Raw genomic sequence first — 44028 nt, forward strand, 5'->3', positions numbered from 1 at the left:
TAACCAAACAATTATTCATAGTAGTTGTGACTGATAAATCTGGAAACAGAAAATCATTTAAGGTAATGAACTTTTTAAATTAAGATTTTAAGAATTCAAAAAGTTGAAAAATTGGGGCGGTTAAAATTGAGTTTGGTTATTTAAGTTTTAATTTGATTTTTCATATTTTGGAGAAATGTATCAAATTTGGGTAATTTGTTATTTGGTTTTTACCTGGAGGAGATCATTATGAGCCTGGCACTTAGTGCCAGGTTTTTTTATGCCTTATTGCGATTGGAAAGATTCAGTTGTTTTTTAATAGTATGCAAGTATTCAGGAATGTAGTCAAATAATTAGGAGCTATTTCCTGCTATCCGCTTGTATCTTTTCATCTGCAAAAAAGCAGATAAAAAGGATACCGCTTCTATCAGGGCTAGGGACCATCATAACTAACGAAGCAACTTCCATAATCTAGGAATTGTAGAGGCACACCGCAGTGCGTCTCCGAACAGAAACGCTATCCTAATTCTAATCATAGCCCTCGGTTTCAACCGTGCGGTACGAATCGGGATAATACATTGCGCTCCAACGGTTGAAACCGTTGGTAATATTTAGAACATATTATTGAATAGACGAAATAATTACGCCCAACAGGTTACCATCATATTCTAAACTAATTTTTAGCTATTTTTGAATCTCAATTATTGTATAAAAACTTCATGAAAAAATCAATTGCCATTATAATAACATTTTTAGTTTTCGCGTATAGCTCAGCCCAAACAAAATACGGAAATCCAGAAGTTGACCCAATGCAAATCCAGAAAGACTACAGCAGTTGGTGGACATACCAGAGTAAAAACATAATGCTTTCTCGAGATTTTGTTGCGTTGGACACACTTTCGAGAGAAATACCAAAAGAGACTTTTTTAGATCAATTAGCAAATGGAAATAATATTCCCATTCGATTACAATCGGATGATGCTATATATTACTATAAATTATTTAAAATCAATCCCAATTCTGATACAAGTATAAAAGCAACGATTAACCAAGAAGCTTTTGATGCGTATAAGAATTTCAAGATGGAGAATACCCCTTTCCCTAAATTCTCTTTTAAGGATTTAAACGGAAATTTAGTTTCTAACGAGACGATGAAAGGCAAAATTATAGTTATAAAATGTTGGTATATTCATTGTGCATCATGCATCAAAGAATTTCCAGATGTAAATAAATTGGCAGAGAAATATAAAGACCGAAAAGATATTCTCTTTGTGAGTTTGGCAGAAGATACACCCGAACAATTAAAAGTATTTTTAGCTAGAAAACCATTATCCTATTCCGTTATTCCAAATATGAAAATCTATATGAATGAAACGTTGCAATTAAATGCTTTCCCCACACATTTCATCATCAACAAAGAAGGATTAATTGCCAAAGTTTTAAATAATTATAAAAGCTTAGAAGTAGCTTTGGAAAAAGAAAGTGAATTGTAAAATTTAACCGCAAAGGGCACAAAGAATTACGCAAGGTTCGCAAAGTTTTCCCCAATATTGTCATCCTGACGAAGGAAGGATCTCCGCGAGAAACACCATAATCTTTGTCGACCTACTAGTGGAGATTTACTGCGTCTGTTCGCTATCGCTCGAGTCTACTGCGTCAAAATGACAAACAGTGCGGATAATTGTAATGAATTTGTGAAAATTCGTGTAATTTGTGGTTGACTTCTTTTGTAATCCATTTAATATTTCTAATCTGTGGCAAAACATTTAGCGATTTTCATATAAAAAAACTTAGCACCTTAGTTTCTTTGTACCACTGAACCTTTTTTACTACTTTTGCACAAAATTAATTAAATAGACATTCATGTTAACAGTCAATAATTTATCGGTACAATTTGGCAAACGAATTTTGTTTGACGAAGTAAATACAACTTTCACGCACGGAAATATTTATGGAGTTATCGGAGCCAATGGTGCTGGAAAATCAACTTTTCTTAAAATAATTTCAGGCGAAATGGATCCTACTTCAGGACATATCCATTTAGAGCCAGGAAAACGTATGTCGGTTTTAAACCAAAACCACAACATGTTCGATGAGCATACCGTACTTGAAACCGTAATTATGGGTAACAAAGTATTGTACGCGGTTAAGAAAGAAATGGATGAACTTTATTTAGACTATAACGATAAAAACGCTGATAGAATAGGAGAGTTACAAGTTCAGTTTGAAGAAATGAACGGATGGAACGCTGATTCTGATGCAGCTTCGATGTTGTCTAACTTAGGTATTGCCGAAGAGCACCATTATACATTAATGGGAGATCTAGAGGGTAAAATAAAAGTTCGTGTCCTTTTGGCGCAAGCCCTATTTGGTAACCCAGATTTACTTATAATGGATGAGCCTACCAACGATTTGGATTTTGAAACAATCGCTTGGTTAGAGAACTTCCTTGCAAATTATGAAAATACAGTAATTGTAGTATCGCATGACCGTCACTTTTTAGACTCGGTTTGTACACATATTTCAGATATCGATTTTAGTAAAATCAACCATTATTCAGGTAATTATACATTTTGGTATGAGTCTAGCCAGTTAGCGGCTAAGCAACGTGCACAACAAAACAAAAAAGCTGAAGAAAAGAAACAAGAATTAGAAGAATTTATTCGTCGTTTTAGTGCCAACGTTGCTAAGTCTAAACAAGCAACTTCTCGTAAAAAAATGATTAGTAAACTTAATATCTCTGAGATCAAACCTTCAAGCCGTCGTTACCCAGCGATTATTTTTGATCAGGATCGTGAAGCAGGAGATCAAATTTTGAATGTTGAAAATTTAAGTGCTTCAATCGAAGGAGATATTTTATTTAAAGGTGTTGATTTGAATATGGCAAAAGGAGATAAAATTGTTTTATTCTCTAAAGATTCACGTGCAACAACAGCATTCTACGAAATACTAAACAACAATCAAAAAGCCGATGAAGGTACTTTTGATTGGGGAATTACAACAAATCAAGCCTATTTACCTGCAGAGAATCATTCATTTTTTGAGAATGACCTGACTTTGGTAGACTGGTTACGTCAATGGGCAAAAACAGAAGAAGAGCGAGACGAAGTTTTTATTAGAGGATTTTTAGGGAAAATGATTTTCTCTGGAGAAGAAGCTTTAAAAACAAGTAGAGTTTTATCAGGAGGAGAAAAAGTACGTTGCATGTTATCTAGAATGATGATGGAAAGAGCTAACGTGTTGATGCTTGATGAACCAACGAATCACTTGGATCTAGAGTCGATTACAGCATTTAATAATTCATTGAAAAACTTTAAAGGTTCTGTGATTTTTACAACACATGATCATGAGTTTGCTCAAACTGTTGGTAATAGAGTAGTAGAGCTTACGCCAAATGGTGTTATCGATCGTTACATGACATTTGATGAATACCTAGACGATGAAAAAGTGCAAGAATTAAGAGTGAAAATGTACTCTTAAATTAAAAATATATCTTTTTATGAATCCCATTCGCTGCAAAACGAATGGGATTTTTTTATGTTATTTCTTTCCGAGGATTTTGCTGAGAATATAAATAATTAAAATGATTACTACTATTACTGCAAAAACTCCAACACCCATTCCTGCTTTAAAAATACCTTCGATAGCCTCACAACTGGTAAGAGATAACAATACTGTTAAGGCGACTATTACTTTTGTTAATTTGCTTTTCATGATTTTGGATTTTTAAATTAATTAAAAAAGGACAATCGTTATTATCTTATTGTGAAATTAATGAATAGTACAAAAAAAGTGTTATATAATTTCTCGAAAATGTTTTATTATTCAATTTTCAATCTTTATTAAAAACGGCTGAGAATAATTGAAAATTAGGTTGTTAGAGTCTTCTATAATTGAGAATTTCGATTGTTGATTTTCATGAAATAAAATTATATTTGAGCTAATAAACTATAATTTAACCCTTAAGATATTATGTCAGAAAATACTTTTAGTTTAAAATCTCCCCGTATAGAAGTTATAGATGCATTACGTGGTTTTGCCATTATGGCGATTATGTTACTTCATAATTTAGAACATTTTGATTTTTATTATTTACCCGAATATTTACCTGAACCAATTAAGGTATTAGACAAGATAATCTGGGATACCTTGTTCTTTCTTTTTGCAGGAAAATCGTATGCAATCTTTTCACTTCTTTTTGGTTTTAGTTTTTTTATTCAATATGATAATCAGCGTAAAAAAGGAAACGATTTTAGATGGAGATATGTTTGGCGACTTGCTATATTGTTTGTTTTTGGATTAGTAAATACACTCTTTTTCTCAGGCGATATATTAATGATGTATGCCGTTTTAGGATTGATATTAATTCCGGTTTGTAATTTAAACACTAAGGATGTTTTAATAATAGCGACTTTCTTATTGATACTTCCTATGGAATGGTTTAATTTTTTTAATATTCTTTTCAATCCCGATTATATACTTCCTGCTAATCGATCAAATGCATATTATGGAGATATGTACACTTATTTAAGCGGGAATTCGTTTATAGATCATGCAGTAGGGAATTTATCAATAGGAAGATGGGCTTCGATATTTTGGTCATGGGAAAACGGAAGATTTTTTCAGGCGCCAGCATTATTTATGTTTGGAATGATAGCAGGAAGAAAACAGCTATTTGTTATTTCGGAAGCTAGTATAGCATTTTGGAAAAAAGCATTGATATGCGCTATAATATTATTCATTCCGTTATTTGCATTCAAAACGTATTTGCCAGAACTTATAGCAACAAACAAAGACATGGTAAATAGTTTATTAATCATTTTTATATCTTGGTCTAATGTTACCTTTATGGTAGTTTTAGTAAGCACATTTGTGTTGTTATATCAAAAAGAAGCTATAAACAAAGTACTGGTAAAATTAATTCCTTTTGGGAAAATGAGTTTGACAAGTTATTTTTCTCAATCAATTTTAGGATCATTTATATACTACCGTTTTGGTTTGGGACTATACCAATATACAGGTGCAACATTTGGATTGCTAATAGGAATTGTTTTGTTTTTGCTACAATTAGGATTTTGTACATGGTGGTTAAAAACACACAAACAAGGACCATTAGAATACATCTGGCATAAAGCAACATGGATTTCTTTCGGAAAAGAGAAAAAGACAGTTGCGGCATAGCATTCTGTGACCTAAAAAAGGAACGCGGATGAAACGGATTTACTAAAGTAAAGACGCGGATAAAAACAGATTTCTTAAGATTATAAAGAGAAAAAATCCGTTTTTATCTGCGTTTTCGCCTTGGCGAATCTGCATCATCCGTGTTCTGTTTTTTAGACAATCTAGACAATTGCAGCTTAACATACTGTAGCTTAAAAAAGGAACGCGGATGACGCTGATTTACTAAAGTAAAGACGCAGATAAAAACAGATTTCTTAAAACTGTAAAGAGAAAAAATCCGTTTTTATCCGCGTCTTCGCCTTGGCGAATCCGCGTCATCCGCGTTCCCCTTTTTAGATAATCGATGCATTTTTAATTTTACAATAAAGAGAAGTAAAGATAAAAGAAGGGTAATGTTGTCTTAAAAGTATTTACATTTTGGTAGAATACTTTTGCTTCGTCTAACAACGAAACAACAACACATGAAAAAGCTCTACTTTCTATTATCCCTTTTAGGAATAGGTTTTACTGCACAAGCACAAAAACTATTTCCTTATTTGCAAAACGCAACCCCCACATCTATTTACGTTAACTGGAAAACAGAAAGCAATCCGGAAACTATAGTAGAATACGGAACAACTGCAGCTAATCTTAATGTTACAGTTACAGGTAACACCAATGTCTTTACAGATTCTGGTTACCCAGGGAATTATTTTTACCACAGCGCGAAACTGATGAACCTTTCGCCAAACACAAAATATTATTACAGAATAAAAACTGGTGCAGATGAGTCTACCGTTTATTCCTTTAAAACATTGCCTAATCCTGGGCAAGCAGCTACTGCCGATGGGCATATTCGGTTTTTGATTATGGGAGATAATCAGTTAAAAGACTTCCCTCGTTACGATTCATTAGTATCGGCAGCAAAAAGAAAAATAAAACAAAAATGGGGTTCAACATTATCTCCAGAAGATAATATTTCGATGACATTTATGGTGGGTGATCAAGTCGATGTAGGAACTTTAGATCATTACGAAAACGTACACTTTAAAAAGAACAGAGGATTATCAGGTAATATACCAATTCAGACTACAGTAGGAAACCATGAAACATACGGAACACTAGGTATGAATTCATATTATGATCATTTTTATATCAGTGAGCTTTCCTATAAAGGAATTTCATCAGGAACAGAAAACTATTATGCACAACAAGCGGGTAATGTTTTATTTATCAGTTTAAGTTCAGAGCATACAGGAGCTGCACAGTTAACTTGGTTACAACAGGTTCTAGCTGCTGCAAATGCTGATAACACCGTAGAGTGGATTTTTTCACTTAGTCACAGACCATATCAAGCAGAGCAATATGTTGGAGATATCTCTACATGGGTTCGTAATACAGCCGTTCCTTTATTGGTAACTTCTCCAAAATATTCTATGCATATTGGAGCGCACCATCATTTGTATCATAGAGGACAATTAAAAAACACTCCTACCTATAATATTATTTCGGGAGGAACAGCTTGGGATCAATATTGGGGATCATCTACAGAACAAGATTTTGAAGATGTGCAGAAAACAATATGCAATTGGATTTACCAAATAGTAGATATTGATGTTACAAACGGAAAAATGGATATCGAAAGCTATTCTATCGGAAGCGTTGATAAATGGAAAAACAACCAGTTAATGGATGAGTTCCATAGATATAAAAACAAAGTTGCACCAGTAAAACCTGCAATCACAAATACTTTTGCAGCAAACGTTACTTTACCTTTAACAATCTCAGGTTCGGCATATAGCACTACAACAAAGGAATTATTAAATACAAGTCAGTTTTTAATTTCGCAAACGCCAACATTCGATATAATTAAGAAAGAGGTTTATCGCGATTTCGAAAATTTATACGGAAAATATAAGACTCAAAAAGATTCAACAGTTGATATAAATCTAGGTGTAGATATTACCAAGATGGATCTAACTTCGAACTCGCTTCCTAATGGTAAGTATTATGTGAAGTTAAGATATAGAGACCGCAATCTAGAATGGTCTCCTTGGAGCGATACTCAAGCATTTACTGTAACAGGAAGCAATAATGTGAATACTGAGATTGTTACCGATGCCTTAACCTATTTGCAAAGCGCACCTATTAAAGTTAATTTTACGGATGCTCCAGCGAGTACATCAACTTGGGTGGGATTGTATAAAGAAGGGCAAACACCGGGATCATCGACACCATCGCTAACTTGGCAATATACTAATGGTAGTCCAAGCGGATTTATTAATTTCCCTAACGGATTGGCTAATAAAGGACGTTATTATGCTGTAATATTTTCTAATGGTGGATATACAGAAATTGCTCCACGAAAATATTTTTATGTTGGGCCAGTTCCTGTATTAACTACCGATAATACCGAATATTCTGTAGGAACACCAATAGTTGTTAATTATACTAATGGACCACAATTGGCAAAAGATTGGATTGGTATATATAGAATGGGAGTAAATCCAGGATCAGGAGTTACGTCTACAAGTTGGCAATATGTATCAACTGTAGCAGATACTAAATCATTTAACAACTTACCAAAAGGATATTATTATGCCGAATATTATTTGCAGGATAGTTTTAATGCTATCGGAAATAAAGTATTCTTTAAAGTTGGAGCTGTGGTTACCGAATTATGGATTAATAAACCTGTATATGATCTTGGCGAACAAATTACAGCTTCATGGACAGATGCTCCAGGAATCGTAAAAGATTGGTTGGGTATTTACCATGAAGGCGATAATCCTAACGAAAAACCATTGGTAAGTTATACTTATTTTGAAGGACTTTCGGAAGGAACTAAAGCAATTGCTAGTACTGAGTTACCCAAAGAAAAAGGAAATTACTTTTTGGTAATGTTTACTAATGATTCTTATAACGAAGTATCAAACAGAGTTTCTTTTGAAGTAATTGATAGCTCTCTAGGTAGCGATGAGTTTAAAATTGATAATGGATTAAAAGTATATCCAAATCCAACGAATAGTAATGCAGAAACCTTTATTCAGTCGGAGTATCCTATTGACGAAATAGAGATTTATAATATGGAAGGAAAATTATTGTACGCTACAAAAAATGTAAACAACAATAAGTTCTCTCTTATAAACCAAGATTTGCCAAAAGGAGTTTATATCCTAAAAATACATTCTCGTAAATTGTTTACAGCTAAATTAATTGTGAAATAGTAAAACAAGAATGTTTAAATAACAAAGAGGCTGTCCGAAAAGTAATTTTTGGATAGCCTTTTTTTTATATTAGTTTTAGAAAACATGAAGGAGATTTGCTCCAGTGGAGTATCATTATCATATTTATAGTAAATATGTTGGTTCTAGAGATTAAGCTACAGCGTAGCGATGTTTTGGTTTCTCCTAAAGATTGATATATCACCCCTACGGGGGTTTTGTAAAATTGTTTTATGAATTTCTGTAAATATTGCGTCCCTCTGGGACTTAGGATGGTATAAGCTAATGTTTTGATTAGTAAATGTATTTTATAGAAATGGAAATAATTTCCACGCTATCGTTTTGTATATCTGCTCGATTGTGTATAATCTAGTTTGTTGATAATTGATTTTAACTTGATTTCATACTTCGGTTAGTATGGAAGATAAATAAATAAAACTTTACTTGTTAATAAATATTATTGTATGAAAGTTTTATTTTAATATATTTGTCTTTATATCATTATATAAATATTAGATGCAACTACTGCAAACAATTGAAGAAGTTCACAAGGTTTTTGATACACAGGGTAGTAGCCCGTTGTTAGTAACTTGCGAAGATTTTAGAGATTGGGTCTGCAAATATGATCGATTTCCTAAATATTTGTTTAATGAACTTATAGGTTCTGAATTTGCGAAATTATGGGATATTAAAACTCCCGAAACAAGTTTTATTAAAGTGAAACCTGAGCATGTTCCAATTGGTAAATTTCCACAACTTCAATTAACATGGTTTGAGAAAGAATGTTTTGGGTCATTATATCTTGAAAATTCTAAAGAGATTGACCATTCTATTATTTCAATGTTTGAAGATAAATCTTTTAGAAACAAAATATCAGATAAAGAAGATTTTTTAAAAATTGCATTATTTGATATATGGATTGCAAATGAAGATAGAAATTACAATAACTTTAATTTGCTTTTATACATTTCGCCTGAAAAATTAAATTTTTTCTATGCTATTGATCATGTAAATATTTTTAATACGAGTTTCCTTGATTATGGAATTGCGGAATTAACTGAAGATGACTCAATTATTAAGACAGATTTAGCAAAGATACTGTTTGGGAAAAACAAGAAATTATCTGACATTGTGGATACCTTGGTTGAAAAGTTCTACCTTTGTACAGAAAACTGTCAAAATAATTTAGATGAAATACTAGATTTAGTTCCTGAATCTTGGAATATAAATAGAGTACAAATTAAAGATAGAATTATTCAAAATCTATTTTCAGAAGAATGGAAAGCACAGTGCGAGGATAATTTTAGAGGATTTGTTCAATCTTTTATTATTAATTAAAAATGAAAACAATTTATTCAATATTATATGTAACGTTAAATGCTGCTCTTAATGAAAGAGTTAGTGTTGGTATTCTTATGTCTAATAGTTTTGAACATTATTTTAAATTTTCTTCTGAAAAACTTGGAGCATTAAAAGGTATCTTAAATAGTGAAAGATATAATCTAGTAAAAAATTATCTGAAATCGATAGAAAAGGAAATTTGTTTAAATTCAAATCAGCTTTTTAGCGAAAGAGAGTTGAAAAATAATTGGATTAATGAAGGTTATATAATTTATCTTTCAAAATATTCAAACAACATAGTTCAGTTTTCAGCTCCAAAACCTATTGACGTAGATTTAAATATTGATACTTTTAAAAGAATCTTTGAAAAGTATATTTTTAGATATACTGAGGAAGTTAATGAAACTATTGGATTAAATATATATTCAAAAGTTAAACAAGATTTATTTCCTAAAATAGAAGATAGAGTTAATTTAGAAATGATATTAACCTCAAATAATTTTGAAAATTTGTTTGCTCCAATTGAAATTGACTTTATTGGTATTAATGAAATTCCTGTGGCTGGACAAACTATTGACTTTGAAAAGAAACATTATTATTTAGAAAATGATATTGCCAGATTTGTTTCATTGACAAAAGCAATTGAATTAGAAGGAAATAGTAAAGGGAAGTATTATGTTTTAGGTAGAGAGCCGCAAAAACACACAGATAAAAACCACCAATTGTGGGAACATATCAGAGATTCAGATTTTCTTGAATTTGTAGATATTGATGAAGTTGGAATCGTAGAAGAATATTTAGAGGAACACAATGTGCGGCCTTTTTTCGATTAAGATATTATAAAGAACTATCATGACAGATAGTTTTTTTATGCAATTGTTTGTTTGTATTTAATCCTTCAATTGATAGGAGGTGTATTTTATAAAAAAAAACTCCACTCCCAGACCTCCCAAATTCCTTCCCAAAACCAAAAAAAAATATTTCCCACCTCAACACCCCAACAAATAAAATCTGATTTTGTATATTTGTCCAACCAAACACTACACTTTACTATGAGTCAAAAAGTATTACTTAATTCAAAAGAAGTTACTATCATATTACATCGTTTGGCCTGTCAATTGATAGAAAAGCATCTTGATTTTTCAGACACGATTTTGGTAGGAATTCAACCTAGAGGTGTTTACTTGGCAGAGCGACTGAAAGAATTATTAGAAAAAGAATATAAAACACCTGAGATTACATTAGGATATTTAGACATTACTTTTTTTAGAGATGATTTCAGAAGAACAGATAAACCACTAGAAGCTAATAAAACCCAAATCAACTTTATTGTAGAGAATAAAAAAGTCATTTTTATAGATGATGTATTATTCACAGGACGAAGTATTCGATCGGCTTTAACGGCTATTCAATCCTTTGGCCGACCAGCAGAAATTGAATTATTGGTATTAATCGACAGGCGTTTTAGCCGACATTTACCTATTCAACCCGATTATCGCGGCAGACAAGTTGATGCTATCAATAATGAGAAAGTGATTGTGAGTTGGAAAGAGAATGATGGCGAAGATGTCGTTTACTTGGTTACTAATTAAAAAGTTGAATCGTTAAATTGTTTAATCGCAAAACGAAACGATTAGCAATTTAAACAAATAACAAATAAACAAAACAATGAAAGAATTAAGCGTAAATCATTTGTTAGGAATTAAATATATCAATGAGAATGATATTAACCTAATTTTTGAGACAGCCGACCATTTTAAAGAAGTCATTAACCGACCAATTAAAAAAGTTCCTTCATTGCGAGATATTACTATTGCCAATATATTTTTTGAAAATAGTACCAGAACAAAACTTTCGTTCGAATTAGCACAAAAAAGATTATCAGCCGATGTAATTAGTTTTTCGGCAGCACAATCATCAGTTAAAAAAGGAGAAACGCTTATTGATACGGTAAACAATATTCTTTCGATGAAAGTGGATATGGTCGTAATGCGTCATGCTAATCCCGGAGCAGCTTATTTTTTATCCAAGAATGTAAAGGCAAGTATTGTAAACGCTGGTGATGGAGCACACGAACATCCAACACAAGCTCTACTAGATAGTTATTCCATTAGAGAAAGACTAGGAGATGTAGCAGGAAAGAAAGTTGTAATTGTAGGTGATGTTCTGCACTCAAGAGTTGCTTTATCTAATATATATGCTTTGCAAATGCAAGGTGCTGAGGTTAAAGTTTGTGGTCCAAAAACATTAATTCCGAGATATATTGAATCATTAGGAGTTACAGTAGAACCTAATTTGCGTAAAGCATTAGAATGGTGCGATGTTGCCAATATGTTACGAGTACAGAACGAAAGAATGGATGTGAACTTTTTTCCTTCTACAAGAGAATATTCGCAACAATATGGTGTAGACAAAGAATTATTAGATTCTTTGAACAAAGAAATTGTAATCATGCATCCCGGACCAATAAATAGAGGAGTAGAGATAACATCTGAAGTAGCCGACTCTGAACATTCGGTTATTTTAAATCAAGTCGAAAATGGAGTAGCGGTTCGTATGGCGGTTATTTATCTTTTGGCTTCAAAAATCCAATAAATTCCAAAAAGAAACTACCTTCGTTATTCCAAAGACATATTTGGGAATTAATGAATGTATAGCAAGAGAAAAAATGAAAGTAGATCAAAAAGGACATACAACAATAATTAAAGATACTCAGGGAGATTTTACTTCTTTCCTGGAAAAAATAACGCAGCAGTTTAAAACCTTCGGAAATCACAATATTATTATCGATTTATTGGCACATAAAGATTTAACCATAAACGATATCAAATTATTATTACCTCTTTCTAAGCAACAAAAAAAAGCCAAAAAATCTTTTGCCATTGTTGTTTCTGATATAGATTATAATGCCGTACCAGATGCTTTAATTGTTGTTCCATCTGTTCTGGAAGCACATGATATTATTGAGATGGACGAAATAGAAAGAGACCTGGGATTTTAATTTTAGATTTTAGATTTCAGATTTTGATTACTGAACAAATCTTAAAATTTTAGATATATATTAATATAAAATATGGGTTAGTTGTTTTATTTGTTTAACTGTTTAGTCGATTTATTTTGATGTTTTATTCTTGAACGATTAAACGATTTGCCCAGTAAACAAATAAACATAAAATTGAAACTAACCATATTAGGCTGTTATGCCGCAACTCCAAGAACTTTTACCAATCCGACTTCGCAGGTACTAGAAATAAAGAATAGATTGTTTCTTATCGATTGTGGAGAAGGAACTCAGGTACAATTGCGTAAAAACAAGATAAAATTCTCTAAGATAAATCATATTTTTATTTCGCATTTGCATGGAGACCATTTCTTTGGTCTCATCGGGTTAATATCTACGTTTAGTCTTTTAGGACGTACTACCGATTTGCATATTCATGGTCCAAAAGGAATTAAGGAAATCATCTTACTACAATTAAAGTTATCGAGTTCATGGACAAACTATGGTTTGTACTTTCATGAATTAGAGTCAAATAAAAGTGAAGTTATTTTTGAAGATCAAAAAGTAACTGTAACTACAATACCTTTAAATCATCGAGTTTATACGAATGGGTTTTTATTTCAGGAAAAATTATCTGAACGAAAACTAGATGTCGATGCCGTTCAGCATTATAATATAGAGACTTGTTATTATCAGAAAATTAAAAACGGAGGAGATATAAAGCTGGATGATGGTACTATTATCGCCAACGAAAAATTATCATTTGATCCTTTGCCTCCTAAGAGTTACGCCTTTTGCTCCGATACAGTATATCATGAAGCCGTAATACCGATTATAAATAATGTAGATGTATTGTATCATGAAAGCACCTTCTTGCAATCGGAAGAAGCTCTGGCTTTAAAAACATTACATTCAACAGCCAAAGAAGCTGCTACAATTGCTTTAAAAGCCAATGCAAAACATTTGGTTCTCGGACATTATTCGACCCGTTATGAAAGTATTCAATTGTTTAAAGAGGAAGCCGCAACTATTTTTCCTAATGTATTATTAGGTGATGATGGAAAGAGTTTTGAGTTTTAAAGGCTAGGCATATAGTCAAAAGATGAAAAATTAGAAATTAGCAAAGTCTTTTAATCTAGTAAGTCTAAAATTCAGCGTATTTAAATTAATCTAACTATCTAATAGTCTAAGCAGTCTAATAATCTAAGATGTCTAAGAAAGTCTAACAATCTAAGTAGTCTAAAAATAAAAACTCAAAAATATGAATGATCTAAGTAATTATAGAAAATCCTACGAGAAAAGCGAATTACTGGAAACCAATATTCCAGAAGATCCTATTAATCTTTTTAATAGATGGTTTCATGAAGTAGAAGACTTTGGTAGAGTCGATGAGGTAAATGCCATGACGGTTTCGACAATAGGATTGGATGGCTTTCCTAAATCGAGAGTTGTTTTGTTAAAGAAATTCTCTGAAGAAGGTTTTATTTTTTACACCAATTATAATTCTGAAAAGGGAAAGGCAATTGAACATAATCCCCATGTTTGTTTGTCTTTTTTTTGGCCAAATTCGGAACGTCAGGTGATTATCAAGGGAATTGCAAGTAAAACATCGGAGTCTGTTTCTGATGGTTATTTTGATTCAAGACCAGACGGAAGTAAACTAGGTGCAATTGTATCTAACCAAAGCGAAGTTATTCCGTCCCGAACATTTCTGGAAGAAAACTTAAAGGCGTTGGAAAAAGAACTCGAAGGGAAACCAATCCACAGACCTAAACATTGGGGAGGTTTTCTTGTGACTCCAATTGAAGTTGAATTTTGGCAAGGAAGACCTAATCGTTTGCATGATAGAATTCGATATATTTCACAGGATGATTTTTCGTGGAAGATCGAACGACTTTCTTCTTAAAAGTAAGAAAAATACAGTATAAATATATTTTATGATGTAGTTCGTCGATTTTTTTTGGTAGTTAAACGATAAAATGCGTAAGTTTAACTTATAATTAGAAGAAAGCGTTTTACTGAAATACAATTTAAAGAGTTTGCCCCACAATCTACTTTAAGCTTAAACTACTGATATTATGAAACTGAGAATTCATGTGTTAATATTTATGGTAACTTTATTTGCCATGAATTCATGTTCTTCTGATTCAGTAGCTTCGGATTCAAATGCAGTATCACGTATTTCTTCTGGTGAGGTTACCGATTATACCTATAATCAATCGGAATTAGAAACGATGCAGCTTATTAATGAGTATCGAGTTAGTGTTGGTTTAAAGGTGCTAATAATTGTTAATCATATTTCTTTTAAATCAGAGGAGCATGACAAATATATGATTGCGAACAATGTGGTTAATCATGATGATTTTGTTGCTCGTTCGGAGAATATTATTAAAGTATTAGGCGCTAAAAAAGTAGGCGAAAATGTTGCTTATAATTACAATACGCCACAAGCTGTATTAAGTGCATGGCTGAATAGTGCTGGTCACAAAAAAAATATTGAAGGTGATTATACACATTTTGGTATAGCAATAAAAGAAGATTCTGTAAATGGAAGAAAATATTATACTAATATTTTTGCAAAAATATAGTTAGTTGAATTTAGTTTTTTTAGATAAAGAAACTGATATAAAAGGACCCTTTTTATGTTACTGGTTTATTTAAGTTGAGGTTAATAGCCGTTGTTTTAATTAATAACGGCTATTTTAATTTGTAGTGGTAAAAGCTGCCTTTTATAGGGCAGCTTTTTTTATGGAATTGCCTCAGATAAAGTATGTGCTAAAGAATTAATGTAATAGAAAATTAAATTTACTATTACTTCAGTATAAAAAAAGCCAGTGAAACAAGTCCACAGGCTTTAGTAAATTAAATCTATTCACTGTTTTTTTTAGGAGATTTTGTTAATGTTTATCATGTCCATGCCCGTTTCCGTGCCCATCTCCATCTCTATGGCCATCGTCGTGATCATGATTTTTATCGCCATAACCTTTTCCAGGTCTTTGACCAATGGTTTGTTGTGGCTCACCTCTATAACCTTTTCCGTATTTTTCTCTATGTGTATTAAAATTATCATAAGGAGTATTTCCTCTATAATTATTAAGTACAACCTTGTATCCATTATAAAGATCGTAATTTCTATAAGCTTTTGGTAAATTTCTTGATCTTAGCCATTTCCCATTATTTTGATAAAGATAACTCGATGCATTAATGTCATAATACATTTGTAAATCGGGCAAGTAATAGTAACGTGCATCTGTATGACCTGTTGGTCCCCATGCCGGAGGTGTTCCAATGTTAACGTTTACAGATACTTGAGCGTGAGAGGAACTAATTGTTAAAAATAAAATTCCTATGAATAAATTTTTTAATAATTTCATAATTTCTATTTTTTTTAAATTAATAAGTAATAAAGTTATAACAAAAATCGCACCTAAATCTATTTTTTATAAAGGTATTTTAAGTTACAATGCAGAAATAATAAATTTACTTCTTCGGTTCATTTGATGCTGTTCTTCAGTACATTGTACACCATCTGAACATCCATTTACAAGTTGCGTTTCTCCATATCCTTTACCTCTTAATCTGTTTGGCGCAACACCATGTTCAACTAACCATTTTATAGTCGATTTGGCTCTTCTGTCAGATAAAGCCTGATTGTATTGATGGGAAGCTCTACTATCTGTATAAGAACGAATGTCTAGTTTCATTTTAGGATATTGATTTAATACATCCAATATTTTTTCCAGATCGAAAGCTGCTTCTCTGCGGATATTAGATTTATCCAAATCAAAATAAATCATTTTTATACCAAAACATTTTCCTAAATCATCCCCAATTGTTACTACACAATCAGATTTTTCAAGAGCTATTGGGAAGTTTGTTTTTCCATTTTCTTTTAAAATAGTAACAGATTGTTCTTTTGTAGTGTGTTTTTCTTTTTCGGCTCTTACATTGTAAGTCATACCACATTCAACAGGAAACGTATAATTTCCATTTTGATCGGAATAAATTGTACTTATTATTTTAAATTTACTATCATATAATGTGAGTTTGGTATTTGCTAATACTTCACCTGTAGCAAGGTCGGTTATGGCTCCATATAATTCCTGAATGCATGTTATTGATCGTGTTTCTAGAAATTTATAGATGTCATCAGATCCTAGTCCGCCATCTTTATTTGAAGTAAAGAAACCTCTTCGGGATTTTGTATCGATTATATATGCAAAATCATCTTTAGGAGAGTTGATATCGGTTCCAAGGTTTTGGATATTAGTCACGCTATTATCGCTTAATTTTCCAACAAAAACATCTAATCCTCCGAGTCCGGGATGTCCATCTGAGGCAAAATAAATATCATTTTCATCGGTTACGTAAGGGAATGTTTCTTTTTCTTCGGTGTTTATTCCGGGACCTAAATTTTCGGGAGGACCAAATCCTCCGTTGCCATTTATACTTACTTTATATATATCCGATTGACCGAGTGTGCCTGGCATATCCGATGCAAAGTATAGTGTTTTTTCGTCGGGGCTAAGTGCAGGATGTGCTGTACTATAATTATTGCTGTCAAAAGGAAGCTCTGTTATATTGGTCCATTTATCATTTTCGAGCGTGGCTCTATATATTTTTATTAAAGTAATTTTATTTTCATTCTTTCCCTTTTTACCATCAATGTAATTATTTCTTGTAAAATAAACCGTTTTTTCATCTTTTGTGAAAACTGGAGTTGACTCATGAAATTTTGAATTTATTTTAGATTTGAATTTTTTTGGCGTGTTAGGATTAAAATCTTGATCTACATCCGATTGATAAAGATTAGTAAAGTGCTCGCCTGTCCACTTATGTTTGCGTTGACCTAAACTACCAGTATCTCTGGCTGAAGCAAAAACAATTTTGTCTTGATAAAAAGTGGTTCCGTAATCAGAGTATTTACTATTAATACCAGCGTCTTCAATTTTATAGCGTCCAGAGTTAGCTTTAATTTGGTCAAGATAGTTTTTGTCGGCTTCATAGAGTTTACCTCGAGTGTCCTTTTTTGATTTTTGATTAAATAAATCAAGCATTTGATTGGCTTTTGCAATATCCCCAGTAGATTTTAATGATTGTGCATACCGATAATAATATTCAGGTTCCACTTCGGTATTCATAGCAAATAACTCGCCATACCATTTTGCGGCTTTATCAAATTCTGAATTGAAATAAAAAGAGTTACCTAGTTTTTTGAACATATCTTCCGATTTATATCCTTTCTCGGCCACTCTTTCATATGTTTTAATTGCATCTATGTATGCATAGTTGTCATATTTTTTATCTCCAGAAACTATTTTTCCCTGTTGCGAATAGCTGTTAAATGAAAAAATACTTACTATTGTTATGTAAAGGATTATATAATTTTTCATAATAAATATTTTTAGAAGAAACGAGGAGTTGTCATTTTGCCATTGTTTTTGAAAAATTCATAGCGCAAGAATATTTCATGTGAGCCAGAATTATAATTGTTTAAATTAGTAGTTTCACGATCATAACCATATCCTATATATAATCCATCACTAACCTGAAACCCTACCAGTGCACTTAGTGCGGCGTTCCATCTGTAAGCAACTCCAATTGTAAACTTGTTTATGAACATAAAATTGGCCGAAACATCTACTTGTAATGGTGCTCCTTCTACCATTTTTGTCAATAAAGCAGGTTTAAACTTAACGTCTCCGTATCGATCAAATTCAAATACATATCCTGCCATCAAATAATAATTTATTTTGTCCTTGTATATTGCAATATCATTATCATTGTAGCGATTTGTTTCGATGAAATTTGGTATCGATAAACCTATATATGCTTTATCTGAGTGAAAGTAAACCCCAGCTCCAATATTTGGTTTAAAGACGTTACTTAAATTCTGAAATTGTGGATCCCCCTGATCGGCAGGATTTAATTTGTTTACATCAAGATTGAATAAATTCCCCGTTGCTTTAATACCAAACGAAAGTTTAAAGTTGGCCGATGTGGGTATAGTATAGGAAAGGTCTACAGAAAAATTATTTTCATTAGAAGGGCCAATTTTGTCATTTACTAATGATACTCCTAATCCCAGATTACTATTATTAAGTGGTGTGTTTATCGAAAAACTACTAGTTTCGGGTGCGCCATCGAGTCCAACCCATTGCGTCCTGTATAAACCAAAGATACTTAGAGCGCCTCGCGACCCTGCATAAGCTGGGTTGATATTTATCGTGTTATACATGTATTGTGTAAATTGTGCATCTTGTTGTGCGTAACTTACTATAGTTGTAAACATCAAAACGAAAGAAAATAATTTTGTTCTCATAGTAGATATTTATTATTTTACTATTGATTTCTTATCAGAAAAAAAAATGTCAATATAATTCGTACATTCAAAAATACGGATTTTTTTACTAAAAAACATATTGATGTGTGTGTAATTGCTGAGTTGCTAGGTAGTTATGGTATTTTTTTTTGATGCCATTTACATCTTATGAAGAATGATTTAAAACATAAATAGATGTTCCTGCATTGGCACATGAAGCAGAAACTACAAATGGACAACCAGTTTTAGTTCCAGTATTTTCAGCTTTATGGTTTGTGAATTTTGTGAATATTGATTTTATAAATCAGTATAATGTGTTTGTTTGTTTTGAGCTGAAATACTAACGAAATGGATTTAACATAGCTGAAATATATTTTTTGACAGAATTATCTAAAGTGTATTTTAAAAGTTACTTTTTTTGAAATTTCAGGAATTGTAAAAGAAATGAATTTTAAAAAAATCAGAATTTTATTTATGAAGTAATTGTTGCTAAATTTCATCTGAAATTATTTACGAGTATAAAATCTTAAATATAAAATCTAATAAAAGAGATGACCTTACAGATTTCTTTTGTAAATTGTAGCTATATTTTTTGGCTTTTTTTTCGGAATTTAATAGTAAACACTATTTTTTTGATGAAATTAAAATGTTAGAAAAGAATGAATTAAAGAGTTATGGAGTTATTTTCCTTATAAAAACAAATAGTATCATTTATATGAAAAATTTAATATTGATCAGACATGCGAAATCAAGTTGGGAAGCACCTTTAAAAGATTTTGACAGACCTTTAGTAAAAAGGGGAATTATTGATGCTCATGATGTTTCGGCAACTATTTCAAAATTTCTTCCCAAGACTTATTTGATCTGGTGCAGTACAGCAGCACGAGCTGTAGAAACTGCACTTATATTTGCTCAAAATATTTCATATCCTATAGAAAGCATCGTTTACAAGGATGATCTATATACATTTGATGAGAAACAATTAGAAAAGGTTATTAAATCATGTAATAATGCTTTAGAAAGTGTTATTCTTTTCGGACATAACGAGGCTATTACAAATTTTGTTAATAAATTTGGGGATGTTTTTATAGATAATGTTCCTACATCAGGTTTTGTATCACTACAATTTGATACAGAAAGTTGGGAGAAATTAGATAAAGGCAAAACTCATAAAACCATTTTCCCCAAAGATTTAAAATGAATACAAATACAGTGTACGAACAAAAATATATCGATAGAGAAAAAAGTTGGCTGGCATTTAATGCAAGAGTATTACAGGAAGCAGCCGATATTACAGTGCCACTTTTAGACAGATTACGATTTTTAGGAATTTTTTCGAATAATTTAGATGAGTTTTTTAGAGTTCGTTATGCAGCTATTCGAAGATTAAGTCTTTCGGGGATTTCAGGCGAGAAGTATTTAGGAGGAATATCTGCCCAGCAATTGGTTAAAGATATTACCGAAATCGTGATTCAGCAACAATCCGAGAGCTTAAGAATATTGAGTAATATCGAAGCCGAATTAGAAACAGAAAATATTTTTATCATAACCGAGAATGATATTACAAAAGATCAGGAAGATTTTCTAAAAAATTTCTTTATTGAAAAACTAAGCCCCGAACTTGTTACAATTATATTGAATGACTTGGCTGAATTTCCGGTTTTAAAAGATACACTGGGGTATTTAGCAGTACGTTTAGAAATGAATCATACCGGAGAAGTTCGATATGCCGTAATAGAAATTCCTAAAACAATCAATCGATTTGTAGTTTTACCTTCGCATGACGATAAGCACTATATAATTTTGATAGATGATGTTATCCGACACAATTTAAGTAGCATTTTTACCATTTTTGATTACAAAAGTGTTTCGGCACACATGATAAAAATTACTCGAGATGCACAATTGGACATCGATAGCGATTTGAGTAAAAGTATGCTCGAAAAAATTGCTACATCAGTAAAAGATAGAAGAATAGGGGAACCTGTTCGTTTTATTTATGATCAATTGATAGAGCCAGATACATTACAGTTCTTTCTTGAAAAAATGAAAATCATTTCTACAGATAGTATTATTCCGGGAGGAAGATATCATAACCGACGTGATTACATGAGTTTTCCTAATCTGGGAAGATATGATTTGTTGTATAAAACTAATTTGCCATTGCCAATCCCGGGATTGAGTATGGAAGGAAGTATTTTGGAGAAAATTGGCAAAAAAGATTACCTGCTAAATGCACCATATCAGTCGTTCTCCTACTTGACAAAGTTTTTGCGAGAAGCAGCTTTAGATCCAAAAGTTACAACAATCAAGATTACATTATATCGATTGGCTAAGAACTCACAGATTATTAGTTCTTTGATTAATGCTGCCAAAAACGGAAAAAAAGTAACAGTACAAATTGAGTTACAAGCCCGTTTTGACGAAGCCTCTAATATTTCGTATGCAGAGCAAATGCAAACAGAAGGTATAAACCTTATTTTTGGAATAAAAGGATTAAAAGTACATAGTAAAATATGTGTAATCGAAAGAGTTGACGAAGGAAAAACCAAAAGATATGGCTTTATCTCAACAGGTAATTTTAACGAAGCAACAGCCAAAATTTATACCGATGTAACACTGTTTACAAGCCATCAGCAGATTTTAAAAGATATCTCTAAAATTTTTGAGTTTTTCGATATTAATTATAGAGTAAATCGTTACAAGCATTTAATTGTATCTCCGCATTATACAAGAACTAAATTTGTAAAGCTAATTGATAGAGAAATTCTACATGCTTTGGCAGGTCGTAAGACATACATAAAGCTTAAAATGAATAGCTTATCCGATTTTAAAATGATTGATAAACTATATGAAGCTAGTAATGCCGGGGTAAAAATTCAATTAGAAGTTAGAGGAATTTGTTCCTTGATACCTGGTATTCCGGGAATGAGTGAGAATATCGAAGCAATAAGTATTGTCGATAATTATCTGGAACATTCCAGAGTTTATATTTTTGGAAATGCCGGATTGACCGAAGTGTATATTTCATCGGCCGATTTTATGACCAGAAACCTTGACGGAAGAGTAGAAGTGACTTGTCCTATTTATGATCAGGCAATTAAAAATGAATTAATAGATAACTTTAATATTGCGTGGAAAGGAAATGTAAAAGTACGTTTTCATTCTTATAAATTGGATAATAAATATAAAGCGAGAAATCATCACGCGATATTTAGAGCACAATTAGAAACTTACAAATATTACCAAAGCAAAGTAGATGTTATAGAAGAAGTTGTGTAAAAACAAAGCATACAATCTTTATATCAAAATACTTAATTTCAAATCATAAGCGAGAATGATTAAAATAACAAAATATGGAGCTATCGATATTGGATCAAATGCCATGCGATTGCTAATTTCCAATGTTGTAGAACAAGAGGGTAAGGAACCTCAATTTAATAAAAGCTCATTAGTACGTGTGCCTATTCGTTTAGGTCAGGATGCCTTTACTGTAGGTGAAATTTCCGAAGAAAATATCGAAAGAATGTGTGATGCCATGAAAGCATTCAATCTTTTAATGAAAGTGCATAAAGTAGAACGTTATATGGCATTTGCTACATCAGCAATGAGAGAAGCTTATAACGGCAAAGAAGTAGTGGAAATTATCAAGAAAAGAGCCGGTATAAAAATCGAAATTATAGATGGTAAAAAAGAAGCTGCAATTATAGCTTCAACAGATTTACATCATTTATTAAAAACAGATCAAACCTATCTTTTTGTAGATGTTGGTGGCGGAAGTACCGAATTTACATTATTCTCTAATGGGAAAATGGTGACTTCAAGATCTTTTAAAGCCGGGACAGTACGATTATTGAACGGAATGGTTCATGATGTTGTTTGGGATGAAATAGAAAAATGGATAAAAGCAAATACTGAAGAATACGAAGAAGTAACGCTTATAGGTTCGGGAGGGAATATCAATAAGTTGTTTAAAATGTCGGGGAAACAACAAGAAAAGCCATTGTCGTATATTTATATTAATTCGCAATATGCTTTTTTAAATTCCCTTACATACGACCAGAGAATTGCCGAATTAGGATTGAATCCTGATCGTGCCGATGTTATCATACCTGCAACAAGAATTTATCTTAATGCAATGAAATGGAGTGGTGCACGACAAATTTATGTTCCTAAAATAGGTCTTTCTGATGGAATCGTAAAAGCAATGTATTACGGCAAAATTTAATTTTTTTTGCCACGAATTTCACGAATTAGCACGAATTATTTTTTATAATAGGAATAAAAAATTAGTGAAAATTTGTGTAATTCGTGGCAGACTTTATAATATAATAGATGAATAAAACGAGATTAGAGGCTTTTAGCGATGGCGTTTTGGCAATTATAATTACCATAATGATTCTTGAAATTAAAGTTCCCGAGGGAAATAATTTCAGTGATTTATTACCTCTTTTTCCTAAGTTTATTAGTTATATTTTAAGTTTTATATATGTTGGTATTTACTGGAACAACCACCATTATTTGCTACACGGACTTTCCAAAGTCAATGGAAAAATTCTTTGGGCTAATTTGCATTTGCTTTTTTGGTTGTCCTTAATTCCCGTTTCAACAGGTTGGATGGGAGAACATTCTTTTTCTAAAGCAGCAATGGCTTTATACGGTTTGATTTTGTTGTTTTCTTCAGTCGCTTATTTTATTTTGCAAAAGATTATAATTAGTAGCGAAGGGAAAGATTCAATTTTAGCCAAAGCAATAGGGAAAGACCTTAAGGGGAATGCTTCGACTATTTTGTACATTGTTGGGATTGTTTGTTCTTTTTATAATGAATGGATCTCGGGAGCTTGTTATATTATCGTAGCATTGTTATGGTTGATTCCGGATAAAAGAATTGAGAAGTTTTTTATTTCTGCCGAAAAAACTATTGATTCATAGGATATTATAACTCCAGAATTTTTTTATTCATATAAAATATAATGAAATCAATATTTCAATCTCTTCAGATTTTACCTTCGGATGAATTAGACAAACTAGATGGTTTAATTACCAAAAAGAAATTAAAAAAAGGAGATTTTTTAATTCAGGAAAGCCAAATATCCAAGGAGATAGTTTTGATAAAATCGGGTGCTTTACGCTCTTTTTATATCAATAACGAAGGAGAAGAAATTACAAACTGCATTACATTCGAGAATGAGTTTATGGCAGCTTTTGCTAGTTTTATTACCCAAAAACCAACCGAAGAGAATATTCAAGCTTTGTTCGATACTGAACTTGAAGTAATAAGTCACGCCGATATTGAAAATCTTTATGAGAATAGTATACATTGGCAAAAAGTAGGACGAATAATAGCCGAAATGCAATATATAAACTTAGAACAACGCATTTTATCTTTTCAAAAATTGACAGGAAAAGAACGTTATGAAACCCTTTTTAAAAATCATCCTAACTATATTCAGTTGATTCCATTGCAATATCTGGCTTCATTTCTGGGAGTTACACCAAGACATTTAAGCCGAATTCGGAAAGCTATTTTATAGGACATTTGTCTAGTTGCCGTGAGATATTCCGTCATTATTTTTGCTAAAAACAATACATAATGATGAGAAAAAATATTTTAGTAATTGGAGGGACAGGATTAGTAGGTAAAGTTATTTTGCGCATTCTTCAAGGAAGAAATCCCAGCTATAACTTGTTTGTTGGAAGTCGCCAATTAGGAAAAGCAAACAATGATTTGGTAATTGATGTGACCAATCCTAAAACTTTTAATTGTATTACAGATAACAAAATAGATTTGATTGTTATGTGTACAAAGGATAGTAATAATGAAATTCTAAGGTTTGCTATACAAAACAAACTCGATTATATTGATATTACAAAGCCTACTCCAGATTTAGCTGTCGCTTATGATCTGGCTAAAGCAAATAAACAAAACATAAATAGTCATATTGTTTTTAGCTCCGGTTGGATGGGCGGAATTGTTGGTAGTTTGGTAGATTTTGTAGAACCAGATAAACGCAAAATTCAGGAAACAAATCTTTATATCTATTATTCTATAAAAGATTTGGCAGGAAAAAGTTCAGCTAATTTTTTGGCAGAGAATGTGTGTAAACCATTTGTAGTTTATAAAAATAATGCACCCAAAGAAGTCAAGCATTTTTTAGATTCCGAAAAATTTAATTTTGAGTTCGGAATAGGGAAACGTCAAGCTTATAACCTTGATGTTCCGGACTTATTTATTTTGAATCAGATAGAGAAAATACCAACAGTTTCGGTTAAGATGACCTATAATTCAAAGTTTGTTACTAGTTTAATGGGGTATTTTCAATCGCTTAAGATTTTTAATATTATGTTTTTAAAAGAAAGACAGTTATTGTTTGGTTCTAGTGGAAACGGAGATCAAACCGTTTTTGAAGTTATTGTTAAAACTCAGAATAAAACAAAAAGAGTTAGTTTGCAAAGTGTAAAAGGTCAAGCCGAATTAACAGCATTTTCTACCGTTTTGCATATCGAAAAAATGTTGAGCGAGACCTTATCAAACGGAATTTATTTCAGCCACCAAATGCATTCTTCGCAAGAAATTTACAAAGCATTAAATAGTTACAATACAATTAATCTCAAAATAAGCTAATTGAACATGAAAAATATTCTAATTATAAACGGACATCCTAATGCAGCGAGTTTTAATTTTGCCTTAGCAGAAGCCTATAAAAAAGGTGCTTTACAATCAGGTGCCAAAGTAGAAACGATTACAATTGCCGATTTAAAGTTTAGTCCCAATTTGCAATTTGGTTACCAAAAAAGAACCGAATTAGAACCGGATTTATTAGAGTCTTGGGATAAAATAAAAAAAGCAGATCATTTGGTTTGGATACATCCTGTTTGGTGGGGTGGCTTACCTGCGATTACCAAAGGATTTATAGATCGTCTTTTTCTGCCGGGAATGGCTTTTCAATACCGTGAAAACTCTGTTTGGTGGGATAAACTTTTAAAAGGAAAAACGGCACATATTATTACAACGCTCGATCAGCCGGGTTGGTATTACAGATTGTTTTTTGGAAGACCAAGCGTGAATCAATTGCGAAAATCAACATTAAAATTTTGCGGAATCACTCCAGTTAAGGTTAGTTACATAGGGGTTATAAAAACATCGGATAGCATCCAAAAAGGAAAATGGCTGACAAAAGTTTATAATTTCGGACTAAAGAATAAGTAGTTTTTTTTAGCCATAGATTTAAAGAATTAAAAGGATTTAAAGCTTTGCGGTCTTTGCGTAAAACTTTGCGCACTTTGCGGTTAAATTTTCGCCACGAATTACGCTAATTATCACAAATTTATTTTTGGCTCATAAATTTTAAAACTTTGTAGACCTAACGCAAAACTTTTGCACCTCAGAATCTTAGATCCTTAAATTAAGCTTGAATATCTAATCCAAATGTTGTTCTTAAAAGTTCAATGTTTGGATTTATTTCTAATAAACGGTTGTAGCGATCCTGGTCGTTAAGACTTTTTCTTGCTTCCATGGTTTCATTTACATTTATCTCAATTGTAATATCATGATTGTGTAAATGACCTCTTAAATGTCCTAATATACCGTGAATTTCTCTTTCAAAGTCAAGTTTTGAACCTTCGTTTGGCAATTCGATGGAAATAGTGGTTCCGTTTAAAACCGGATCATTTATAAGTAATAAAGATTCCATTATTCTAAATCCTTTCTCACCCAAACGTTGTGCGTATTTATTCCATTGCAATAACATTTCGGTTTCAGAAAAATCTTCGGTCGGTAATTCAGATGTAGTAGGTCTTACGAAGGATTTACTGCTTTCTTCTAATGCTTTTTTGGCACGAATACTAGATAATGAAAATGCCGAAATAGGAGTTTTTCCACCACTAGGAACTACTGGATTGGTTACTGTTGGTGCTTTTTCTGGAGCTGCAACTTCTGTTTTTACAGGTTCAGGAGTTACTGGAATAGAAGTTACTTCTTTCTTTTCGACAGGAGTTTTAACTTCTGTGATAGAGAAAGTAGGATTTCTATAATAAGTAGGAGGAATTATATATTGGTCAGCTTTTTTTTTTCTCCATCAAAATTGATAGAGGCCAATTGCATTAAACTAAGTTCGACCAATAGACGTTGATTCTGACTTAATTTGTATTTTAAATCACAATCATTTGCGATTTCAATCCCTTTTAGTAAAAATTCCTGAGAAGTTTTTTGAGATTGTACTCCATACATTTGTTGTGCTTGTTCACCAACTTCAAGAAGTGATAAAGTTGCAGGAGTTTTGCTCACCAATAAATCTCTAAAATGCGATGCTAAACCGGCAATAAAATGATGTCCGTCAAAACCTTTGGCAAGAATATCATTGTAAGCCATTAATAATTCAGGGATTTTATTTTCAAGAATAAAATCGGTGATTGTAATATAGGTTTCGTAATCTAAAACGTTTAAGTTTTCGGTAACTGCCTGACGGGTTAAATTCGTGCCACAATAAGAAACAACTCTGTCAAAAATAGACAAAGCATCGCGCATCGCGCCATCCGCTTTTTGTGCAATAATGTGTAGTGCATCATCTTCAAAAACGACACCTTGACTTGTTGCAACTTCGGCTAGATGTTCTTTGGCATCTTTTACGGTAATTCTTTTGAAATCAAAAATCTGACAACGAGATAAAATCGTTGGAATGATTTTATGTTTCTCTGTTGTTGCTAATATAAAGATGGCATGTTTAGGCGGTTCTTCTAATGTCTTTAAAAAAGCATTAAAAGCTGCCGATGACAACATGTGCACCTCATCAATAATATATACTTTGTATTGCCCTGTTTGTGGCGGGATTCGAACCTGATCGATCAAGCTACGAATATCATCTACAGAGTTGTTTGAAGCAGCATCGAGTTCAAAAACGTTAAATGCAAAATCTTCGTTTGGATCATCATATCCCGGTTGGTTTATTTTTCGGGCAAGAATACGCGCACAAGTTGTCTTACCAACTCCACGTGGTCCTGTAAATAATAAAGCCGAAGCAAGATGATTACTCTCTATGGCATTAAGTAAAGTGTTGGTAATGGCTTTTTGTCCCACAACATCCTTAAATGTCTGCGGGCGATACTTACGAGCCGATACTACAAATTGTTCCATAGATTGTTTATTGGGTAGCAAAGATAAGATTTTTGTTTATTTTTTAAAGGGTAATTTGTTTATTTGGTGAATAAGTTTTTCTTTAGAATTATAATGATTAAAAATGAAAATAATACTATGTTGACAATCAAAGAAATGATAATATACCTGCTGTAACTTTCTATTTTTAGTTCTGTTTTTTCTTTTTCAGAAATTATATTTTGGGAAGATTTGTAGGTTCTTAATCTTTCTAATTGTTGAATCCAGTCTACAATGTTTTGATTTTTATCCTCTAAGAGATATACCTTTTGATATAAATCTCTAAGATCAATATCTTTTATTTCATAATATCTAGATGGTGGCGGAGTTGGATAAGCGCCTAATAATGATTCGAGTCCCATACTTGGCGAACACATACTGATGGTAATATTTGTGTTGTTTGTATAGTTTGCATAAACAATCCAAAGTTCTTTTTTTATTGGGAGGACGGAACAATTACTTGCTGTTGCGCTTCCACTAATAAAAGCTGAGTTGATTTCTCCTTTAAATAGCTCTAGAATTTTAAAAGTAAAATTCCCTGATATTGTGTCAGATTTTACTAATTCTCCATAAAAAACAATGTCGTAATTTTTTAATCCTTCAGCAACCATTATTTCTCTGTTGTGCGGTTCACACTTACAAGAATAAGAATAATTATAAAAGCAAAAGAATGCCAATAGTAAGAGGTGTTTTAATTTCATGGAGATGATTTTAATACAATAATAGTCTTTTTAATGATACTATAAGTTGGTATATACAGACTCCTAGCTAGCGTTGAATTACTCTATTCATAATAACAATAGTTCCTGATGAAACCCAAGCCCCTAGCCCTGATAGAAGCGGCATCCTTTTTCTGGCTTTTTTTTAGCCAGAAAAAGATACAGCGGAGAGCAGGAATAGCTCCTAAATAAAATTATCTTCCTTTGATGCTTAAATCACTTAAGATTTTTGCAGTTTCAGAATCGGAATTGGCTGCAAATCCAGCAACATAAACACCTTTTTTGCCCGATGTAGATTTTATTCCATAAACCACGGCTTCGTCGCCTGGATCTGAATCACCTTCGTATCGATACACATGTACGATTTCAAATTTTTCGGGATTTTTCTTTATTACATCTTCATTTAGATTAAAATCATAAGTAAATCCTTTTTCGTTTAATTGATCCAAAGCTTTGGATACAGTTGCGTAGTGATACATTCTAATCATGATAAATGAAATTTTGGTGGTTAACGTTTAAAGATAACTATTTTAAAATTAAGTGTTTGAAAAAGGAGTGTTAAAGTAAATTTTGTAATGGATAAAAGAGAGCAATAAAAACGCTAAATTTGCCCCGCAGACCGCCTTATCGTCGCTCACTTAGGTGAGGGGAGGAAAGTCCGGACACCACAGAGAAGCATAGCGGGTAACACCCGTCGGCGTTAGAAATAGCGTTAGGACAAGTGCAACAGAAAGTATGTACAGGTAATGCTGTAGTGAAAACAGGTAAACTCTATGCGGTGAAATATCAAGTATATCAGCATTTAAGAGCTTCTCGTTCGTTGCTGAAGGGTAGATAGCTTGAACTTATGAGTAATTGTAAGTCTAGATAAATGATAAGGTATTGTTAGTAATAACAAGAACAGAATCCGGCTTATAGGTCTGCATTTTTTTTATATTTGTGAGAGTATCAAATTTATTTTCATAAAATAATCTTCTCAAGTTATTTCTGAAAAAACCAAAATAAGAATTAATTTCTTATTACTTATGGATATAAAACGGATGCGTAGATTGTAGCTATTTACTTTTTTTAATCTGTGTGAATCTTTTAATTCCGATAATTATCGGGAGTTGTAAAAAATACTAGAAATGAAAACAAGAATTGGAATTTTAGGTTTGGGTGGAGTAGGTGGTTATTTTGGTGGACTTTTGGCGAAAGCCTACGCCGAAAACGATGCTATAGATGTGGTTTTTATTGCACGTGGTAAAGCGATGGAAGTTATTGCTGAATCGGGTTTGAAAATAATTACAGATGAAGGTGAAACAACTGTTTTTCCGACTATGGTATCTAATAATCCTGATGTAATAGGGAAACTAGATTACCTTATTTGCGCTACTAAAACCTATGATATAGAAGAAAGTCTTGATGCCATAAAAAAATGTATTACCAAGAATACTGTTTTCCTTCCTTTATATAATGGCGTTGATGCTCCGGAACGCATTAGTACTATTTTTCCAGATAACGAAGTTTTGCAAGGTTGTGTGTATATCGTTTCGATGATTGCTGAGCCTGGTGTTATTAAAAAAATAGGTATTTACGAAAAGTTGTTTTTTGGTTCTGACAGTGCTTCGGTTTATAGAATGAAGGCATTACAAACCATTTTTGAGAATGCTAAAATCGAAAGTTATCTGGTAGATAATATTGAAGAAACGGTTTGGGAGAAGTTTGTTTTTATTTCGTCTTTGGCTTCGGCTACTTCTTACTTGAATCAGAATATTAGCGAAATCATGGAAAATGCTTCTAGCCGAAATTTATATGTTTCGCTGCTGAATGAAATTACTATGATTGCGGCTGTAAAAGGGCTGAATCTTCCTAATGATATTGTAATGCAAACGATATTAAAACTTGAGAAATCGCCTCGTGATGCAACTTCGTCTATGCACCGTGATTTATTGGCTGGAAGAAAAATTGAACTTTCGTCGCTTACAGAATTTGTAGTAAATGAAGGTTTGAAATATGAAATTGAAACCCCAACGTATCAGTTGATTTTGGGCAAATTAGCCAAAAATGAGAGTAATTAATGTTTATTGGTTGTAATTTTCAACACATAGAAGCATAGGTTTTATTCCCTTAGAATAGGCGTTTCACTTATTTAAAAAACACTAAGCTAAGCTAAGCTATGAGAAAGAATGTATTTCTTTTTGTCTCCTTTGCGACATGTAGAATCTATGTTTCTATGTGTTAATAAGTTTAAGATTGTGTGTTTTTAATCTATTATTTTAAATTCCAGTCCGATATTACGGATACTATCAATGCTAATTCGGGAATCATCTTTAAAGTATTTCCGAATTTTACTGATGTAAACATCCATGCTTCTGCCCGAAAAAAAGTCGTCATTTTTCCAAATCGATTTTAGGATTTGTTCTCTTTTTAACATTTGGTTTTTATGTGTGTAAAAGAAATGAATAAGGGCAGCTTCTTTCTCGGTAAGTTGTTGGTTTTTATTGTCTTTTCTTAAAGATAATCGTTTGGTATCGAATAAATAAGATCCAATTTGTAACTCATTGGTTTCGGAGAAAAGTGGTGTTTTTTGTTGGCTTCTTTTCAGGATATTATTTAGACGTAAGATAAGTTCTTCGGCTTCAAAGGGTTTTACAATATAATCGTCGGCTCCGAGTTTTAACCCAATTATTTTATCTTCTTTAAGTTTTCTTGCTGTGAGAAAAATGAATGGAACTTCGGGATTGATTTTTATGATTTTTTCGGCAAGTGTAAATCCGTCAATGATGGGCATCATGACATCGAACACGCAAATATCGAATGTTGTAGTTTGAAAAACGGCTAAGGCTTCCTGACCATTTTCGGCCCAAGTAACATCATAATCATATAATTCCAGATATTGTTTGAGTACGTTTGCAAAATCGGAATCATCTTCTGCCAAAAGTATTTTTTTCATTTTATTGATTGTAAGTATTGCGACTGAAAACTGAAACTGTGACTGAAACTAAAAACTTAACGGGATACTAATATAAAAATTAGCTCCTTTTCCTAAATCGCTTATTACGGCAATCGTACCTTGATGCGCTTTGATGATTTGGTTTACATAATAAAGTCCTAATCCTAATCCTTTAGAATTATGTAGATTGCCTTGCTCTACCCGATAGAATTTATCAAAAAGTAAAGAATGTTTGCTTTTAGAAATTCCAATCCCGTCATCCTGAATACTAAGATTAAATTGGTTTTGGTTTAATGTGGTTTTTATAATAATGGTATTCGAACCGTATTTTACTGCATTTTCAAGCACATTTAAGATGGCTGTTGTTAAATGAAACTTATCTAATACCAAAGTGGTTTCGTTTGTAGTAAAATGGGTTTCTATCTTAACCTTAGGATATGCAATTTTAAAATCTTCGATTATTGCATTCAGGAAAGACTCGGTAATAATCTTTTCTTTCTGCATTTCCATTTCATTTTCATCTAGTGAATTTGCTAGAACCTGGTCGATTAAACTCTGTAAACGGTTGTTTTGGCGAGAAATAGTATTAAGAATCGAGTTGAAATGAATTTCGTTGTTACGAATGTCTTTTCGCTCCAGTATTTTGGTAGAAATTGCCAGCGTTGTTAGCGGGGTTTTGAGTTCGTGGGTGATATTATTGATAAAATCGGTTTTAATATCACTTACTTTTTTCTGCTTTATCAGTGCTTTTATGGCAATTACAAAAAGTGTTATTAAGGTTAAAATCGATAATAAGGACAAGAACAAAATCATGCTCATTCTTTTTAATATTATCATTTCCCAATCGATAATCGATACGTACATAGAATCTTCGGTAAGCAAATTATAATCTTGCATTTGCGCTGTTCCGTTTGTTGTACCTACATAATTACGAACCAAAAAAGCGTTGTCTAACGAAGCCAGATTACCGTATAATTTATTTTTTATAAATGGTTTCTCGGAGAAAATTGTATCTGCTTTTTTAGAACTATTATAGATGATAAACTTGTTGAGTACAATGGCAAAATCTATAGAAAAATTTGGAATTTCTCTATTAAACTTCTGTTGCAATTTTTGGGTTAGTTCACTACGAAATTCGTTTTGAAGCAAAGCAGTTTTAATATCCGATTTTGTTTTCTTGTCGTGTATATAGTTCTCGGCTAATTGCTTGTACAGATGTTCTTTTTTATTGACAATTGTCGAATCGATATCGCTATAATCGTTTGTAATAAAAGCTATTTCATTCTTAATTTCCGAATGAAATTGTGCCACTTTATAGTCGTAAGTTGTTTTTACCAAATAGCATTGCACTACAGATAAAACAACCAATGCGATAGCTGATAAAGAGATTAATAAGTTGATTCTGTGTTTCATTTCATCCCGTAAATACATTCCAAAAATAAAGCTTTTATCTTTTAATTGATGCATTAACCCTGCATTAACCTACGATTAACTTTCGGCAGTGTTTTTTAGAACCATTTTTGCAATCGAATTATATAGAAAAATAAAATTATGAGAAAACAATTATCAATGCTGATTCTATTTGGAATTACATTTTGTTATGGGCAAAAAATGGAAAAAGTAACGGTTGATTATTTAGATACCAATGATATATATGTCAATGACGAAGAATCTCAATCATTGCATTATTATAAAATGGTTCCAAAAACGGATATTATTGGGGCATTGGTAATTTTGCCTTCTGGAGGAGAATCGACAGAAGATTTATTAAAACAAATAACACTACATGAGTTGGCTGTTAAGAAAGGAATCTTGGTAATTATTCCTTCTATAAATTGGAGTACGGATAGCAAAGAGGCTGAGTTTTCTTTTTTGGACAAGATTTTTAATGAAATTGTAATAAAACATAAGGTTTCTAAGGAGAATTTTATTCTGGGAGGTTTATCTAATGGAGGGATTATTTCTTTGACTTATGCTGAAAATGCAGTTAAGAATCCAAACAAATTATTTTTAGTTCCTAAAGGGATTTTTGCTTTGGATGCTCCACTGGATCAAACTCGTTTTTATAAATATTGCGAAAGAGAAATTAAAAGAAACTTTTCTGAGACGGGAGCAAACGAGGCAAAATGGATAAAGGATAATTGGGATAGTTTGTATGGTGGTTCGCCTGACCAATTTCCTGAAAAATATATCGAAGCTTCTATTTTTTCTTTCGGTGCAAAAGATGGAGGAAATGCAAAATACTTAAAAAACATGCCTGTGCGTATGTATACAGATCTAGATGTAAACTGGTTAATTAATGAACGCCACCGTGATTTGTATGATTGGAACGGAATTGACATTGTTGCCATGATAAGCCAATTGAAAGTTTTGGGGAATAACAATGCAAGTGTAATTATAAGTCAAGGAAAGGGCGTGCGATTAAACGGAAGTAAAAATCCGCATTCTTGGTCGATATTGAATACAGATGATTGCTTGAATTGGATTCTTAATTTACTTAAAAAATGATTAAAATAATAATAATTACCATTTGCCTTCTTGCTTCTGCATTTGGATATGCACAAAACGAAACACCAAGAGATAGTATTTCGAATGCATTAGAAGAAGTCGTTATTAGTACAAAAGCAAAAACTTTTGCGAACCAAAACGGAAATATTAAAATAGATGTTGCTAATTCGGTTTATAATTCGGTTCCTAATACGCTGGATTTATTATCTAAACTGCCAACTATTATTGTAAGCTCAGACAAAGAGAATATCTCGATTGTGGGCAAAGGAACTCCTCTTATTTATATGGATAACCAAAGAGTAGGAATGAATGATTTAAATATGCTATCGGTAGATGATATAAAGAATATTGAGATTATCCAGAATCCATCGGCTAGATATGAAGCCGAAGGGCGTGCAGTAATCTTGATTACAAGAAAGTTTAGCAAAAAAGATAGTTTTAAAATGGATATCTCTGAAGTGGCTTCTTTTAAGAAAAAATACAATAATTATCTCGGATTTAATTCTAGTTTCAAAAAGAATAAACTAGAATGGAAAGCCAATTTTAATTACAATCAATTACAGCCTTGGGAGAATCATAGTATAGATTATGAGATTGCTAATGCTAATATTGTTTCGGATTATGATGTAGAAGCTTATACAAAACGGAAGCAGTATATTTTTGAGGTGGATTGTTTTATAAAATAAATGAGGATGATTATTTCTCATTTAATATAAATAGTAAGTTGCAAAAAGACACTTTTGGTATTAATACAAGTACTTATAATAAAAAAGATAATATCGAAAATAACGTTTTAACTTTTAGTGATAATGATAGTAATAAGGATTTTGTAAATGCATTTTTAAATTATTCTAAGAAAATAAAAGCTATCGATACGCAGGTGTTTACTGGTTTGCAATATTCTAATTTTGATCAGGGATTATGGAGCCAAGTCGAAAATAATTTTAATGATACGGAATTTGGATTGACACAAATTAGAGATCAAAAGTTTAAAGTTGGTGTTTTTTTAGGAAGAATAGATATCGAGAAAAAGTTTAAAAATGAAATGAAACTAGAAGTCGGAGGATTGTATTCTTCGGCCGATTCAAAATCAGATTTTGATATATTTTATTATGAAACCAATAAAAACATATTGAGCTATTATGATTTTAAAGAACAAAATTTAGCAGGATATAGTCAGTTATCAGGTAAGATTAAGAAAGTTGATTTCTCGGTTGGGATAAGAGTTGAAAACACAGATGTAAACGGAAAATTTAAAACAGATTTATTGCCTTTGATTGATAAGAATTACACTAATTTTTTCCCGAAAGCACAACTTGCATTCCCGATAGATAGTTCAAAAAGTATTAGTGTAAATTATGCCAAAAGTATTTCGAGGCCTAATTATTCTTCTTTAAGTCAGGGAACAACGTATATAAATCCTTATTTTTTATATGGCAGAAATATAAATTTAGATCCCACAATTATCGATGAAATCTCTTCTGCTTTTCAGTATCATGACAAATCAGTTAAACTAAGTTACTATCAAAACAGAAATCCCGTTTATAATAGTTTTATATATGATGATGGGCAAAATATCATGACGTTCAAAGATGTGAATTTTGATAAGGAAACAGGATTTAATCTGGATTTCACCATGCCTTTTAGTTATAGATTTTGGACAACAACAAATTCATTGGTTTTTATTTTAGAAAAAATTGAAGATAAGTCGGCTTTGTTTTTAGCTTCAAAACCCTATTTATATTATTATTCAAATAATGAATTTAAACTTCCCAAAGGATTTACCCTTACGGTTTCTGGTTGGGGATTGACTAAACAAAATAAAGGTGTTTTTGAACGAAACGAAAGATTTGTTGTAGATATGGCGGTTTCTAAAACTTTTTTCAAAAATTGGGATTGTACTTTAACTTGTAACAATGTTTTTAATAACAATATCCAAGAAGAACAGTTTACGATTAATAATGTGAGTTCAAAGGCAAGATATCAAGTTGATTGGCATGAAATTTCGATTGCTGTAAAATACTCGTTTGGAAAAATAAAAGATTCACAGTTTAAGGAAAAAAGTGTAGATGATTCTGGTAGGATTCGATAAATAATGCAGAATGAATTTTTACAAATAGAATTAAATGAATTATGTTTGGCAAAAATAACCAACCGATGCAATTATCAGTCCTTAAGAATGTAAAGCAAATAATCTTTACTCTCTTTCTTTTTATTATTACAGTTTTAAAAGGCAATGCTCAAATACGTCCTTTTATAGGTGGGGCAGTTTACTTACATAGTGATTTTGAAAAATCAAGTTTTGGAAGTTTTTCATTAGGTTCAGAATTTAAGATAATTAAATTTTTAAGACCCGAAATAGAAATAAGTTATATGTTTGGAACCCCCGAAGATGCTGTGAGTTTAGATGATAAAGGACTTACAATAAGTACATCTACAAAGTTTGTTTCGGCTATAAATTATAGCTTTTGTCCAAAAATAGTGATAGGAGATTATGAGGAGGATTCCGGTTATATACAAATACTTCCTAAATATTCATTTTCTAGAATTGAAGCTAGAAGAGACTTAGCATCAAGGAATCCTGCTGATCTCACAAATCCGATTATAGTAAGGCAGAATGCGTCGGATACACAGCATTCTTTAGGAATTGGGGTTGGTTATATGCTCAATTTTTCAGGAGATTATTCGAATTCTTTAGCATTTAATTTGTACTACAATGGAATTAATCTGGGAAAAGCCCTTAATGAATTAAAGTCGAATCCAAATAGCTCTAATTATAGTACTCAGGATGTTTTAGGATTTGGAATTAATTTTTATTTGGGTTTAAAGAAGAAGAAAGTTTAGAATTGTTGTAAATACAAAACCCCTTGAAAATCAAGGGGTTTTGTATTGTGGTAATTTAGTTGTAAATTAACCTTCGTCTTCTTCGGTGTTTTTTGTTGCTGCTTTAAGGCTTATTTCTTCCTCATCTTCTGTCGAATCAAATTCGAAGAAACTAAAGAATGAACCACCATAACTTTTCTGGAAAGAGAAATTACTCAAATGCTCTAGTTTAGTGTATTTAGAATGTTCGATAATCATCATTCCGTCTTCTTGCAAAAGTTCTCTTTCAAAAACTAGCATTATAATTTTTTCAAATGTAGCCTGATCTAAAGCATATGGAGGATCGGCAAAAATAATATCGTATGATGTTTTACTACTTTCTAAAAATTTAAAGACATCGCTTTTTGTTGCTGCAATATTAAAGTCATATTCGGCCGCAACTTGCTTGATGAATTTTACACAACCAAAATCACCATCTACAGATGTAATTGGGGTGCAACCACGAGAGGCAAATTCATAACTGATGTTTCCCGTTCCCGCAAATAAATCTAAAACCTTTAAGCCTTCAAAACTAAAATGGTTGTTCAAAACATTAAATAATGCTTCTTTAGACATGTCAGTTGTAGGTCTTACTGGAAGGTTTTTTGGTGGAAAAATGCGTCTTCCTTTGTATTTTCCTGAAATGATTCTCATGATTGAAAAAGTATAAAATGTTGTTGATTTTGAGCCGTCGAAAAAGAATTATTTCTTTTTAAATTAGATACGTCAAACAAGGATACATTTCGGATATACTTATAAGCGATTGCAAAAAAATCGTCTTTTTCAGAAATCGTTCCTAACAATTCAAGTTTAAAACTCTCGGGGTTCATATTAAGTTGTTCTGCTGTAAATAGCAAATAATAAATAAAATCCTCTGGAGTTTGATATTCAAAAGAATTAAATAATAATAGTTTTTGGTTTTGTACGACAATGATTTCAAAATGTCCTAAATTAAAATTGACAACCATTGTTTTATCGTCATTGTTTTTGGATCCATCCAAAAGCTTTTCGACAAGAATACTATTGGCATGTTTGTATTCGAATGTACCAAATTGATCAATAAAAAAGTTATTGATATTTACATACGGAATGTAAACTGCATTCATCTGATAATTTGAAATTTGATCGAAAGCAAAAAAATCAGTTTCAAAAACCTTAGTATTGTATTGTAAATAGCTGCCTAGAAAGTTTTCGTCAAAAAGGGCAGTAGGAACAAATGTTGACAAATTGTTGTTATGAATAACCGTTATTTCATCATAAGAATCTTTAAGTTCCAGATGTTTGCTAAAAGCATCGGCAAATAAATCTTCAATTTTTGCAGTTTTATGAAACGTGTCAAAAGTAACCTCGTTTAATGATAAAACAGTATTGTTTAATGTGTCAAAGCAACAAAACGAAAGCCCAGCCAGCGAAACCTGGATGGAAAGCTTTTTATACTTTTTTGATGTTATATTTGTATTCTGTGATTGCATAAATGGATTTAGAATTCAATTCTTGTTAAGAATCAAGATAGAATTATACGTGATGACAAACTTACAATTTTTTTTTATTCATTTGGGATTTTATGTGTTTGCCTCGCGTTTGATGCCTATATTTGATGATAATTTTACATTAATATAACCGTTATGAGTTCTTCCCTGTTTTATAGTCTTTTACAAAAAAAATTCCCCTTTTCTCCGACGTATAAACAGGATATTTTTTTTCAAAAGATTGCTATATTTTTAACCGACACAGCAAATGATACAATTTTTGTGCTAAAAGGATATGCAGGAACAGGAAAAACTACGGTAATTTCGACCATTGTAAATAATTTAGCCGACATTGATAAGAAATATGTTTTGCTTGCGCCAACAGGTCGTGCTGCCAAAGTAATTGCCAATTATTCGAGTAAACCAGCTTTTACAATTCATAAAAAAATATATTTCCCTAAGAAATCTTCTGGTGGTGGCGTTTCGTTTACCATTCAGCCAAACAAACATAAAAACACGATTTTTATAGTCGATGAGGCTTCGATGATTTCCGATAGTAATTCGGATTCTAAACTATATGAAAACGGTTCTTTATTAGATGATTTGATTTCTTATGTATATTCGGGAACCAATTGTAAAATGATCTTATTGGGAGATACAGCCCAGTTGCCTCCAGTAAATTTAGATATTAGTCCTGCGCTAGATATTCATACATTAAGTGTAAATTATAATAAAGAAGTTGAACATATAGAACTTGACGAAGTTATGCGTCAGGAAGAAAACTCTGGAATTTTATTTAATGCTACGGAATTACGTGAATTACTAAAAGAAAGTTTTATTACCGAATTTAGGTTTGATGTAAAGAAATTTAAAGATATTGTGCGATTAACAGATGGTTACGATATTCAGGATGCTATAAACTCTGCTTACAGCAATTATAGTATTGAAGATACGGCGTTTATTGTGCGTTCTAATAAACGAGCCAATCAATATAACGAACAAATTCGAACTAAGATTTTATTTAAAGAAAGCGATCTTTCTACAGGCGATTTCCTGATGGTAGTTAAGAATAATTATTTCTGGCTAAAAGATTCTGATGAAGCTGGTTTTATTGCCAATGGTGATATTATCGAGATTCTGGAGATTTTCAATATTCAGGAATTATACGGTTTTAAATTTGCGAAAGTAAAAATTCGAATGGTCGATTATCCAAACCAGAAGCCTTTTGAAACGGTTTTGTTATTAGATACTATAAAGAGCGAATCACCATCGTTAAGTTTCGAAGAATCGAATAGATTGTATGAAGAGGTTATGAAAGATTATGAGGGTGAAACGACTAAATACAAGAAATTCCAAAAGGTTAAGGACAATGAATATTTCAATGGATTACAAGTAAAATTCTCTTATGCGATAACGTGTCATAAATCGCAAGGAGGGCAGTGGGATACAGTATTTATTGAGCAACCTTACTTGCCAAACGGTATCGATAGGGATTATATTCGATGGTTGTACACCGCTATGACAAGAGCAAAAAATAAATTATATTTGATAGGCTTTAAAGACGAGCATTTTGTAGAATGATTTTAAAGTTTTAAACACGAATTTGAATTGCCTCCTGCTTTAGCTGGAGGTCTTGAATTAATAAAGTAAATGGCTTTAGCCAAAATCTATTGTCATTTGGCTAAAGCCAATTTATATTTCGATTTTAGTACTCCAGCTTTAGCTGGAGTCAATTCAACAATGAGAATGAAATCCCTTGATTACTTAAAATAATTAGTGCTAATTCGTACAATTCGAGTTAGTTTTTTTGAACATTAATCTCACTTAGATTATGAATACACTAAACGATTTACATAAAATTTCGCAAGCTTTTTCGAATACTGATAAAATGCCTGTTTTGTTTCTTGGACATGGCAGTCCTATGAATGCGATTGAAGAAAATGAGTTTGTTGCAGAGTTTAGGAACTTAGCTAAGACATTGCCACAACCGAATGCTATTTTATGTATTTCGGCGCATTGGTACACCAAGGGAACAAAAGTTACGGCGATGGAAATGCCAAAAACAATTCATGATTTTGGAGGTTTTCCGCAAGCTTTATTTGATGTACAGTATCCAGCTAAAGGAAGTCCGGAATTAGCAATTGAAACCCAAAGAATACTAAGTCCTGTCGAAATAGAATTAGATGAAACCTGGGGCTTGGATCACGGTGCATGGAGTGTGATAAAACATTTATATCCAGAGGCAAATGTGCCAGTGATTCAGTTGAGTATTGATTATTCAAAACCGGGGCAATATCATTTTGAATTGGCTCAAAAATTACAATCCCTACGTCATAAAGGAGTTTTGATTGTTGGTAGTGGTAATATTGTTCATAATTTAAGATTAGTCGATTTTCATAATTACGACAGAGATAATTATGGGTACGATTGGGCAATAGAAGCTAGGCAAACGATTAATGATTATTTGTTGGACGGAAACTTCCAACCGCTTATTAATTACGAAAAAATGGACAGAGCCATTCAATTGGCGATTCCAACTCCGGATCATTATTTGCCATTGCTTTATACGTTGGGTTTAAAGGATAAATCTGAAGAGTTAACTTTGTTTAATGATAAATTATTGGCTGGGTCATTAAGTATGACTTCGGTTAAGATTATGTAACAGATATAGTGTACAGTTTCAGTTTCAGTTTTCTATAAAGTGTTTTCTTTGTGATTTCAGATTGTCTGCAAAGTAACGCGGATGATACGGATTTTTTCTATTGTTTTTTATTTTTACAAAGGTCACAAACCACAACAATTATTTTAAACACAAACTAATAAATCTTTGAACCTTTGTTTCTTAGTGTCTTAGAGCCTTAAAAAAACCGTATCATCCGCGTTTCTTCCTGCAGTAAGTTAAATAAGATTTTACAATCCTACAGCATAAAAATACCCATCGGCACTCCCGAAATAAACGGTATTGTTACTTATATACGGTGAAGAAACAATTGGACCAAGTTTGTAAAATTCATTCATAACTTTTTTATTTTCTTTATATTGAGATAAATCCGAATTATGAGATGCGTATGTAAAATCCAGTTTGTCATTTTTTAAAACTTTGGCGGCATGTTTTTTTCTGCCATCAGTACTTATTAAATTTGATATTTTACCTAACGAAAGCATATCGAGTGAGAAGAAATTGCCCGTGAAGTCTCCAAAATAGATTGTATTTCCAGAAATTGCAGGAGTTGAATATACGTATCCGCTTGTTCTGAAGCGATATAATTCTTTCCCTGTTTTTGAGTCTAATGCAAGTAATGCATAGGTATCGGAAGTTCCTACATATACAATATTGTTTACTACTACTGCTGAACTTAGAATCCATGAATTCTCGGCATCATATTTCCAAGCTAGTTTTCCTGTTTCAGAATCTAAAGCAAAAAAATGAGGATCTCTTGCGCCAAAATAAACCATTCCATTGGCAACTGCTACAGAAGATTGAATTCCTTTGAATCCTATTTTGGCTTCGGTTACAAATCTCCATTTTTCTTTTCCGGTTTTGCAATCTATAGCATACAGTTTGGCGTCCCAACTACCAATGTATAAAGTGTTTTTATCAATAACAGGTGTGCTGTGTATTGGTCCATCGGTTTTGAATTTCCAGTTTAGACTTCCTTTTTTTACGTCTACTGAATATATATTTCCATCGCTGCTCCCAAATAATACCGAAGCCGCTTTACCATCCTTATAAACTACAGGCGATGAGAGATAAAAATCCCATAAATCGTCCATTAGCATATCATTTGGTTTCATGCCCCACATACCAATTTCTCCATACCAATGTTCACCTCCAGTTTCGAATTTCCAAATCTGTTTTCCCGTTGTTGTGTTTACAGCATAATAATACCCATCAAAACTGCCAAAATAAATAATGTTTCCGTAAATACTTGGAGAACTATGGATTGCGCCATTTGCTTTGAACTTCCATTTTTCTTTTCCGTTTTTTTCTTCAATTGCATAGAGAAATCCATCCTCGCTGCCAATAAATACAACTCCATTTTTTGCTATTGGAGAAGAGAATATTTTACCATTGGTTTTAAATTTCCATTTTATGTCTCCCAATTGTTGGTATCCTTTCCCCGGGAATATACGATCTGAAAATGAATTTATAATTGTATCTCCATTTTTTTGTGCTGATGTATTATTTATAACTAAAAAGAAATAGAGTGGGAGAAGTGCTAAGTATCTTTTCATGTTTTTTCGTATAAAAATAAATATTTTATAAGACATTAAAGTCTAATTATTTAAGAAATATGTTATAAATAATTTTTTAAAACATGATTGCGAATAGGTATATTTGTTTTTTAGAATTCATCATTAATACTATCAAAAATGAAAATAATAGCAGTCATTCCAGCGCGTTACGCTTCTACAAGATTTCCGGCGAAATTAATGCAGGATTTAGGGGGGAAAACAGTAATCTTAAGAACATATCAAGCTGCAATAGAAACAAATTTATTTGATGATGTATTTGTTGTAACAGATTCGGATGTTATATTCGGGGAGATTGTTTCGAATGGAGGAAAAGCCATTATGAGCATCAAAGAACATGAATCGGGAAGTGATAGGATTGCCGAAGCTATTCAGGATTTAGAAGTTGATATTGTTGTAAATGTACAGGGAGATGAACCTTTTATCGATGCTGAACCTTTGGCAAAAGTGATTGAAATTTTCAGAAACGACTCAGATAAAAAAGTGGATTTAGCTTCTTTAATGCGTGAGATTAAAGATGAAACTGAAATTAATAACCCCAATAATGTAAAAGTTGTAGTGGATCAAAGCGGATTTGCTTTGTATTTTTCACGTTCGGTAATCCCGTATCCTAGAGATAAAGATGTTGGAGTACGTTATTTCCAGCATATAGGGATTTATGCTTTTAGGAAACAAGCTTTATTAGATTTTTATAGCTTACCAATGAAATCGCTTGAGGCTTCGGAGAAGTTGGAACAATTACGTTATTTGGAGTTTGGGAAACGTATTAAAATGATTGAAACGACTCATGTAGGGATCGGAATTGATACGCCAGAGGACTTGGAGAAAGCAAGGATGTTGCTGTCTAAATAAAGTAACTGTATAAAGAAGATTTTTAATTATTGTCGATTCGGTAAACGGGGCTTCGACTCCGCTCAGCCTGACAATATAGTGTATATCCTCAATATTGTTGTTGCTAAACTTGTCTTTCTGAGGTACGAAGAATCTCCGTAAGTGATAAAATAAAGAAGCTCTACAATCTGTCAGGCGGAGTCAAAGCCCCGTGCGACCTTGCTCAACTTGACAAACTCTAACGAAAATGCAAATCCTAGCCCTGATGGGAA

Annotated in this window: 42 protein-coding genes and 1 other RNA gene (1 of these 43 running past the window's edge); 30 read left to right on the top strand and 13 right to left on the bottom strand. The window is 32.1% G+C overall.

Annotated elements, in window-relative coordinates:
* The 3 genes from chiA to OIU83_RS14625 all read left to right on the top strand — a co-directional run.
* Nucleotides 1–83, top strand: the final stretch of a protein-coding gene (chiA, locus tag OIU83_RS14615; RefSeq protein WP_264207007.1) for a T9SS-translocated chitinase ChiA. 4759 nt of this gene lie to the left of the window's left edge; 83 of the gene's 4842 nt are visible here — the last part of the coding sequence; its start codon lies off the left edge, out of view; the stop codon is at nucleotides 81–83.
* Nucleotides 84–698: 615 nt separating this feature from the next.
* Nucleotides 699–1472, top strand: coding sequence for a TlpA family protein disulfide reductase (locus OIU83_RS14620; RefSeq protein ID WP_264207008.1), 774 nt, complete (start codon nucleotides 699–701; stop codon nucleotides 1470–1472).
* 370 nt (nucleotides 1473–1842) lie between these two features.
* Entirely contained in the window at nucleotides 1843–3459 is a 1617-nt protein-coding gene (locus OIU83_RS14625) for an ABC-F family ATP-binding cassette domain-containing protein (protein WP_264207009.1), read from the top strand.
* Between the two features lie 60 nt (nucleotides 3460–3519).
* Here the strand turns inward: OIU83_RS14625 and OIU83_RS14630 are convergent, their stop codons facing one another.
* A complete protein-coding gene (locus tag OIU83_RS14630; protein ID WP_264207010.1) occupies nucleotides 3520–3693 on the bottom strand; it encodes a hypothetical protein in 174 nt (57 codons plus the stop codon).
* Nucleotides 3694–3951: 258 nt separating this feature from the next.
* Here OIU83_RS14630 and OIU83_RS14635 point away from each other — a divergent pair, with 258 nt between their 5' ends.
* The 10 genes from OIU83_RS14635 (at nucleotide 3952) to OIU83_RS14680 (ending at nucleotide 15293) form a co-directional block, all read left to right on the top strand.
* Nucleotides 3952–5160, top strand: coding sequence for a DUF418 domain-containing protein (locus OIU83_RS14635; protein ID WP_264207011.1), 1209 nt, complete (start codon nucleotides 3952–3954; stop codon nucleotides 5158–5160).
* 461 nt (nucleotides 5161–5621) lie between these two features.
* Nucleotides 5622–8366: a fibronectin type III domain-containing protein gene (locus OIU83_RS14640; protein WP_264207012.1), complete on the top strand. Its 2745-nt coding sequence runs from the start codon at nucleotides 5622–5624 to the stop codon at nucleotides 8364–8366.
* Between the two features lie 513 nt (nucleotides 8367–8879).
* Nucleotides 8880–9701 carry a HipA family kinase gene (locus OIU83_RS14645; RefSeq protein ID WP_264207013.1) on the top strand — a complete coding sequence of 274 codons (822 nt, stop codon included), beginning with the start codon at nucleotides 8880–8882 and terminating at the stop codon, nucleotides 9699–9701.
* Nucleotides 9702–9703: 2 nt separating this feature from the next.
* Complete coding sequence (locus tag OIU83_RS14650) at nucleotides 9704–10537, top strand: hypothetical protein (RefSeq protein WP_264207014.1); 834 nt, start codon at nucleotides 9704–9706, stop codon at nucleotides 10535–10537.
* Nucleotides 10538–10756: 219 nt separating this feature from the next.
* A complete protein-coding gene (pyrR, locus tag OIU83_RS14655) occupies nucleotides 10757–11296 on the top strand; it encodes a bifunctional pyr operon transcriptional regulator/uracil phosphoribosyltransferase PyrR (protein WP_035620405.1) in 540 nt (179 codons plus the stop codon).
* A gap of 76 nt (nucleotides 11297–11372) precedes the next feature.
* On the top strand, nucleotides 11373–12299 hold the full coding sequence (locus tag OIU83_RS14660; RefSeq protein WP_264207015.1) for an aspartate carbamoyltransferase catalytic subunit: 927 nt from the start codon (nucleotides 11373–11375) through the stop codon (nucleotides 12297–12299).
* A gap of 73 nt (nucleotides 12300–12372) precedes the next feature.
* Entirely contained in the window at nucleotides 12373–12705 is a 333-nt protein-coding gene (locus tag OIU83_RS14665) for a hypothetical protein (RefSeq protein WP_039120358.1), read from the top strand.
* A gap of 174 nt (nucleotides 12706–12879) precedes the next feature.
* Nucleotides 12880–13785 carry a ribonuclease Z gene (locus tag OIU83_RS14670; protein WP_264207016.1) on the top strand — a complete coding sequence of 302 codons (906 nt, stop codon included), beginning with the start codon at nucleotides 12880–12882 and terminating at the stop codon, nucleotides 13783–13785.
* Between the two features lie 181 nt (nucleotides 13786–13966).
* Entirely contained in the window at nucleotides 13967–14611 is a 645-nt protein-coding gene (gene pdxH / locus OIU83_RS14675; RefSeq protein WP_264207017.1) for a pyridoxamine 5'-phosphate oxidase, read from the top strand.
* 172 nt (nucleotides 14612–14783) lie between these two features.
* Complete coding sequence (locus OIU83_RS14680) at nucleotides 14784–15293, top strand: CAP domain-containing protein (RefSeq protein ID WP_264207018.1); 510 nt, start codon at nucleotides 14784–14786, stop codon at nucleotides 15291–15293.
* Nucleotides 15294–15602: 309 nt separating this feature from the next.
* On the opposite strand, the gene OIU83_RS14685 is transcribed toward OIU83_RS14680, so the two are convergent.
* From OIU83_RS14685 to OIU83_RS14695, 3 genes are all read right to left on the bottom strand, one after another.
* Nucleotides 15603–16079, bottom strand: coding sequence for a hypothetical protein (locus OIU83_RS14685; protein ID WP_264207019.1), 477 nt, complete (start codon nucleotides 16077–16079; stop codon nucleotides 15603–15605).
* Nucleotides 16080–16163: 84 nt separating this feature from the next.
* A complete protein-coding gene (locus OIU83_RS14690) occupies nucleotides 16164–18098 on the bottom strand; it encodes an OmpA family protein (protein WP_264207020.1) in 1935 nt (644 codons plus the stop codon).
* An 11-nt stretch (nucleotides 18099–18109) separates the two neighbouring features.
* A complete protein-coding gene (locus OIU83_RS14695) occupies nucleotides 18110–19027 on the bottom strand; it encodes a PorP/SprF family type IX secretion system membrane protein (RefSeq protein WP_264207021.1) in 918 nt (305 codons plus the stop codon).
* 715 nt (nucleotides 19028–19742) lie between these two features.
* Here OIU83_RS14695 and OIU83_RS14700 point away from each other — a divergent pair.
* The 7 genes from OIU83_RS14700 (at nucleotide 19743) to OIU83_RS14730 (ending at nucleotide 26237) form a co-directional block, all read left to right on the top strand.
* Nucleotides 19743–20228: a SixA phosphatase family protein gene (locus OIU83_RS14700; protein WP_264207022.1), complete on the top strand. Its 486-nt coding sequence runs from the start codon at nucleotides 19743–19745 to the stop codon at nucleotides 20226–20228.
* Nucleotides 20225–22309, top strand: coding sequence for a polyphosphate kinase 1 (ppk1, locus tag OIU83_RS14705; protein WP_319005357.1), 2085 nt, complete (start codon nucleotides 20225–20227; stop codon nucleotides 22307–22309). The genes OIU83_RS14700 and ppk1 overlap by 4 nt, the downstream gene beginning before the upstream one ends.
* Before the next feature lie 55 nt (nucleotides 22310–22364).
* On the top strand, nucleotides 22365–23255 hold the full coding sequence (locus OIU83_RS14710; protein ID WP_264207023.1) for a Ppx/GppA phosphatase family protein: 891 nt from the start codon (nucleotides 22365–22367) through the stop codon (nucleotides 23253–23255).
* 107 nt (nucleotides 23256–23362) lie between these two features.
* Nucleotides 23363–23959: a TMEM175 family protein gene (locus OIU83_RS14715; protein WP_264207024.1), complete on the top strand. Its 597-nt coding sequence runs from the start codon at nucleotides 23363–23365 to the stop codon at nucleotides 23957–23959.
* 41 nt (nucleotides 23960–24000) lie between these two features.
* A complete protein-coding gene (locus OIU83_RS14720) occupies nucleotides 24001–24561 on the top strand; it encodes a Crp/Fnr family transcriptional regulator (protein ID WP_264207025.1) in 561 nt (186 codons plus the stop codon).
* A gap of 59 nt (nucleotides 24562–24620) precedes the next feature.
* The gene (locus OIU83_RS14725; protein WP_264207026.1) at nucleotides 24621–25652 is read left to right on the top strand and encodes a saccharopine dehydrogenase family protein; all 1032 of its coding nucleotides are present in this window, start codon (nucleotides 24621–24623) and stop codon (nucleotides 25650–25652) included.
* A gap of 6 nt (nucleotides 25653–25658) precedes the next feature.
* A complete protein-coding gene (locus OIU83_RS14730; protein WP_264207027.1) occupies nucleotides 25659–26237 on the top strand; it encodes an NAD(P)H-dependent oxidoreductase in 579 nt (192 codons plus the stop codon).
* A 196-nt stretch (nucleotides 26238–26433) separates the two neighbouring features.
* On the opposite strand, the gene OIU83_RS14735 is transcribed toward OIU83_RS14730, so the two are convergent.
* On the bottom strand, nucleotides 26434–26778 hold the full coding sequence (locus tag OIU83_RS14735) for a DNA polymerase III (protein WP_264207028.1): 345 nt from the start codon (nucleotides 26776–26778) through the stop codon (nucleotides 26434–26436).
* Between the two features lie 82 nt (nucleotides 26779–26860).
* Here OIU83_RS14735 and OIU83_RS14740 point away from each other — a divergent pair, with 82 nt between their 5' ends.
* Nucleotides 26861–27061: a hypothetical protein gene (locus OIU83_RS14740; protein WP_264207029.1), complete on the top strand. Its 201-nt coding sequence runs from the start codon at nucleotides 26861–26863 to the stop codon at nucleotides 27059–27061.
* A 13-nt stretch (nucleotides 27062–27074) separates the two neighbouring features.
* On the opposite strand, the gene dnaX is transcribed toward OIU83_RS14740, so the two are convergent.
* The 3 genes from dnaX to OIU83_RS14755 all read right to left on the bottom strand — a co-directional run bounded on the left by dnaX (nucleotide 27075) and on the right by OIU83_RS14755 (nucleotide 29385).
* Nucleotides 27075–28160 carry a DNA polymerase III subunit gamma/tau gene (gene dnaX, locus OIU83_RS14745; protein WP_264207030.1) on the bottom strand — a complete coding sequence of 362 codons (1086 nt, stop codon included), beginning with the start codon at nucleotides 28158–28160 and terminating at the stop codon, nucleotides 27075–27077.
* 59 nt (nucleotides 28161–28219) lie between these two features.
* The gene (locus OIU83_RS14750; protein WP_264207031.1) at nucleotides 28220–28879 is read right to left on the bottom strand and encodes a hypothetical protein; all 660 of its coding nucleotides are present in this window, start codon (nucleotides 28877–28879) and stop codon (nucleotides 28220–28222) included.
* A 212-nt stretch (nucleotides 28880–29091) separates the two neighbouring features.
* Nucleotides 29092–29385, bottom strand: a complete 294-nt coding sequence (locus OIU83_RS14755; protein ID WP_264207032.1) for an SH3 domain-containing protein — start codon at nucleotides 29383–29385, stop codon at nucleotides 29092–29094.
* A 123-nt stretch (nucleotides 29386–29508) separates the two neighbouring features.
* On the opposite strand from OIU83_RS14755, the gene rnpB reads away from it, so the two are divergent.
* Nucleotides 29509–29828, top strand: an RNA gene (rnpB, locus tag OIU83_RS14760) — RNase P RNA component class A.
* Between the two features lie 196 nt (nucleotides 29829–30024).
* Entirely contained in the window at nucleotides 30025–30957 is a 933-nt protein-coding gene (locus tag OIU83_RS14765) for a ketopantoate reductase family protein (RefSeq protein WP_264207033.1), read from the top strand.
* 185 nt (nucleotides 30958–31142) lie between these two features.
* On the opposite strand, the gene OIU83_RS14770 is transcribed toward OIU83_RS14765, so the two are convergent.
* Nucleotides 31143–31832 (bottom strand): response regulator transcription factor, encoded by a 690-nt coding sequence (locus tag OIU83_RS14770; protein WP_264207034.1) that lies wholly within the window; start codon nucleotides 31830–31832, stop codon nucleotides 31143–31145.
* Between the two features lie 48 nt (nucleotides 31833–31880).
* Nucleotides 31881–33299, bottom strand: a complete 1419-nt coding sequence (locus OIU83_RS14775) for a sensor histidine kinase (protein ID WP_264207035.1) — start codon at nucleotides 33297–33299, stop codon at nucleotides 31881–31883.
* An 84-nt stretch (nucleotides 33300–33383) separates the two neighbouring features.
* On the opposite strand from OIU83_RS14775, the gene OIU83_RS14780 reads away from it, so the two are divergent.
* The 4 genes from OIU83_RS14780 to OIU83_RS14795 all read left to right on the top strand — a co-directional run bounded on the left by OIU83_RS14780 (nucleotide 33384) and on the right by OIU83_RS14795 (nucleotide 37184).
* Nucleotides 33384–34340: a hypothetical protein gene (locus OIU83_RS14780; protein ID WP_264207036.1), complete on the top strand. Its 957-nt coding sequence runs from the start codon at nucleotides 33384–33386 to the stop codon at nucleotides 34338–34340.
* Nucleotides 34337–35026, top strand: coding sequence for a TonB-dependent receptor (locus OIU83_RS14785; protein WP_264207037.1), 690 nt, complete (start codon nucleotides 34337–34339; stop codon nucleotides 35024–35026). The genes OIU83_RS14780 and OIU83_RS14785 overlap by 4 nt, the downstream gene beginning before the upstream one ends.
* Before the next feature lie 38 nt (nucleotides 35027–35064).
* Nucleotides 35065–36432 carry an outer membrane beta-barrel family protein gene (locus OIU83_RS14790; RefSeq protein WP_264207038.1) on the top strand — a complete coding sequence of 456 codons (1368 nt, stop codon included), beginning with the start codon at nucleotides 35065–35067 and terminating at the stop codon, nucleotides 36430–36432.
* A 65-nt stretch (nucleotides 36433–36497) separates the two neighbouring features.
* A complete protein-coding gene (locus OIU83_RS14795) occupies nucleotides 36498–37184 on the top strand; it encodes a hypothetical protein (protein ID WP_264207039.1) in 687 nt (228 codons plus the stop codon).
* 66 nt (nucleotides 37185–37250) lie between these two features.
* Here the strand turns inward: OIU83_RS14795 and OIU83_RS14800 are convergent, their stop codons facing one another.
* Both OIU83_RS14800 and OIU83_RS14805 read right to left on the bottom strand, forming a co-directional pair.
* Nucleotides 37251–37856, bottom strand: coding sequence for an RsmD family RNA methyltransferase (locus OIU83_RS14800; RefSeq protein WP_264207040.1), 606 nt, complete (start codon nucleotides 37854–37856; stop codon nucleotides 37251–37253).
* Nucleotides 37853–38674 carry a DUF3822 family protein gene (locus tag OIU83_RS14805; protein ID WP_264207041.1) on the bottom strand — a complete coding sequence of 274 codons (822 nt, stop codon included), beginning with the start codon at nucleotides 38672–38674 and terminating at the stop codon, nucleotides 37853–37855. The genes OIU83_RS14800 and OIU83_RS14805 overlap by 4 nt, the downstream gene beginning before the upstream one ends.
* Nucleotides 38675–38827: 153 nt before the next feature.
* Here OIU83_RS14805 and OIU83_RS14810 point away from each other — a divergent pair, with 153 nt between their 5' ends.
* Nucleotides 38828–40252, top strand: coding sequence for an ATP-dependent DNA helicase (locus tag OIU83_RS14810; protein ID WP_264207042.1), 1425 nt, complete (start codon nucleotides 38828–38830; stop codon nucleotides 40250–40252).
* Between the two features lie 250 nt (nucleotides 40253–40502).
* Nucleotides 40503–41333 (top strand): 4,5-DOPA-extradiol-dioxygenase, encoded by an 831-nt coding sequence (ygiD, locus tag OIU83_RS14815; RefSeq protein WP_264207043.1) that lies wholly within the window; start codon nucleotides 40503–40505, stop codon nucleotides 41331–41333.
* Between the two features lie 248 nt (nucleotides 41334–41581).
* Here the strand turns inward: ygiD and OIU83_RS14820 are convergent, their stop codons facing one another.
* The gene (locus OIU83_RS14820) at nucleotides 41582–42907 is read right to left on the bottom strand and encodes a beta-alanine-activating enzyme beta-propeller domain-containing protein (RefSeq protein ID WP_264207044.1); all 1326 of its coding nucleotides are present in this window, start codon (nucleotides 42905–42907) and stop codon (nucleotides 41582–41584) included.
* A gap of 138 nt (nucleotides 42908–43045) precedes the next feature.
* Here OIU83_RS14820 and kdsB point away from each other — a divergent pair, with 138 nt between their 5' ends.
* Nucleotides 43046–43777 (top strand): 3-deoxy-manno-octulosonate cytidylyltransferase, encoded by a 732-nt coding sequence (gene kdsB / locus OIU83_RS14825; protein ID WP_264207045.1) that lies wholly within the window; start codon nucleotides 43046–43048, stop codon nucleotides 43775–43777.
* The last annotated feature ends 251 nt before the right edge of the window (nucleotides 43778–44028 follow it).

Source organism: Flavobacterium shii, assembly GCF_025847235.1.
GTDB lineage: Bacteria > Bacteroidota > Bacteroidia > Flavobacteriales > Flavobacteriaceae > Flavobacterium > Flavobacterium shii.

Bases quoted from the DNA above. Each gene is read 5' to 3' on its own strand.
- OIU83_RS14680 (WP_264207018.1), top strand. From the start codon at position 14,784: ATGAAACTGAGAATTCATGTGTTAATATTTATGGTAACTTTATTTGCC.
- OIU83_RS14785 (WP_264207037.1), top strand. From the start codon at position 34,337: ATGATTAAAATAATAATAATTACCATTTGCCTTCTTGCTTCTGCATTT.
- OIU83_RS14820 (WP_264207044.1), bottom strand. From the start codon at position 42,907: ATGAAAAGATACTTAGCACTTCTCCCACTCTATTTCTTTTTAGTTATA.
- dnaX (WP_264207030.1), bottom strand. From the start codon at position 28,160: ATGGAACAATTTGTAGTATCGGCTCGTAAGTATCGCCCGCAGACATTT.
- OIU83_RS14725 (WP_264207026.1), top strand. From the start codon at position 24,621: ATGATGAGAAAAAATATTTTAGTAATTGGAGGGACAGGATTAGTAGGT.
- OIU83_RS14720 (WP_264207025.1), top strand. From the start codon at position 24,001: ATGAAATCAATATTTCAATCTCTTCAGATTTTACCTTCGGATGAATTA.
- OIU83_RS14640 (WP_264207012.1), top strand. From the start codon at position 5,622: ATGAAAAAGCTCTACTTTCTATTATCCCTTTTAGGAATAGGTTTTACT.
- OIU83_RS14665 (WP_039120358.1), top strand. From the start codon at position 12,373: ATGAAAGTAGATCAAAAAGGACATACAACAATAATTAAAGATACTCAG.
- kdsB (WP_264207045.1), top strand. From the start codon at position 43,046: ATGAAAATAATAGCAGTCATTCCAGCGCGTTACGCTTCTACAAGATTT.
- OIU83_RS14700 (WP_264207022.1), top strand. From the start codon at position 19,743: ATGAAAAATTTAATATTGATCAGACATGCGAAATCAAGTTGGGAAGCA.
- OIU83_RS14620 (WP_264207008.1), top strand. From the start codon at position 699: ATGAAAAAATCAATTGCCATTATAATAACATTTTTAGTTTTCGCGTAT.
- OIU83_RS14755 (WP_264207032.1), bottom strand. From the start codon at position 29,385: ATGATTAGAATGTATCACTACGCAACTGTATCCAAAGCTTTGGATCAA.
- OIU83_RS14805 (WP_264207041.1), bottom strand. From the start codon at position 38,674: ATGCAATCACAGAATACAAATATAACATCAAAAAAGTATAAAAAGCTT.
- OIU83_RS14810 (WP_264207042.1), top strand. From the start codon at position 38,828: ATGAGTTCTTCCCTGTTTTATAGTCTTTTACAAAAAAAATTCCCCTTT.
- OIU83_RS14730 (WP_264207027.1), top strand. From the start codon at position 25,659: ATGAAAAATATTCTAATTATAAACGGACATCCTAATGCAGCGAGTTTT.
- OIU83_RS14775 (WP_264207035.1), bottom strand. From the start codon at position 33,299: ATGCATCAATTAAAAGATAAAAGCTTTATTTTTGGAATGTATTTACGG.
- OIU83_RS14650 (WP_264207014.1), top strand. From the start codon at position 9,704: ATGAAAACAATTTATTCAATATTATATGTAACGTTAAATGCTGCTCTT.
- OIU83_RS14630 (WP_264207010.1), bottom strand. From the start codon at position 3,693: ATGAAAAGCAAATTAACAAAAGTAATAGTCGCCTTAACAGTATTGTTA.
- OIU83_RS14750 (WP_264207031.1), bottom strand. From the start codon at position 28,879: ATGAAATTAAAACACCTCTTACTATTGGCATTCTTTTGCTTTTATAAT.
- ygiD (WP_264207043.1), top strand. From the start codon at position 40,503: ATGAATACACTAAACGATTTACATAAAATTTCGCAAGCTTTTTCGAAT.
- OIU83_RS14735 (WP_264207028.1), bottom strand. From the start codon at position 26,778: ATGTTATTGCAATGGAATAAATACGCACAACGTTTGGGTGAGAAAGGA.
- OIU83_RS14685 (WP_264207019.1), bottom strand. From the start codon at position 16,079: ATGAAATTATTAAAAAATTTATTCATAGGAATTTTATTTTTAACAATT.
- OIU83_RS14710 (WP_264207023.1), top strand. From the start codon at position 22,365: ATGATTAAAATAACAAAATATGGAGCTATCGATATTGGATCAAATGCC.
- OIU83_RS14690 (WP_264207020.1), bottom strand. From the start codon at position 18,098: ATGAAAAATTATATAATCCTTTACATAACAATAGTAAGTATTTTTTCA.
- pyrR (WP_035620405.1), top strand. From the start codon at position 10,757: ATGAGTCAAAAAGTATTACTTAATTCAAAAGAAGTTACTATCATATTA.
- OIU83_RS14695 (WP_264207021.1), bottom strand. From the start codon at position 19,027: ATGAGAACAAAATTATTTTCTTTCGTTTTGATGTTTACAACTATAGTA.
- OIU83_RS14625 (WP_264207009.1), top strand. From the start codon at position 1,843: ATGTTAACAGTCAATAATTTATCGGTACAATTTGGCAAACGAATTTTG.
- OIU83_RS14780 (WP_264207036.1), top strand. From the start codon at position 33,384: ATGAGAAAACAATTATCAATGCTGATTCTATTTGGAATTACATTTTGT.
- OIU83_RS14795 (WP_264207039.1), top strand. From the start codon at position 36,498: ATGCAATTATCAGTCCTTAAGAATGTAAAGCAAATAATCTTTACTCTC.
- pdxH (WP_264207017.1), top strand. From the start codon at position 13,967: ATGAATGATCTAAGTAATTATAGAAAATCCTACGAGAAAAGCGAATTA.
- OIU83_RS14660 (WP_264207015.1), top strand. From the start codon at position 11,373: ATGAAAGAATTAAGCGTAAATCATTTGTTAGGAATTAAATATATCAAT.
- OIU83_RS14715 (WP_264207024.1), top strand. From the start codon at position 23,363: ATGAATAAAACGAGATTAGAGGCTTTTAGCGATGGCGTTTTGGCAATT.
- OIU83_RS14765 (WP_264207033.1), top strand. From the start codon at position 30,025: ATGAAAACAAGAATTGGAATTTTAGGTTTGGGTGGAGTAGGTGGTTAT.
- OIU83_RS14770 (WP_264207034.1), bottom strand. From the start codon at position 31,832: ATGAAAAAAATACTTTTGGCAGAAGATGATTCCGATTTTGCAAACGTA.
- OIU83_RS14645 (WP_264207013.1), top strand. From the start codon at position 8,880: ATGCAACTACTGCAAACAATTGAAGAAGTTCACAAGGTTTTTGATACA.
- OIU83_RS14800 (WP_264207040.1), bottom strand. From the start codon at position 37,856: ATGAGAATCATTTCAGGAAAATACAAAGGAAGACGCATTTTTCCACCA.
- ppk1 (WP_319005357.1), top strand. From the start codon at position 20,225: ATGAATACAAATACAGTGTACGAACAAAAATATATCGATAGAGAAAAA.
- OIU83_RS14635 (WP_264207011.1), top strand. From the start codon at position 3,952: ATGTCAGAAAATACTTTTAGTTTAAAATCTCCCCGTATAGAAGTTATA.